The organism is Pseudomonas sp. SDO5591_S426, from assembly GCF_054070755.1.
In genome coordinates, this window is record NZ_JBSVXD010000034.1 from 1 (window position 1) to 42,346 (window position 42,346).

At 55.7% G+C, this 42,346-nt stretch carries 50 protein-coding genes and 4 tRNA genes; 2 read left to right on the forward strand and 52 right to left on the reverse strand.

Features of this window, described 5'->3' with window-relative positions; translation table 11 throughout:
- The first annotated feature begins 222 nt into the window (after positions 1–222).
- The gene (locus ACW9JC_RS09980) at positions 223–723 is read left to right on the forward strand and encodes a YkgB family protein (RefSeq protein ID WP_457454910.1); all 501 of its coding nucleotides are present in this window, start codon (positions 223–225) and stop codon (positions 721–723) included.
- A gap of 65 nt (positions 724–788) precedes the next feature.
- On the opposite strand, the gene ACW9JC_RS09985 is transcribed toward ACW9JC_RS09980, so the two are convergent.
- From ACW9JC_RS09985 to ACW9JC_RS09995, 3 genes are all read right to left on the reverse strand, one after another.
- On the reverse strand, positions 789–1,640 hold the full coding sequence (locus ACW9JC_RS09985) for an AraC family transcriptional regulator (protein WP_457454911.1): 852 nt from the start codon (positions 1,638–1,640) through the stop codon (positions 789–791).
- A gap of 147 nt (positions 1,641–1,787) precedes the next feature.
- A complete protein-coding gene (locus ACW9JC_RS09990) occupies positions 1,788–2,312 on the reverse strand; it encodes a single-stranded DNA-binding protein (protein WP_019693874.1) in 525 nt (174 codons plus the stop codon).
- A 9-nt stretch (positions 2,313–2,321) separates the two neighbouring features.
- On the reverse strand, positions 2,322–3,719 hold the full coding sequence (locus ACW9JC_RS09995; protein ID WP_448109513.1) for an MFS transporter: 1,398 nt from the start codon (positions 3,717–3,719) through the stop codon (positions 2,322–2,324).
- 191 nt (positions 3,720–3,910) lie between these two features.
- Here ACW9JC_RS09995 and uvrA point away from each other — a divergent pair, with 191 nt between their 5' ends.
- Positions 3,911–6,745: an excinuclease ABC subunit UvrA gene (uvrA, locus tag ACW9JC_RS10000; RefSeq protein ID WP_457454912.1), complete on the forward strand. Its 2,835-nt coding sequence runs from the start codon at positions 3,911–3,913 to the stop codon at positions 6,743–6,745.
- Between the two features lie 65 nt (positions 6,746–6,810).
- Here the strand turns inward: uvrA and bfr are convergent, their stop codons facing one another.
- From bfr to birA, 49 genes are all read right to left on the reverse strand, one after another.
- Positions 6,811–7,275, reverse strand: a complete 465-nt coding sequence (bfr, locus tag ACW9JC_RS10005; protein WP_007970123.1) for a bacterioferritin — start codon at positions 7,273–7,275, stop codon at positions 6,811–6,813.
- 149 nt (positions 7,276–7,424) lie between these two features.
- Positions 7,425–8,879, reverse strand: a complete 1,455-nt coding sequence (locus ACW9JC_RS10010) for a catalase (RefSeq protein WP_457454913.1) — start codon at positions 8,877–8,879, stop codon at positions 7,425–7,427.
- Between the two features lie 205 nt (positions 8,880–9,084).
- A complete protein-coding gene (gene rplQ, locus ACW9JC_RS10015) occupies positions 9,085–9,471 on the reverse strand; it encodes a 50S ribosomal protein L17 (RefSeq protein ID WP_007970429.1) in 387 nt (128 codons plus the stop codon).
- A gap of 42 nt (positions 9,472–9,513) precedes the next feature.
- Positions 9,514–10,515, reverse strand: coding sequence for a DNA-directed RNA polymerase subunit alpha (locus ACW9JC_RS10020; protein ID WP_007924176.1), 1,002 nt, complete (start codon positions 10,513–10,515; stop codon positions 9,514–9,516).
- A gap of 22 nt (positions 10,516–10,537) precedes the next feature.
- Positions 10,538–11,158, reverse strand: coding sequence for a 30S ribosomal protein S4 (rpsD, locus tag ACW9JC_RS10025; protein ID WP_003176404.1), 621 nt, complete (start codon positions 11,156–11,158; stop codon positions 10,538–10,540).
- A gap of 18 nt (positions 11,159–11,176) precedes the next feature.
- On the reverse strand, positions 11,177–11,566 hold the full coding sequence (rpsK, locus tag ACW9JC_RS10030; RefSeq protein WP_002555466.1) for a 30S ribosomal protein S11: 390 nt from the start codon (positions 11,564–11,566) through the stop codon (positions 11,177–11,179).
- A 30-nt stretch (positions 11,567–11,596) separates the two neighbouring features.
- On the reverse strand, positions 11,597–11,953 hold the full coding sequence (gene rpsM / locus ACW9JC_RS10035) for a 30S ribosomal protein S13 (RefSeq protein ID WP_009045849.1): 357 nt from the start codon (positions 11,951–11,953) through the stop codon (positions 11,597–11,599).
- Between the two features lie 130 nt (positions 11,954–12,083).
- Positions 12,084–12,200 carry a 50S ribosomal protein L36 gene (rpmJ, locus tag ACW9JC_RS10040; RefSeq protein WP_002555468.1) on the reverse strand — a complete coding sequence of 39 codons (117 nt, stop codon included), beginning with the start codon at positions 12,198–12,200 and terminating at the stop codon, positions 12,084–12,086.
- A gap of 24 nt (positions 12,201–12,224) precedes the next feature.
- Positions 12,225–13,553 (reverse strand): preprotein translocase subunit SecY, encoded by a 1,329-nt coding sequence (gene secY, locus ACW9JC_RS10045; protein ID WP_003228718.1) that lies wholly within the window; start codon positions 13,551–13,553, stop codon positions 12,225–12,227.
- Positions 13,554–13,991 (reverse strand): 50S ribosomal protein L15, encoded by a 438-nt coding sequence (gene rplO, locus ACW9JC_RS10050; protein WP_003228720.1) that lies wholly within the window; start codon positions 13,989–13,991, stop codon positions 13,554–13,556.
- A 3-nt stretch (positions 13,992–13,994) separates the two neighbouring features.
- Positions 13,995–14,171, reverse strand: a complete 177-nt coding sequence (gene rpmD / locus ACW9JC_RS10055; protein ID WP_003176408.1) for a 50S ribosomal protein L30 — start codon at positions 14,169–14,171, stop codon at positions 13,995–13,997.
- A gap of 2 nt (positions 14,172–14,173) precedes the next feature.
- On the reverse strand, positions 14,174–14,674 hold the full coding sequence (gene rpsE, locus ACW9JC_RS10060; protein WP_003186035.1) for a 30S ribosomal protein S5: 501 nt from the start codon (positions 14,672–14,674) through the stop codon (positions 14,174–14,176).
- Between the two features lie 3 nt (positions 14,675–14,677).
- The gene (gene rplR, locus ACW9JC_RS10065; protein WP_003186037.1) at positions 14,678–15,028 is read right to left on the reverse strand and encodes a 50S ribosomal protein L18; all 351 of its coding nucleotides are present in this window, start codon (positions 15,026–15,028) and stop codon (positions 14,678–14,680) included.
- A gap of 10 nt (positions 15,029–15,038) precedes the next feature.
- On the reverse strand, positions 15,039–15,572 hold the full coding sequence (gene rplF, locus ACW9JC_RS10070) for a 50S ribosomal protein L6 (protein ID WP_003176412.1): 534 nt from the start codon (positions 15,570–15,572) through the stop codon (positions 15,039–15,041).
- A 12-nt stretch (positions 15,573–15,584) separates the two neighbouring features.
- Entirely contained in the window at positions 15,585–15,977 is a 393-nt protein-coding gene (gene rpsH, locus ACW9JC_RS10075; RefSeq protein ID WP_017848802.1) for a 30S ribosomal protein S8, read from the reverse strand.
- 209 nt (positions 15,978–16,186) lie between these two features.
- A complete protein-coding gene (rpsN, locus tag ACW9JC_RS10080) occupies positions 16,187–16,492 on the reverse strand; it encodes a 30S ribosomal protein S14 (protein WP_003176414.1) in 306 nt (101 codons plus the stop codon).
- Positions 16,493–16,505: 13 nt separating this feature from the next.
- The gene (rplE, locus tag ACW9JC_RS10085; protein ID WP_003210069.1) at positions 16,506–17,045 is read right to left on the reverse strand and encodes a 50S ribosomal protein L5; all 540 of its coding nucleotides are present in this window, start codon (positions 17,043–17,045) and stop codon (positions 16,506–16,508) included.
- A 22-nt stretch (positions 17,046–17,067) separates the two neighbouring features.
- Positions 17,068–17,382, reverse strand: a complete 315-nt coding sequence (gene rplX / locus ACW9JC_RS10090; protein ID WP_003176416.1) for a 50S ribosomal protein L24 — start codon at positions 17,380–17,382, stop codon at positions 17,068–17,070.
- Positions 17,383–17,393: 11 nt separating this feature from the next.
- Entirely contained in the window at positions 17,394–17,762 is a 369-nt protein-coding gene (gene rplN, locus ACW9JC_RS10095) for a 50S ribosomal protein L14 (protein WP_002555479.1), read from the reverse strand.
- A 23-nt stretch (positions 17,763–17,785) separates the two neighbouring features.
- Positions 17,786–18,052 carry a 30S ribosomal protein S17 gene (gene rpsQ / locus ACW9JC_RS10100; RefSeq protein ID WP_003176419.1) on the reverse strand — a complete coding sequence of 89 codons (267 nt, stop codon included), beginning with the start codon at positions 18,050–18,052 and terminating at the stop codon, positions 17,786–17,788.
- Positions 18,053–18,054: 2 nt separating this feature from the next.
- A complete protein-coding gene (rpmC, locus tag ACW9JC_RS10105; RefSeq protein WP_002555481.1) occupies positions 18,055–18,246 on the reverse strand; it encodes a 50S ribosomal protein L29 in 192 nt (63 codons plus the stop codon).
- On the reverse strand, positions 18,246–18,659 hold the full coding sequence (gene rplP / locus ACW9JC_RS10110; RefSeq protein WP_003228729.1) for a 50S ribosomal protein L16: 414 nt from the start codon (positions 18,657–18,659) through the stop codon (positions 18,246–18,248). The genes rpmC and rplP overlap by 1 nt, the downstream gene beginning before the upstream one ends.
- Positions 18,660–18,671: 12 nt before the next feature.
- Positions 18,672–19,358 (reverse strand): 30S ribosomal protein S3, encoded by a 687-nt coding sequence (gene rpsC, locus ACW9JC_RS10115; RefSeq protein ID WP_003176422.1) that lies wholly within the window; start codon positions 19,356–19,358, stop codon positions 18,672–18,674.
- 13 nt (positions 19,359–19,371) lie between these two features.
- A complete protein-coding gene (gene rplV / locus ACW9JC_RS10120) occupies positions 19,372–19,704 on the reverse strand; it encodes a 50S ribosomal protein L22 (protein WP_003103908.1) in 333 nt (110 codons plus the stop codon).
- Positions 19,705–19,715: 11 nt separating this feature from the next.
- A complete protein-coding gene (rpsS, locus tag ACW9JC_RS10125; RefSeq protein WP_002555486.1) occupies positions 19,716–19,991 on the reverse strand; it encodes a 30S ribosomal protein S19 in 276 nt (91 codons plus the stop codon).
- Between the two features lie 16 nt (positions 19,992–20,007).
- Positions 20,008–20,832 carry a 50S ribosomal protein L2 gene (rplB, locus tag ACW9JC_RS10130; RefSeq protein ID WP_008018194.1) on the reverse strand — a complete coding sequence of 275 codons (825 nt, stop codon included), beginning with the start codon at positions 20,830–20,832 and terminating at the stop codon, positions 20,008–20,010.
- 14 nt (positions 20,833–20,846) lie between these two features.
- Positions 20,847–21,146: a 50S ribosomal protein L23 gene (gene rplW / locus ACW9JC_RS10135; RefSeq protein WP_002555488.1), complete on the reverse strand. Its 300-nt coding sequence runs from the start codon at positions 21,144–21,146 to the stop codon at positions 20,847–20,849.
- The gene (gene rplD / locus ACW9JC_RS10140) at positions 21,143–21,745 is read right to left on the reverse strand and encodes a 50S ribosomal protein L4 (protein ID WP_003228735.1); all 603 of its coding nucleotides are present in this window, start codon (positions 21,743–21,745) and stop codon (positions 21,143–21,145) included. The genes rplW and rplD overlap by 4 nt, the downstream gene beginning before the upstream one ends.
- 12 nt (positions 21,746–21,757) lie before the next feature.
- The gene (gene rplC, locus ACW9JC_RS10145; RefSeq protein ID WP_003186059.1) at positions 21,758–22,393 is read right to left on the reverse strand and encodes a 50S ribosomal protein L3; all 636 of its coding nucleotides are present in this window, start codon (positions 22,391–22,393) and stop codon (positions 21,758–21,760) included.
- Positions 22,394–22,473: 80 nt separating this feature from the next.
- Positions 22,474–22,785, reverse strand: a complete 312-nt coding sequence (gene rpsJ / locus ACW9JC_RS10150) for a 30S ribosomal protein S10 (RefSeq protein WP_003186070.1) — start codon at positions 22,783–22,785, stop codon at positions 22,474–22,476.
- Between the two features lie 157 nt (positions 22,786–22,942).
- Complete coding sequence (gene tuf / locus ACW9JC_RS10155; RefSeq protein ID WP_338583422.1) at positions 22,943–24,136, reverse strand: elongation factor Tu; 1,194 nt, start codon at positions 24,134–24,136, stop codon at positions 22,943–22,945.
- A 30-nt stretch (positions 24,137–24,166) separates the two neighbouring features.
- A complete protein-coding gene (fusA, locus tag ACW9JC_RS10160; RefSeq protein ID WP_338583424.1) occupies positions 24,167–26,272 on the reverse strand; it encodes an elongation factor G in 2,106 nt (701 codons plus the stop codon).
- 30 nt (positions 26,273–26,302) lie between these two features.
- Entirely contained in the window at positions 26,303–26,773 is a 471-nt protein-coding gene (rpsG, locus tag ACW9JC_RS10165) for a 30S ribosomal protein S7 (RefSeq protein ID WP_002555493.1), read from the reverse strand.
- Between the two features lie 120 nt (positions 26,774–26,893).
- Positions 26,894–27,265, reverse strand: a complete 372-nt coding sequence (rpsL, locus tag ACW9JC_RS10170; RefSeq protein WP_002555494.1) for a 30S ribosomal protein S12 — start codon at positions 27,263–27,265, stop codon at positions 26,894–26,896.
- 216 nt (positions 27,266–27,481) lie between these two features.
- Positions 27,482–31,681 carry a DNA-directed RNA polymerase subunit beta' gene (rpoC, locus tag ACW9JC_RS10175; protein WP_338583426.1) on the reverse strand — a complete coding sequence of 1,400 codons (4,200 nt, stop codon included), beginning with the start codon at positions 31,679–31,681 and terminating at the stop codon, positions 27,482–27,484.
- Positions 31,682–31,745: 64 nt separating this feature from the next.
- Positions 31,746–35,819 (reverse strand): DNA-directed RNA polymerase subunit beta, encoded by a 4,074-nt coding sequence (rpoB, locus tag ACW9JC_RS10180; protein WP_338583428.1) that lies wholly within the window; start codon positions 35,817–35,819, stop codon positions 31,746–31,748.
- A 219-nt stretch (positions 35,820–36,038) separates the two neighbouring features.
- Complete coding sequence (gene rplL, locus ACW9JC_RS10185) at positions 36,039–36,404, reverse strand: 50S ribosomal protein L7/L12 (protein WP_034148078.1); 366 nt, start codon at positions 36,402–36,404, stop codon at positions 36,039–36,041.
- A 75-nt stretch (positions 36,405–36,479) separates the two neighbouring features.
- Positions 36,480–36,980, reverse strand: a complete 501-nt coding sequence (rplJ, locus tag ACW9JC_RS10190) for a 50S ribosomal protein L10 (RefSeq protein WP_007970413.1) — start codon at positions 36,978–36,980, stop codon at positions 36,480–36,482.
- Positions 36,981–37,178: 198 nt separating this feature from the next.
- Complete coding sequence (gene rplA / locus ACW9JC_RS10195) at positions 37,179–37,874, reverse strand: 50S ribosomal protein L1 (protein ID WP_003186095.1); 696 nt, start codon at positions 37,872–37,874, stop codon at positions 37,179–37,181.
- Entirely contained in the window at positions 37,874–38,305 is a 432-nt protein-coding gene (rplK, locus tag ACW9JC_RS10200) for a 50S ribosomal protein L11 (RefSeq protein WP_007933726.1), read from the reverse strand. The genes rplA and rplK overlap by 1 nt, the downstream gene beginning before the upstream one ends.
- 117 nt (positions 38,306–38,422) lie before the next feature.
- Positions 38,423–38,956, reverse strand: a complete 534-nt coding sequence (gene nusG / locus ACW9JC_RS10205) for a transcription termination/antitermination protein NusG (protein ID WP_007933727.1) — start codon at positions 38,954–38,956, stop codon at positions 38,423–38,425.
- Positions 38,957–38,965: 9 nt separating this feature from the next.
- Positions 38,966–39,334, reverse strand: coding sequence for a preprotein translocase subunit SecE (gene secE, locus ACW9JC_RS10210; protein ID WP_338583431.1), 369 nt, complete (start codon positions 39,332–39,334; stop codon positions 38,966–38,968).
- A gap of 45 nt (positions 39,335–39,379) precedes the next feature.
- A tRNA-Trp gene (locus ACW9JC_RS10215) sits at positions 39,380–39,455 on the reverse strand.
- Positions 39,456–39,626: 171 nt separating this feature from the next.
- Positions 39,627–39,702 (reverse strand) — tRNA-Thr (locus ACW9JC_RS10220).
- Positions 39,703–39,728: 26 nt separating this feature from the next.
- Positions 39,729–39,802 (reverse strand) — tRNA-Gly (locus tag ACW9JC_RS10225).
- Between the two features lie 23 nt (positions 39,803–39,825).
- Positions 39,826–39,910: transfer RNA gene (locus ACW9JC_RS10230), tRNA-Tyr, on the reverse strand.
- 143 nt (positions 39,911–40,053) lie between these two features.
- The gene (locus tag ACW9JC_RS10235) at positions 40,054–40,494 is read right to left on the reverse strand and encodes a hypothetical protein (protein ID WP_457454914.1); all 441 of its coding nucleotides are present in this window, start codon (positions 40,492–40,494) and stop codon (positions 40,054–40,056) included.
- Positions 40,495–40,501: 7 nt separating this feature from the next.
- A complete protein-coding gene (locus tag ACW9JC_RS10240; RefSeq protein WP_457454915.1) occupies positions 40,502–41,251 on the reverse strand; it encodes a pantothenate kinase in 750 nt (249 codons plus the stop codon).
- Positions 41,241–42,200, reverse strand: coding sequence for a bifunctional biotin--[acetyl-CoA-carboxylase] ligase/biotin operon repressor BirA (gene birA / locus ACW9JC_RS10245; RefSeq protein WP_457454916.1), 960 nt, complete (start codon positions 42,198–42,200; stop codon positions 41,241–41,243). The genes ACW9JC_RS10240 and birA overlap by 11 nt, the downstream gene beginning before the upstream one ends.
- Positions 42,201–42,346: the final 146 nt, after the last annotated feature.

The following is a 42,346-nucleotide window of genomic DNA, read 5'->3' on the forward strand; positions in this document are numbered from 1 at the left end:
ACCCTGCGAAAGCGTAGCCCTCGCAGGGTGTGGGGGTGACCATCTCATTAGCCCAGCGCCTCTAAAGCCCTGGGCTTTTTTTGTTCGCACGTTTGGACGATCTGCACCGAACGCAATACCGCCAGCCCCCAAAAGAATCATGCCAGCGCCAACAATAGCGTCACTCCCAAGATGAACCGCGGGGGCTTAACTCTTTAGCCAAACTCACTGGAAGCCTGAACAATGAACACTTCGAATATCAGCACTGTCAGCGCGTCGAAAACCTCATCGCTCGGCGTTAAAACCACAGCGATTGGGACCTACGGCATTTACTTCGCCCTCGCCGTCATCTACTTCTGGTTCGGTGGAATGAAATTCACCCACTACGAAGCAGAAGGTCTGGTTCCACTGGTGAGCAACAGCCCATTGCTGGGCTGGGTGTATCAGATCTTCAGCGTCGATCTGTTTTCCAGCCTGCTGGGGGTGCTTGAAGTCTCGATTGGCGTGTTGATCGCCGGCCGCCTGCTGTCGCCGAAGCTTTCACTGATTGGAGGCGCTTTATCCGCCGGGTTGTTCGTCACGACATTGAGCTTCATGTTCTCGACGCCTGGCGTGTTCGAACCCGGCCTCGGCTTCCCGGCTATCTCGGTTGCACCGGGCCAGTTCCTCCTCAAGGACCTTGGATTGCTTGCCGCCTCCCTCTTCGTGGCGGGTCATTCCCTGACCAAGCTGGAAACGCCTTGAGCTGAAAACATCACAATGAAAAAAGGCCTGAAACAGTTCGATGTTTCAGGCCTTTTCATTTCTGCCTACAACGATTGACCGCGCTCCGCGCCCTCACCGTTCAGGGATTTCATCCAGTCTCGAGGGCTACAACCGGTCTTGCGCCGGAACGCCCGGGCAAGCGCCGAAGGACTTTCATAACCGACCTCGTCGGCGATCAGCGTAATCGGGCGCCCTTCACGCAAGCGCTTCTGCGCCAGGCTGATCCGCCAACTCAGCAGGTAGTCAGCAGGCGTCTGCCCTAGCACCGAGCGAAAATGCACCGCATACGCGGCGCGGGACATGTTCGACTCATTCGCCAGCTCCGCAACCGACCACGCCCGTTGTGGCGCCTCGTGCATCTGAATCAACGAACGGGACAGCCGCAAATCCGCCAACCCGGCCATCATTCCAGTGCTCAACTGATGGTGATCAAGCAGGTGCCGGAACAGCAGGATGATCAACAGCTCGAACAAACGATCAAGCACCGCCTCCCTGCCGCAATGCACATCCGCGGCCTCTCTGAACAGCCACGTCAGCGTATCGGCCAGCAGCGGCAGCTCATCCAGTGACAACACCAGAAGATCGGGGAGCGAAGCAGAAATGGGATTGCTGGCACCGCCGTCGAACGCCAGCGATGCACACAACAGCTGGGCGCCCTCGGGTTCACCACCGATCAATTGATGTCGACTGGGACGCGGCAGGAAAATCAGGCTGGGGCGGTCAATCAGCGTGTCGCTGCCACCAGGCACTTTCAGCGTAACGGTGCCCGCCTGCAACAGATGGATATGACCGCGCTGGTCAGCGCCATCATAAGCCGCCATTCCGCAGAGCTTGCCACTGTAGAACAGGCTCGCGCGAACGCCGAACTGGGACAGCAACGTAGACAGGCGATCCATGGGGCAACTCGGTGTCAGTTTTAGACGAATTGCATCATATCACTGAGAATTTCGGCCCTTATTGCATTGGCCTTGAGAACACGCAGGCAACAAAAAACCCGGCATCCTCTAGGGAGTGCCGGGCTTTGCTTGGCTCGAAGCTAATTCCTAGAACGGAATATCGTCATCAAAGCTGTCGAAGTCCGGAGCCGGCTGTGGTGCGGCCTGCTGTGGAGCCGGGGCCGAACGCTGTTGCGGTGCCGACTGCTGAGGACGAGGAGCCTGTTGGCGCGGAGCGGATTGCTGGTAGTTGTTACCACCACCGCCCTGGCCTTGCTGGTCGCCCTGTGGACGGCCGCCCAGCAATTGCATGGTGCCTTGCATGTCGACCACGATTTCGGTGGTGTAACGCTTGATGCCGTCTTTTTCCCACTCGCGGGTCTGCAGTTTGCCTTCGATGTAGACCTGCGAACCTTTACGCAGGTACTCGCCAGCGATTTCTGCAACTTTGCCGAACATCGACACACGGTGCCATTCAGTCTTTTCGACTTTCTGACCGGTTTGCTTGTCGGTCCACTGCTCGCTGGTCGCCAGACTCAGGTTGGTCACGGCGTTGCCGTTCGGCAGGTAGCGAACTTCAGGATCCTGGCCGCAAGTGCCGACCAATATGACTTTGTTAACCCCACGGGCCATTACGTTCTCCTAGGCTTCGCACGCTTTCGCGGCCGGGTTGTTCACCAAGCGCTCGAGAGTCGTGCGATCCAATAATTCTGTGTCCAATTTGATGTAAATGGCGGCTTCATCGGCAACGACAATTGCATCTGTTACCCCTACGACGGCCTTGAGGCGCTCGATCAGGCCAGCTTCACGAATCGCTTCGGGCGACAACGGCAAGCGCAGACTCGTTACATAGGGAGGTTCGCGCATGGTAACAGCAAAGACCAACCAAAGTGCAGCCAGCCCGGCACATCCCAGGAATACAACCGACAAACCGCCATGCTGGAACAGCCAGCCGCCGAGGATACCGCCCAACGCCGATCCGAGGAACTGACTGGTGGAATAAACCCCCATCGCCGTGCCTTTGCCGCCCGCCGGTGAAACCTTGCTGATCAGCGACGGCAGCGAAGCTTCCAGCAGATTGAACGCGGTGAAAAACACCACGGTCCCGATCACCAGAGCCCGCAAGCTATCGCCGAACTGCCAGAAGAATAGCTCAGTGAGCATCAGCGTCACGACGGCGCCGAGCAAAACTCGTTTCATTTTGCGTCGCTTCTCGCCATAGATAATGAACGGGATCATGGCGAAGAAAGAAATCAGCAGCGCGGTCAGGTAGACCCACCAGTGCTGCTCCTTGGGCAGCCCGGCTTTCTCGACCAGGGCCAGCGGCAAGGCAACGAAGCTCGACATCAGCATCGCGTGCAAGACAAAAATGCCCAGGTCCAAGCGCAGCAGGTCCGGATGCTTGAGCGTCGGGATCAACGCCTGCCGCGCGACGCCGGACTCACGGTGCTGCAACGGACCGGTGGAGCGCGGCACCATGAACATCACGATCACGATGCCGAACAGCGCCATGCCGCCAGTAGCGAGGAACAATCCGGACAGGCCGAAAGCGCGGGTCAGCAACGGCCCGACAACCATGGCGACGGCGAACGATAGCCCGATGGTCATGCCAATCATGGCCATGGCCTTGGTTCGGTGCTGCTCGCGGGTCAGGTCTGACAGCAAGGCCATGACCGCTGCGGAAATCGCCCCCGCACCCTGCAGGATGCGACCGGCGATCACGCCCCAGATCGAATCGGCGTTGGCCGCCAGTACGCTGCCGAGGGCGAAGACGATCAGCCCAAGATAAATCACCGGGCGGCGGCCGATGCGGTCGGAAATGAAACCGAAAGGAATCTGGAAAATCGCCTGGGTCAGGCCGTAAGCGCCAATGGCCAGCCCGATCAGGGCCGGGGTCGCTCCTGCCAGGTCCATGCCGTAGGTCGCCAGTACCGGCAACACCATGAACATGCCAAGCATACGGAAGGCGAACACCAGGGCCAGACCGCTCGCTGCGCGAGTCTCGCTGCCACTCATGCGTTCGCTGTGGGGATCGTGCATGGAAAAACCTCATGTGAACCGGCGGCGATTCTACCAGTCCCATCGATTGGCAGGGTATATCGCGACGCTTTGCCGCGTGTAGATGACAGACCTTTCATGTAAGGCTGCAAAGACATCATTCGATAGTGTGCATCCATCCAGTATTTGGCCGTATACTCCTACGTTTTCGACGCCCGCCAAGCGAGGCCACTTTGGACAAGATCCTGATTCGTGGGGCTCGAACCCACAACCTGAAGAACATCGACCTGACCCTGCCACGGGACAAGCTGATCGTCATCACCGGCCTGTCCGGCTCCGGCAAGTCGTCCCTGGCCTTTGACACGCTATACGCCGAAGGCCAGCGCCGCTACGTCGAATCGCTGTCGGCCTATGCCCGGCAGTTCCTGTCGATGATGGAAAAGCCTGACGTCGACACCATCGAAGGCCTCTCGCCGGCGATTTCCATCGAACAGAAATCGACCTCGCACAACCCGCGCTCGACGGTCGGCACCATTACCGAAATCTACGACTACCTGCGCTTGCTGTATGCACGCGTGGGTATTCCGCGCTGCCCGGATCACGATATTCCGCTGGAAGCGCAGACCGTCAGCCAGATGGTCGACCTGGTCCTCGCCCAACCGGAGGGCAGCAAACTGATGTTGCTGGCCCCGGTGATCCGCGAGCGCAAAGGCGAACACCTGTCGGTCTTCGAAGAACTTCGCGCCCAAGGCTTTGTGCGTGCCCGCATCAACGGCAAGCTCTATGAACTGGATGAAGCGCCCAAGCTCGACAAGCAGAAAAAACATACCATTGATGTGGTGGTCGACCGTTTCAAGGTCCGTGCGGACCTGCAACAGCGTCTGGCCGAGTCCTTCGAGACCGCGCTGAAGCTGGCGGACGGCATCGCCCTGGTCGCACCGATGGACGACGAGCCGGGCGAAGAAATGATCTTCTCCGCGCGTTTCGCCTGCCCGATTTGCGGCCACGCCATCAGCGAACTCGAACCGAAGCTGTTTTCCTTCAACAACCCGGCCGGCGCCTGCCCGACCTGCGATGGCCTGGGTGTTAAGCAATTCTTCGACATCAAGCGACTGGTCAATGGCGAGCTGACGCTTGCCGAAGGCGCGATCCGTGGCTGGGACCGGCGCAACGTCTATTACTTCCAGATGCTCGGTTCGCTGGCGTCCCACTTCAAATTCAGCCTGGAAGTGCCGTTCAACGAGCTGCCGGCCGATCAGCAGAAGCAGATCCTGCATGGCAGCGGTTCGCAGAACGTCGACTTCAAATACCTGAACGACCGTGGCGATATCGTCAAACGCTCGCACCCGTTCGAAGGCATCGTGCCGAACCTGGAACGCCGTTATCGCGAAACCGAGTCGGCCTCGGTTCGCGAAGAGTTGGCCAAGTTCCTCAGCACCCAGGCCTGCCCGGACTGTCGCGGCACCCGCCTGCGCCGTGAAGCGCGACATGTATGGGTTGGCGAGAAAACCTTGCCGGCGGTGACCAATCTGCCCATCGGCGATGCGTGCGACTACTTCGGCGGGCTGAAACTCACCGGCCGTCGTGGCGAAATTGCCGACAAGATCCTCAAGGAAATCCGCGAACGGCTGCAATTTCTGGTCAACGTCGGCCTCGACTATCTGTCGCTGGATCGCAGTGCAGACACGCTATCAGGTGGCGAAGCCCAGCGTATTCGTCTGGCGAGCCAGATTGGCGCCGGTCTGGTCGGCGTTCTCTACATCCTCGACGAACCGTCGATCGGACTGCACCAGCGCGATAACGACCGGTTGCTCGGCACCCTGAAACACCTGCGCGACATCGGCAACACCGTGATCGTGGTCGAGCACGACGAAGACGCAATCCGTTTAGCCGACTACGTGGTTGATATCGGCCCGGGCGCAGGCGTCCATGGCGGTCATATCGTCGCCCAGGGCACGCCGGCCGAGGTCATGGCTCATCCAGATTCGTTGACCGGCAAGTACCTGTCGGGCCGGGTCAAAATCGAAGTGCCGGCCAAGCGCACGCCGCGCAACAAGAAGCTGTCGCTGTCGCTCAAGGGCGCTCGCGGCAACAACTTGCGCAACGTCGATCTGGACATTCCAATCGGCCTGCTGACCTGCGTGACCGGCGTCTCCGGTTCGGGCAAGTCGACGCTGATCAACAATACGCTCTTCCCATTGAGCGCCACGGCGTTGAACGGCGCAACAACACTTGAGGCTGCCGCTCATGACAGCATCAAGGGTCTGGAGCATCTGGATAAGGTCGTAGATATCGACCAAAGCCCGATCGGCCGTACACCTCGCTCCAACCCGGCGACCTACACCGGTTTGTTCACACCGATTCGCGAGCTGTTCGCTGGCGTGCCCGAATCCCGCTCCCGCGGTTACGGGCCTGGACGCTTCTCCTTCAACGTGAAGGGCGGGCGCTGCGAAGCTTGCCAGGGTGATGGCCTGATCAAGGTGGAAATGCACTTCCTGCCGGACATCTACGTGCCCTGCGACGTGTGCAAGAGCAAGCGCTACAACCGCGAAACGCTGGAGATCAAGTACAAGGGCAAGAACATCCACGAAACGCTCGAGATGACTATCGAGGAGGCCCGTGAGTTCTTCGACGCGGTACCGGCCCTGGCGCGTAAGCTGCAGACGCTGATGGATGTCGGCCTGTCCTACATCAAGCTCGGGCAATCGGCGACCACCCTGTCCGGTGGTGAAGCGCAGCGGGTCAAGCTGTCCCGCGAGTTGTCCAAGCGCGATACCGGCAAAACCCTGTACATCCTCGACGAGCCGACTACCGGCCTGCACTTCGCGGATATTCAGCAGTTGCTCGACGTGCTGCATCGACTGCGCGACCACGGCAACACGGTGGTGGTAATCGAGCACAACCTGGACGTGATCAAGACCGCTGACTGGCTGGTGGATCTGGGGCCTGAGGGAGGCTCCAAGGGTGGGCAGATCATTGCCGTCGGTACACCGGAAGAAGTGGCCGAAATGAAGCAGTCGCACACTGGCTACTACCTGAAACCGCTGCTGGAGCGTGATCGGGCTTAACAAGGCTCCATGAAAAAGCCCCTGTCACTTCATCAGTGACAGGGGCTTTTTTGTATCAGTTGCAATCAGGCGTGGGATTGCAGGTAGTTCTCGAGACCGATCAGCTTGATCAGACCCAACTGCTTCTCGAGCCAGTAGGTGTGATCTTCTTCAGTGTCATGCAATTGTACCCGCAGCATTTCACGGCTGACATAGTCCTTGTGCTGCTCGCAGAGCTTGATGCCCTTGCACAGCGCAGCCCGCACCTTGTACTCCAGCCGCAAATCCGCTTCGAGCATCTCGGTGACCGTGGTGCCAACATCGAGATCGTCCGGACGCATGCGCGGCGTGCCTTCGAGCATCAGAATCCGGCGCATCAGGGCATCAGCGTGCCCTGCTTCTTCTTCCATCTCGTGGTTGATTCGTTCGTAGAGCTTGGTGAAACCCCAGTCCTCATACATCCGCGAATGGACGAAATATTGATCACGCGCGGCCAGTTCGCCGGTCAGCAACGTGTTGAGGTAATCGATAACGTCTGGGTGGCCTTGCATCGCCCTACATCTCCCTGCTTGAAAGTCTGTAGTTTGAACCAACACGGCCATAACGTCACTCGCAAGACGCAATAAAAGCGAAGATATTCTGAGAAAAGCAGCCGAAATAACGCAAAAACCGCCCAAATAAGGGCGGTTCTGCTTCTCATTTAGACTTCGTTAAGCTGTACGTTGAGCAGCTTTGCGATTGCTTCTCCATACGCCTGATCGGCCTTGAAAAAATGCTGCAACTGACGATCAACCACATCACTCGATACACCCGCCATTGCACCCGCGATGTTGCTGACCAGCAATGCTTTCTGCTCGTCGCTCATCAAACGGAACAACGCACCCGCGTGGCTGTAGTAGTCAGTATCCTCACGGTGATCGTAGCGATCAGCCGCACCACTTAAGGCGAGCGCTGGCTCGGCGAAGCGAGGTGCCTGCTTCGGCGAATCGACATAACTGTTCGGCTCGTAATTCGGCGCTGCGCCGCCATTGCTGCCAAACGCCATCGAACCATCACGCTGGTAGCTGTTGACCGGGCTACGCGGAGCGTTCACTGGCAGTTGCTGGTGATTGGTGCCTACACGATAGCGATGGGCATCAGCATAGGCAAACACACGCCCCTGCAGCATGCGATCCGGCGACAGACCAACACCCGGCACCATATTGCTTGGGCCAAACGCCGCTTGCTCGACTTCAGCAAAGTAGTTGAGCGGGTTGCGATTCAACTCCAGCTCGCCAACTTCGATCAACGGAAACTCTTTCTGCGACCAGGTTTTGGTGACGTCGAACGGGTTTTCATAATGCGTGGCGGCCTGAACCTCGGTCATGATCTGGATGCATACGCTCCATTTCGGGAAATCACCGCGTTCAATGGCTTCGAACAGGTCGCGCTGAGCGTAATCCGGATCAGTCCCGGCCAGACGCGCTGCCTCTGCCGGCGCCAGGTTCTTGATCCCCTGCTTGGTCTTGTAGTGCCACTTCACCCAATGACGCTCGCCATTGGCGCTGATCAGGCTATAGGTGTGGCTACCGAAGCCGTGCATGTGGCGGTAACCATCAGGGATGCCTCGGTCCGAAAACAGGATTGTGACCTGGTGCAGCGCCTCCGGAGAGTGCGACCAGAAGTCCCACATCGCCTGCGCACTTTTGAGGTTGCTTTGCGGCAGACGCTTTTGGGTGTGGATAAAGTCCGGGAATTTGAGCGGATCACGGATGAAGAACACCGGCGTGTTGTTGCCGACGATGTCCCAGTTGCCTTCTTCGGTGTAGAACTTCAACGCAAAACCACGTGGATCACGCTCGGTATCAGCCGAACCGCGCTCGCCACCGACCGTGGAGAACCGGAGAAATGTTGGTGTTTGCTTGCCGACGGCGTCGAACAACTTCGCGCTGGTGTATTGAGTGATATCACGAGTTACGGTGAACGTGCCGTAAGCACCCGAACCCTTGGCGTGCACACGACGCTCAGGGATGTTTTCACGGTTGAAGTGAGCAAGCTTCTCGATCAGGTGAAAGTCGTCGAGCAGCAGCGGGCCTCTCGGGCCTGCAGAACGGGAATTCTGGTTATCGGCGACAGGAGCGCCACTGGCGGTGGTAAGCGTTTTATTCTGGCTCATGCGATCTCTTCCTTTGTCAGTCTCAAACTGCCGGCTAATCGGCTGAAAGGAAGTATTGATGATCCAGATGACACCTTCTAATTCATTGACTGATGCCAATCGATAGAAAATATCTAATCGAATAGGAAGGCAATCAATCGCCGTCGCACTTTTCGAGCGCGCACAAAAAACCGGGCACTAGGCCCGGTTTTTTGTATTTGACGTCTTACTCGGCAGAAACAGCTTCGCCAGCAGTAGCACGATCAACCAACTCGACGTACGCCATTGGCGCGTTGTCGCCAGCGCGGAAACCGCACTTGAGGATGCGCAGGTAGCCACCCTCACGGGTAGCGTAGCGCTTGCCCAGGTCGTTGAAGAGCTTACCAACGATAGCTTTCGAACGAGTACGGTCGAAAGCCAGACGACGGTTAGCAACGCTATCTGTCTTGGCCAAAGTGATCAGCGGCTCAGCAACGCGGCGCAGTTCTTTAGCTTTTGGCAGAGTAGTTTTGATCAGCTCGTGCTCGAACAGCGACACCGCCATGTTTTGGAACATGGCCTTGCGGTGCGAGCTGGTGCGGCTGAGGTGACGACCACTTTTACGATGACGCATGGTTCATTCCTTACCAAACACTACGTTCGGTGATTACGACGATCAGGCAGTCGCCTTGTCGTCCTTCTTAAGACTTGCAGGCGGCCAGTTGTCGAGGCGCATGCCGAGGGACAGACCGCGGGAGGCCAGAACGTCCTTGATTTCGGTCAAGGATTTCTTGCCCAGGTTCGGAGTCTTCAACAGCTCTACTTCGGTACGCTGAATCAGGTCGCCGATGTAGTAGATGTTTTCCGCCTTAAGGCAGTTAGCCGAACGTACAGTCAGTTCCAGATCGTCAACCGGGCGAAGCAGGATCGGATCGATCTCGTCTTCCTGCTCGATTACCACAGGCTCGCTGTCACCTTTGAGGTCGACGAACGCAGCCAACTGCTGTTGCAGAATGGTTGCAGCGCGGCGGATAGCCTCTTCAGGATCCAGAGTACCGTTGGTTTCCAGATCAATAACCAGCTTGTCCAGGTTAGTACGCTGCTCAACACGGGCGTTTTCCACCACGTATGCGATACGGCGAACCGGGCTGAACGAAGAGTCAAGCTGCAAGCGACCGATGCTGCGGCTTTCGTCTTCATCGCTCTGACGCGAGTCGGCTGGTTCATAACCACGACCACGAGCTACTACGAGCTTCATGTTCAGGGCGCCGTTAGACGCCAGGTTAGCGATTACGTGATCGGGATTAACGATCTCGACATCATGATCCAGCTGAATATCGGCAGCGGTAACCACCCCCGAACCCTTCTTCGACAAGGTCAGCGTAACTTCGTCACGGCCGTGCAGCTTGATAGCCAGACCTTTAAGGTTCAACAGGATTTCAATTACGTCTTCCTGTACACCTTCGATGGCGCTGTACTCGTGGAGCACACCGTCAATCTCGGCCTCGACTACTGCACAGCCAGGCATTGAGGACAACAGGATGCGGCGCAGCGCGTTGCCCAGGGTGTGGCCAAAGCCACGCTCGAGAGGCTCGAGAGTGATCTTGGCGCGGGTTGGACTGACAACCTGCACATCAATGTGGCGGGGTGTCAGGAACTCATTTACCGAAATCTGCATGGATGCACCTATTTTCTAGCCCTTACTTGGAGTAGAGCTCGACAATCAGGCTTTCGTTGATGTCGGCGGACAGATCACTGCGAGCTGGAACGTTCTTGAAAACGCCCGACTTCTTCTCAGTGTCTACTTCTACCCATTCTACGCGGCCACGTTGGGCACACAGATCGAGAGCTTGGACAATGCGAAGTTGGTTTTTTGCTTTCTCGCGAACAGCAACCACGTCACCAGCACGAACCTGGTAGGACGGAACGTTAACGGTCTGACCGTTTACGCTGATCGACTTGTGCGATACCAGCTGACGGGATTCGGCACGAGTCGAACCAAAGCCCATACGGTATACAACGTTGTCCAGACGGCATTCGAGCAGTTGCAGCAGGTTTTCACCGGTTGCACCTTTCTTGCCAGCAGCTTCTTTGTAGTAGCCGCTGAATTGACGCTCGAGAACGCCGTAGATACGACGGACCTTCTGCTTTTCACGCAGTTGGGTGCCGTAGTCGGACTGGCGACCGCGGCGTTGGCCGTGGATACCAGGTGCTGCTTCAATGTTGCACTTCGATTCGATCGCGCGCACGCCGCTCTTCAGAAAGAGATCGGTGCCTTCGCGACGAGCGAGTTTGCATTTTGGACCAATGTAACGAGCCATTCTTTACAATCTCCTGGATTACACGCGGCGCTTCTTCGGCGGACGGCACCCGTTGTGCGGGATTGGCGTCACGTCGGTGATGCTGGCGATCTTGTAGCCACAGCCGTTCAAAGCGCGGACTGCGGATTCACGACCTGGACCTGGACCTTTGACGTTTACGTCGAGGTTTTTCAGGCCGTATTCCAGCGCAGCTTGACCAGCACGTTCAGCAGCTACTTGAGCAGCAAACGGGGTGGACTTGCGGGAACCGCGGAAACCCGAACCACCGGAGGTAGCCCAGGAAAGAGCGTTACCTTGACGGTCGGTGATGGTCACGATGGTGTTGTTAAAAGATGCATGGATGTGGGCGATGCCATCAACCACTGTCTTTTTAACTTTTTTACGAGGACGAGCAGCAGGTTTTGCCATGATTAAATTCCTGTCGATTCGCTGGGGCGATTACTTGCGGATCGGCTTACGCGGACCTTTACGGGTACGCGCGTTGGTCTTGGTACGCTGACCGCGCACTGGAAGACCGCGACGATGACGCAGACCGCGATAGCAACCGAGGTCCATCAAGCGCTTGATTTTCATGTTGATTTCGCGACGCAGGTCACCTTCAGTGGTGAACTTCGCCACTTCGCCACGCAGCTGTTCAATTTGCTCGTCGCTCAGATCTTTGATCTTTGCTGCTGGGTTTACCCCAGTCTCTGCACAAATTTTCTGTGCAGTAGTGCGACCAACACCATAGATGTAGGTCAGCGAGATAACAGTATGCTTGTTATCTGGAATGTTAACGCCTGCAATACGGGCCATTCAGTGGGACTCCAATTGACAGCTACCTACGCCCCGGAAGCCAAGAAATAGGGCGCGAGATAATATCGCTGTAATAACAAATAATCAACCCGGTAGCGCACTAGCTACCGGGCTTGAAGCACAATCACACTCAGCCTTGGCGCTGTTTGTGACGCGGTTCCGCGCTGCAAATTACTCGAACAACACCTTCGCGGCGAATAATCTTGCAGTTACGGCACAGCTTTTTCACCGATGCACGAACTTTCATCACCAACTCCTCGAACCTTATGGGTCAGCGCAGCATGCCGCTGCCGTAACCCTTCAGGTTGGCTTTCTTCATCAGGGATTCGTACTGGTGCGAAACGAGGTGCGATTGTACTTGGGACATGAAGTCCATCACAACCACGACGACGATCAGCAACGAGGTCCCGCCAAGGTAGAACGGAACGTTGGCTGCAACCACCAGGAACTGGGGCAACAGGCACACGGCCGTCATGTAAAGAGCACCGAACATGGTCAAGCGAGTCAGAACGCCATCAATGTAGCGCGCAGACTGCTCACCTGGACGGATGCCCGGAATAAAGGCACCGGACTTCTTCAGGTTTTCCGCTACGTCTTTCGGATTGAACATCAACGCCGTATAGAAGAAGCAGAAGAAAATAATCCCTGCACTAAACAGCAGAATATTCAACGGCTGACCAGGAGCGATCGACTGCGAGATGTCCTGCAACCAGCCCATACCTTCAGACTGACCGAACCAGGCACCCAACGAAGCCGGGAACAGCAAAATGCTGCTCGCGAAAATGGCCGGAATAACGCCGGCCATGTTCACCTTCAGCGGCAAGTGGCTAGTCTGCGCAGCAAAAACCTTGCGGCCTTGCTGACGCTTGGCGTAGTGAACAGCAATACGACGCTGACCACGCTCAATGAACACCACGAAACCGATAATCGCTACTGCCAGCAAACCGATGGCAACCAGGGCGAAGATGTTGATATCACCCTGCCGTGCAGACTCGAAAGACTGCCCGATCGCTCTCGGAAGACCGGCGACGATACCCGAAAAAATCAACATCGAGATACCGTTGCCAACACCACGCTCAGTAATCTGCTCACCCAGCCACATCATGAACATCGCACCAGCCACAAAAGTGGATACCGCGACGAAATGGAAGCCAAAGTCACCAGTGAACGCAACGCCCTGCCCCGCCAGACCAATGGACATGCCAATGGCTTGAACGAGAGCGAGGACGACAGTGCCGTAGCGGGTGTACTGGCTGATCTTGCGACGGCCAGCTTCACCTTCCTTCTTCAACTGCTCCAGCTGCGGGCTGACGGCTGTCATCAGTTGCATGATGATCGATGCCGAAATGTACGGCATGATCCCCAGTGCAAAGATGCTCATCCGCTCCAGCGCGCCGCCGGAAAACATGTTGAACAAGCTAAGAATGGTCCCCTCATTCTGTCGAAACAGGTCCGCGAGTCGGTCCGGGTTGATACCTGGAACCGGGATGTGTGCGCCTATTCGGTAGACGATAATCGCCAGGAACAGAAAACGCAGACGAGCCCAAAGTTCAGACATACCGCCTTTGCCGAGCGCAGAGAGAGCACCTTGCTTAGCCATTTATTCCTCGAACTTGCCGCCAGCTGCTTCGATAGCCGCACGCGCACCTTTGGTGGCGCCGATTCCCTTGCCGATAGTGACAGCGCGAGTCACTTCACCGGACAGCATGATTTTCACACGCTGTACGTTGACGTTGATCACGTTGGCATCTTTCAGGGACTGCACGGTGACGATGTCGCCTTCCACTTTAGCCAGCTCGGACAAACGCACTTCTGCGCGGTCCATGGCCTTCAGGGAAACGAAACCGAACTTCGGCAGGCGACGATGCAGCGGCTGTTGACCGCCTTCAAAGCCTGGAGCAATGGTGCCACCGGAGCGGGAGGTTTGACCTTTGTGACCACGGCCACCAGTCTTACCCAAACCACTACCGATACCACGGCCCGGACGATGCTTTTCGCGACGGGAACCCGGCGCTGGACTCAGATCATTGAGTTTCATCGATTAACCCTCGACACGCAGCATGTAGTAAGCCTTGTTGATCATCCCGCGATTCTCGGGAGTATCCTGGACTTCTACAGTGTGACCGATGCGACGCAGACCCAGACCCTTAACGCACAGTTTGTGGTTAGGGATGCGGCCGGTCATGCTTTTGATCAGCGTTACTTTAACGGTAGCCATGATCAGAAGATCTCCTTGACGCTTTTGCCACGCTTGGCGGCAATGGATTCAGGAGACTGCATTGCTTTCAAACCCTTGAAAGTGGCGTGAACCACGTTTACCGGGTTAGTCGAGCCGTAGCACTTGGCCAGAACGTTCTGAACGCCAGCAACTTCGAGAACGGCACGCATAGCGCCGCCAGCGATGATACCGGTACCTTCAGAAGCAGGCTGCATGTACACCTTCGAAGCGCCGTGAGCGGACTTCATTGCGTACTGCAGAGTGGTGCCGTTCAGATCAACCTGGATCATGTTGCGGCGAGCAGCTTCCATTGCCTTCTGGATCGCAGCAGGCACTTCACGCGACTTGCCACGGCCGAAGCCAACACGGCCTTTACCATCACCAACCACGGTCAACGCGGTGAAGGTGAAGATACGGCCGCCTTTAACGGTTTTGGCTACGCGGTTAACTTGAACCAGCTTCTCGATGTAGCCTTCGTCGCGCTTTTGGTCGTTATTTGACATAACTTAGAACTCCAGCCCAGCTTCACGAGCAGCATCAGCCAGCGCTTTAACGCGGCCGTGGTACTTGAAGCCAGAGCGGTCGAAAGCCACCTGCGAGACGCCAGCGGCCTTAGCACGCGTAGCGACCAGCTGGCCAACCTTAGTGGCCGCGTCGATGTTGCCAGTGGCGCCATCACGCAGTTCTTTATCCAAAGTCGAGGCAGATGCCAGGACTTTGTTGCCGTCGGCCGAAATGACCTGGGCGTAGATGTGCTGCGAAGAGCGGAACACGCAGAGACGCACGACTTCGAGTTCGTGCATTTTCAGGCGTGCTTTGCGAGCGCGACGCAGTCGAGTAACTTTTTTGTCGGTCATTTGCTATGCCCTACTTCTTCTTGGCTTCTTTACGACGGACGACTTCGTCCGCGTAGCGCACACCTTTGCCTTTGTACGGCTCTGGTGGACGGAAGTCGCGGATCTCGGCGGCCACTTGACCTACCAGCTGCTTGTCGATGCCCTTGATCAGGATATCGGTCTGGCTAGGAGTCTCAGCGGTGATGCCTTCCGGCAGTTCGTAATCCACTGGGTGCGAGAAGCCAAGAGCCAGGTTCAGCACTGTGCCTTTTGCTTGCGCTTTGTAACCAACACCGACCAGCTGGAGCTTGCGCTCGAAGCCTTGGCTTACGCCTTGGACCATGTTGTTTACCAACGCACGAGTGGTACCAGCCATTGCGCGAGTCTGTTGATCGCCATTGCGAGCAGCGAAACGCAGCTCACCAGCTTCTTCAACGATCTCAACGGACGAATGGATGTTCAGTTCGAGAGTGCCCTTGGCACCCTTCACCGAAAGCTGTTGGCCTGCGAATTTTACTTCGACACCGGCTGGCAGCTTAACGGGGTTCTTAGCGACGCGAGACATGCTTATCCCCCCTTAGAACACAGTGCAAAGAACTTCGCCGCCGACACCGGCAGCGCGCGCAGCACGATCAGTCATCACACCCTTGTTGGTGGAGACGATAGACACACCGAGACCGCCACGAACTTTCGGCAGATCTTCGACGGACTTGTACTGACGCAGGCCTGGACGGCTAACGCGCTTCACTTCTTCGATAACCGGACGGCCTTCGAAATATTTCAGCTCGATAGACAGCAGTGGTTTGATTTCGCTGCTGATCTGATAACCCGCAATGTAACCTTCGTCCTTCAGGACTTTGGCAACAGCTACCTTCAAAGTAGAAGATGGCATGCTTACGACGGACTTTTCAGCCATCTGGGCATTACGGATTCGAGTTAGCATGTCCGCTAACGGGTCCTGCATACTCATGGGCTAGACGCTCCTAATACAGAAAAATTAGCCTTGCGGCTACTACGTGTCGCCGAGAATCTCCGAGCGTAGAAAACACGGGCTCAGGCGAGCCGGGTATTCTAGACACACCCCAGAAATGAATCAAGCCCCAAAAGGGGCTTGATTCAGATTCAAGGCCACCGGCGGTCAGGATCTTGCGAACCTGAACACCGAGACTTTGACAGTACTTACCAGCTGGCTTTAACCAGACCTGGTACGTCACCACGCATTGCCGCTTCACGCAGTTTGTTACGGCCGAGGCCGAACTTGCGGTAAACGCCGTGTGGACGACCGGTCAGGCGGCAGCGGTTACGCATGCGCGAAGCGCTTGCGTCACGTGGCTGCTTCTGCAGGGCTACTGTAGCTTCCCAACGCGCTTCTGGACTTGCGTTCAGATCGACGATGATTGCTTTCAGTGCTGCACGCTTCTTGGCGTACTTGGCAACCGTGAGCTGACGCTTCAGCTCGCGGTTTTTCATGCTCATCTTGGCCATGGTCCTACTCCAATCAGTTGCGGAACGGGAATTTGAACGCACGCAGCAGAGCGCGGCCTTCATCATCGTTCTTGGCAGTGGTGGTCAGGGTAATGTCCAGACCGCGGAGAGCATCGATCTTGTCGTAGTCGATTTCCGGGAAGATGATCTGCTCTTTTACGCCCATGCTGTAGTTACCACGACCATCGAAGGACTTGGCATTCAGGCCGCGGAAGTCGCGAACCCGAGGCAGGGAGATCGACAGCAGACGATCCAGGAACTCGTACATACGCTCACGGCGCAGGGTCACTTTGACGCCGATCGGCCAACCTTCACGGACTTTAAAGCCAGCGATGGATTTGCGAGCGTAGGTCACAACGACTTTCTGGCCGGTGATCTTTTCCAGGTCCGCAACAGCGTGCTCGATGACTTTTTTGTCGCCGATCGCTTCGCCCAGACCCATGTTCAGGGTGATTTTGGTAACGCGCGGAACTTCCATCACGTTCGAAAGCTTAAGTTCTTCCTTAAGTTTCGGAGCAATTTCCTTCCGGTAAATCTCTTTTAGTCGTGCCATGGTCTCATCTACCTAGCAGTGTTCAAGCATCAACCGCTTTTTGGGTCGACTTGAAGACACGAATTTTCTTGCCGTCTTCTACTTTGAAACCAACGCGGTCAGCCTTGTTGGTTTCGCCGTTGAAAATGGCGACGTTAGAAGCATCCAGTGGAGCTTCTTTTTCGACGATACCGCCCTGCACGCCCGACATCGGGTTAGGCTTGGTATGACGCTTGACCAGGTTCAGACCACCAATAACCAGACGGTTGTTAGCGAGAACCTTAAGCACCTTACCGCGCTTACCTTTGTCTTTGCCGGCGATCACGATGATCTCGTCGTCACGACGAATCTTTTGCATGTCGGATCTCCTTACAGCACTTCTGGGGCGAGCGAGACGATCTTCATGAACTTCTCAGTACGAAGTTCACGGGTCACTGGCCCAAAGATACGGGTGCCGATCGGCTCTTGCTTGTTGTTCAGAAGAACAGCAGCGTTGCCATCAAAGCGGATAATGGAGCCATCAGCACGGCGTACGCCGTGACGAGTGCGGACTACAACAGCAGTCATCACTTGGCCTTTTTTCACTTTACCGCGAGGAATTGCTTCCTTGACGGTAACTTTGATGATGTCACCGATACCAGCGTAACGACGATGGGAGCCACCCAGCACCTTGATGCACATAACACGGCGAGCGCCGCTGTTATCGGCCACATCGAGCATGGATTGAGTCTGAATCATATAATTTCTCCGACCCCTAGTCCTTAGACTTCCACAGCGCGTTCGAGAACATCAACCAGCGCCCAAGACTTGGTCTTGGCCAAAGGACGAGTTTCACGAATAGTGACTTTGTCGCCGATGTGGCACTGATTGGTTTCGTCGTGCGCGTGCAGCTTAGTCGAACGCTTAACGTATTTACCGTAGATCGGGTGCTTAACGCGACGCTCGATCAGAACGGTGATGGTTTTGTCCATCTTGTCGCTGACAACACGGCCAGTCAGCGTACGGACAGTTTTTTCGGCTTCAGCCATGATTACTTACCTGCCTGCTGGTTGAGCACAGTCTTCACGCGAGCGATGTCACGCTTAACTTGCGAGAGCAGATGAGACTGCCCCAACTGGCCAGTTGCTTTCTGCATACGCAGATTGAACTGGTCGCGCAGCAGGCCGAGCAGTTGCTCGTTCAGCTGCTGTGCGGATTTTTCACGAAGTTCATTCGCTTTCATCACATCACCGTCCGTTTAACAAAGGAGGTGGCGAGCGGCAGCTTTGCAGCAGCCAGGGCGAAAGCCTCACGCGCCAGCTCTTCAGAAACACCCTCGATTTCATACAGGACTTTGCCTGGCTGAATCTGGGCAACCCAGTATTCCACGTTACCCTTACCTTTACCCATCCGCACTTCGAGAGGCTTCTTGGAGATCGGCTTGTCCGGGAATACACGGATCCAGATCTTGCCGCCACGTTTTACGTGACGGGTCAGAGCACGACGCGCTGACTCGATCTGACGAGCGGTGAGACGACCACGAGCAACAGACTTCAGCGCGAACTCGCCGAAGCTGACTTTGCTACCGCGCAATGCCAGGCCACGGTTGTGACCAGTCATTTGCTTGCGGAACTTCGTACGCTTTGGTTGCAACATTTGGCGTACCCCTTACTTAGCAGCTTTTTTACGAGGCGCTGGTGCTTGTGGTTTCAGTTCTTCTTGGCGACCACCAATTACTTCGCCTTTGAAGATCCAAACCTTTACACCGATCACACCGTAGGTGGTGTGAGCTTCGTAGTTGGCATAGTCGATGTCGGCACGCAGGGTGTGCAGTGGCACACGACCTTCGCGATACCATTCAGTACGTGCGATTTCAGCACCGCCGAGACGACCGCTCACTTGGATTTTGATGCCTTTGGCACCAATGCGCATTGCGTTCTGTACAGCGCGCTTCATAGCGCGACGGAACATAACGCGACGCTCCAGCTGCTGAGCTACGCTCTGCGCAACCAGCATACCGTCGAGTTCCGGCTTGCGGATCTCTTCGATATTGATGTGCACAGGCACACCCATTTGCTTGGTCAGGTCCTGACGCAGTTTCTCAACATCTTCACCTTTCTTCCCGATAACGATACCTGGACGAGCGGTGTGGATGGTGATACGTGCAGTTTGGGCCGGACGATGGATATCGATACGGCTTACGGACGCGCTTTTTAGTTTGTCTTGGAGATACTCACGCACCTTCAGATCAGCGAACAAGTAGTCCGCATAAGTCCGACCGTCTGCGTACCAGACGGAGGTGTGCTCCTTGACGATTCCCAGGCGAATGCCAATGGGATGTACTTTCTGACCCATCTCTTCGACTCCGTTACTTGTCAGCAACCTTGACAGTGATATGGCAAGACCGCTTGACGATGCGATCAGCACGGCCTTTGGCACGTGGCATGATGCGCTTCAGCGAACGCCCTTCGTTGACGAAAACGGTGCTGACCTTCAGGTCATCAACGTCTGCGCCTTCGTTATGCTCGGCGTTGGCTACGGCCGACTCCAGCACTTTCTTCATGATCTCGGCGGCTTTCTTACTGCTGAAAGCCAACAGGTTGAGCGCTTCGCCCACCTTCTTCCCGCGGATCTGGTCGGCGACCAAGCGGGCTTTCTGGGCGGAGATTCGAGCGCCCGACAACTTAGCGGCTACTTCCATTTCCTAACCCCTTAACGCTTGGCTTTCTTGTCTGCCACGTGCCCACGATAAGTGCGGGTACCGGCGAACTCGCCCAGTTTGTGGCCGACCATGTCTTCGTTAACGAGAACTGGGACGTGTTGACGACCGTTGTGTACTGCGATGGTCAGACCGACCATTTGTGGCAGGATCATCGAACGACGCGACCAGGTTTTAACTGGTTTGCGATCGTTCTTTTCCGCCGCCACTTCGATCTTCTTCAGTAGGTGAAGATCGATAAAAGGACCTTTTTTCAGAGAACGTGGCACTGTCGTATCCCTCTATTTACTTGCGACGACGGACGATCATTTTGTCGGTACGCTTATTACCACGAGTCTTCGCGCCCTTAGTCGGGAAGCCCCATGGCGATACCGGATGACGACCACCAGAGGTACGACCTTCACCACCACCATGTGGGTGGTCAACCGGGTTCATGGCAACACCACGAACGGTTGGGCGAACGCCACGCCAGCGTTTGGCACCAGCTTTACCCAGCGAACGCAGGCTGTGCTCGGAGTTCGAGACTTCGCCCAGGGTCGCACGGCATTCAGCCAGGACTTTACGCATTTCACCGGAACGCAGACGCAGGGTAACGTACACGCCTTCACGAGCGATCAGCTGAGCCGAAGCACCAGCGGAACGAGCGATCTGTGCGCCTTTACCTGGCTTCAGTTCGATGCCGTGTACGGTAGAACCGACTGGAATGTTGCGCAGTTGCAGAGCGTTGCCTGGCTTGATTGGAGCCAGGGCACCTGCGATCAGCGTGTCGCCAGCACTCACGCCTTTAGGGGCGATGATGTAGCGGCGCTCGCCGTCTGCGTAGCAGAGCAGTGCGATGTGAGCAGTACGGTTTGGATCGTATTCGATACGCTCGACAGTGGCGACGATGCCATCTTTGTCGTTGCGACGGAAATCGACCATACGGTAATGCTGCTTATGACCACCACCGATGTGACGAGTGGTAATACGGCCATTGTTGTTACGACCACCAGTCTTCGACTTCTTCTCGAGCAGCGGTGCGTGAGGAGCGCCTTTATGCAGCTCCTGGTTGACCACCTTGACCACAAAACGGCGGCCAGGGGAAGTCGGTTTGCATTTAACGATTGCCATGATGCACCCCTTCCTTACTCAGCACTGCTGCTGAAATCGAGATCTTGGCCTGGCTGAAGGGAGATAACTGCCTTCTTCCAGTCATTACGCTTGCCCAGACCGCGAGCAGTGCGCTTGCTCTTACCCAGAACATTCAGGGTAGTAACACGCTCTACTTTCACGCTGAACAGGCTTTCGACGGCCTTCTTGATTTCCAGCTTGGTTGCGTCAGTAGCAACCTTGAAAACGAACTGGCCTTTCTTGTCTGCCAGAACCGTAGCCTTCTCGGAAACGTGCGGGCCAAGCAGAACTTTAAATACGCGTTCCTGGTTCATCCCAGCAGCTCCTCGAATTTCTTCACGGCCGACACGGTGATCAACACCTTGTCGTATGCGATCAGACTAACTGGATCGGAACCTTGCACGTCACGTACATCTACGTGCGGCAGGTTACGAGCAGCCAGGTACAGGTTCTGATCAACAGCGTCCGACACGATCAGAACGTCGGTCAGGCTCATGTTGTTCAGTTTGCCCAGCAGGTCTTTGGTTTTCGGCGTCTCAACGGCGAAATCCTGAACCACGACCAGACGATCAGTACGCACCAGCTCAGCAAGGATGGAACGCATTGCTGCGCGGTACATCTTCTTGTTCAGCTTCTGGGAGTGATCCTGAGGACGAGCTGCGAAAGTGGTACCGCCGCCACGCCAGATTGGGCTACGGATAGTACCGGCACGAGCACGGCCAGTACCTTTCTGACGCCATGGGCGCTTACCGCCACCACGAACGTCGGAACGGGTCTTTTGCTGCTTGGAACCCTGACGACCGCCAGCCATGTAGGCCACGACTGCTTGGTGAACCAGCGTCTCGTTGAATTCGCCGCCAAATGTCAGTTCGGAAACTTCGATCGCTTGAGCGTCATTTACATTTAATTGCATGTCAGCTTCCCCTTAACCGCGAGCCTTGGCTGCTGGACGTACAACCAAGTTGCCGCCAGTAGCGCCAGGAACAGCGCCCTTGACCAACAACAGATTGCGTTCAGCGTCCACGCGCACTACTTCGAGGGACTGCACGGTCACGCGCTCAGCGCCCATATGACCGGACATTTTTTTGCCCTTGAATACACGACCAGGAGTCTGGCACTGGCCGATAGAGCCTGGAACGCGGTGGGATACGGAGTTACCGTGGGTGTTATCTTGCCCGCGGAAATTCCAACGCTTGATCGTACCCTGGAAGCCTTTACCTTTGGACTGACCGGTTACATCAACCAGTTGACCAGCGGCGAAGATTTCAGCGTTGATCAGATCGCCGGCCTGGTACTCGCCTTCTTCAAGGCGGAATTCCATTACGGTACGACCAGCGGCAACGTTCGCTTTAGCGAAGTGGCCAGCCTGAGCTGCTGTTACACGCGAAGCACGACGCTCGCCGACAGTGACTTGCACTGCACGATAGCCATCGGTCTCTTCAGTTTTGAACTGGGTGACGCGATTCGGCTCGATCTCAATGACCGTGACCGGAATGGAGACACCTTCTTCGGTGAAAATACGGGTCATACCGCATTTACGACCGACTACACCAATAGTCATGTTGTAAACCTCATGAGTGTACGGGGCTTTCACCCGCTATGGCCGCCCATTTCAGAGCGTTACACGACTAAGACCGAGTCTTAGCCGAGGCTGATCTGCACTTCCACACCGGCCGCAAGATCAAGCTTCATAAGAGCATCAACGGTTTTATCCGTTGGCTGGACGATGTCCAGAACGCGCTTATGAGTACGGATCTCATACTGGTCACGCGCGTCTTTGTTGACGTGCGGGGAGACCAGAACGGTGAACCGCTCTTTACGGGTAGGCAGTGGAATTGGACCACGCACTTGAGCACCAGTACGTTTCGCGGTTTCCACGATTTCCTGGGTTGATTGGTCGATCAGGCGATGGTCGAAAGCCTTCAACCTGATACGGATTTGCTGATTTTGCATTGGATTTCAGACTCCGGCTGCTATTCCCACCGGGCGCAATACGCCCGTTAAAAGGAGGCGCAATTCTATAGACGCCCCAGATAGGTGTCAACCCAATAAAAAAGCCCCCGCTGAGCGGGGGCTTTTTCAAAGCATCAAAGCCATCTCAAAAAAGAGATTACTCGATGATTTTGGCTACGACGCCAGCGCCGACGGTACGACCGCCTTCACGGATAGCGAAACGCAGACCATCTTCCATTGCGATGGTTTTGATCAGGGTAACAGTCATCTGAATGTTGTCACCTGGCATTACCATTTCAACGCCTTCTGGCAGCTCGCAGTTACCAGTCACGTCAGTAGTACGGAAGTAGAACTGTGGACGGTAGCCTTTGAAGAACGGAGTGTGACGACCGCCTTCTTCCTTGCTCAGAACGTAAACTTCTGCGGTGAACTTGGTGTGCGGCTTAACCGAACCCGGCTTAACCAGAACCTGACCACGCTCAACGTCGTCACGCTTGGTGCCACGCAGCAGAACGCCGCAGTTCTCGCCAGCACGACCTTCGTCGAGCAGCTTGCGGAACATTTCAACACCGGTGCAGGTGGTGACGGTAGTGTCACGCAGACCAACGATTTCCAGCGGATCTTGAACGCGAACGATACCGCGCTCGATACGACCGGTCACAACAGTACCACGACCCGAAATCGAGAATACGTCTTCGATTGGCATCAGGAATGGCTTGTCGATAGCGCGCTCTGGCTCTGGGATGTAGCTGTCCAGAGTTTCAACCAGTTTACGAACGGCAGTGGTGCCCATTTCGTTGTCGTCTTTGCCTTCCAGCGCCATACGAGCCGAACCGATGATGATTGGAGTGTCATCGCCCGGGAAGTCGTAGGTGGACAGCAGGTCGCGAACTTCCATCTCAACCAGTTCCAGCAGCTCAGCGTCGTCTACCAGGTCAGCCTTGTTCAGGAAAACCACGATGTACGGAACGCCTACCTGACGGGACAGCAGGATGTGCTCACGGGTTTGTGGCATCGGACCATCAGCGGCCGAGCAAACCAGGATCGCGCCGTCCATCTGGGCAGCACCAGTGATCATGTTCTTCACATAGTCAGCGTGACCTGGGCAGTCAACGTGAGCGTAGTGACGAATCTTCGAGTTGTACTCGACGTGCGCGGTGTTGATGGTGATACCACGAGCTTTTTCTTCTGGAGCGCTGTCGATTTTATCGAAATCAACGATTGCCGAACCGAAAACTTCGGAGCAAACGCGAGTCAGAGCTGCGGTCAGAGTGGTTTTACCGTGGTCAACGTGACCGATGGTGCCAACGTTGACGTGCGGTAGGGAACGATCAAATTTTTCTTTAGCCACGACAATTAACTCCTTGCCTAAAGGACTGAATCAGCCTTGTTTTTTGGTAACGGTTTCGACGATGTGCGACGGAGCCGTATTGTATTTTTTGAATTCCATAGAGTAGCTTGCGCGACCCTGGGACATCGAACGAACATCGGTCGCATAACCGAACATCTCGCCCAACGGAACTTCAGCACGGATAACCTTACCGGAAACCGTGTCTTCCATACCCAGAATCATGCCGCGACGACGATTAAGGTCGCCCATCACGTCACCCATATAGTCTTCAGGCGTAACAACCTCTACCGCCATGATCGGCTCGAGCAACTCACCACCGCCCTTCTGGGCCAGTTGCTTGGTCGCCATGGAAGCAGCCACCTTAAACGCCATCTCGTTCGAGTCGACGTCGTGGTAAGAACCATCAAACACGGTAGCCTTCAGGCCGATCAGCGGATAGCCGGCAACAACACCGTTCTTCATCTGCTCTTCGATACCCTTCTGGATAGCCGGGATGTATTCCTTAGGAACCACACCACCCACTACTTCGTTCAGGAATTGCAGACCTTCCTGACCTTCGTCAGCAGGTGCAAAGCGAATCCAGCAGTGACCGAACTGGCCACGACCGCCGGACTGACGAACGAACTTGCCTTCGATTTCGCAGCTCTTCGTGATGCGCTCACGATAGGAAACCTGAGGCTTACCGATGTTGGCTTCGACGTTGAACTCACGGCGCATCCGGTCAACCAGGATGTCCAGGTGCAGCTCGCCCATGCCAGAGATGATCGTTTGACCAGTCTCTTCATCAGTTTTGACGCGGAAAGACGGGTCTTCCTGAGCAAGTTTGCCCAGAGCGATACCCATTTTTTCCTGGTCATCCTTGGTCTTAGGCTCAACGGCAACCGAAATAACCGGCTCCGGGAAGTCCATGCGAACCAGGATGATTGGCTTGTCAGCGTTGCACAAAGTTTCACCAGTGGTGACGTCCTTCATGCCGATCAAGGCCGCGATGTCGCCAGCGCGTACTTCCTTGATTTCTTCACGGGCGTTTGCGTGCATTTGCACCATACGACCCACGCGCTCTTTCTTGCCTTTAACCGAGTTGATCACACCGTCGCCGGATGCCAACACGCCCGAGTAAACGCGGACGAAGGTCAAAGTACCCACGAATGGGTCGGTAGCGATCTTGAACGCCAGAGCCGAGAACGGCTCGTTGTCGTCTGCATGACGCTCCATTTCTTCTTCCTCGTTATCAGGGTTGGAACCCTTGATAGCAGGAATGTCGACAGGAGCAGGCAGGTAGTCGATAACGGCGTCGAGAACCAGGGGAACACCCTTGTTCTTGAAGGAAGAACCGCAAACAGCCAGAACGATCTCACCAGCGATAGTACGCTGACGCAGAGCACCCTTGATTTCCTCGATGGTGAGCTCTTCGCCCTCGAGGTACTTGTTCATCAGCTCTTCACTGGCTTCAGCCGCAGCCTCAACCATGTTGCTACGCCACTCTTCAGCCAGCTCCTGCAATTCAGCAGGGATAGCTTCGCGACGTGGAGTCATGCCTTTGTCAGCATCGTTCCAGTAAACCGCTTCCATGGACATCAGATCGATCTGACCCTGGAAGTTGTCTTCGGAACCGATAGCCAACTGGATAGGCACCGGAGTGTGACCCAGACGCTGCTTGATCTGAGCGATCACGCGCAGGAAGTTCGCGCCGGCACGGTCCATTTTGTTCACGTAAACAATACGTGGAACACCGTACTTGTTGGCTTGACGCCATACGGTTTCGGACTGAGGCTCAACGCCGGAAGTGCCGCAGAACACAACGACCGCGCCGTCGAGTACACGCAGGGAGCGTTCAACTTCAATGGTGAAGTCTACGTGACCCGGGGTGTCAATGACGTTGAAGCGGTATTGGTCTTTGTGCTGCTTCGCAGAACCCTGCCAGAAGGCGGTAATAGCAGCAGAAGTAATGGTAATACCACGCTCCTGCTCCTGAACCATCCAGTCTGTGGTCGCGGCGCCGTCATGCACCTCGCCCATCTTGTGACTTTTGCCAGTGTAAAAAAGGACGCGCTCGGTGGTGGTGGTTTTACCAGCATCCACGTGAGCAACGATACCAATGTTACGGTAGCGATTAATCGGTGTAGTACGAGCCATAAAGCCCTCGCAAAATTAGTGACGCTAAAATTAGAAGCGGTAGTGCGAGAAAGCCTTGTTGGCTTCAGCCATACGGTGCACGTCTTCACGCTTCTTAACTGCAGCACCTTTACCTTCGGCGGCGTCCAACAGTTCGCCAGCCAAACGCAGAGCCATAGACTTCTCGCCGCGCTTGCGGGCGAAGTCTACCAACCAGCGCATTGCCAGAGCGTTACGACGGGACGGACGAACTTCAACCGGAACCTGGTAAGTAGCACCGCCTACACGGCGCGACTTTACTTCGACCAGCGGAGCGATGGCGTCGAGAGCTTTCTCGAAGATTTCCAGGGGGTCGCTGTTCTTGCGTTCTTTAACCTTTTCCAGCGCGCCATAAACGATACGCTCGGCAACGGCTTTCTTGCCGCTTTCCATCACGTGGTTCATGAACTTGGCCAGGATTTGGCTTCCGTATTTTGGATCGTCAAGCACTTCGCGCTTGGCTGCTACGCGTCTTCTTGGCATGGATAAGCCCTCAAACGGTCTTCAGGTTCGCTCGGAATCGGTGCCCTGTACGGGACGCCTCCGACCTTACTCTTATCGACTCAGAAAAATAGATAATTCAGTTCTTACAAAAAGCCGCTACTACTTAGGCTTCTTGGTACCGTACTTCGAACGACCCTGGTTACGACCTTTAACGCCGGAAGTATCCAAAGAACCGCGAACGGTGTGGTAACGAACACCTGGCAAGTCTTTTACACGACCGCCGCGGATCAGTACCACGCTGTGCTCTTGCAGGTTGTGGCCTTCACCACCGATGTACGAGGAAACCTCGAAACCGTTGGTCAGACGCACACGGCATACTTTACGCAGTGCCGAGTTAGGTTTTTTCGGCGTAGTGGTATACACACGGGTGCACACGCCACGACGTTGCGGGCAGTTCTGCAGCGCAGGTACGTCGGATTTCTCGACGATACGCTTACGCGGCTGACGTACCAGCTGGTTGATAGTTGCCATCTACTAGCTCCACTGTTGTCTTGCGACGCTATTGTCTTGCAAGAAAAGCAAAATGGCAGGAACGAATCCCCGCCAAATTTAGGGGTACAAGAGTCTAAAGAGGATCTTGTCCCCAGTCAAGGCAAGGCCCCGACCTCTCCACCCATCGAACCTCGACAAATTGTCTCGATACGATGAACGGAGCTGCCAGGGCCTTACGCTCATTTATCGCAGAACTCAGTTACCGCTAGAGTTCAGCGCTTCGGTCAGTGCAGCTTCCACTTCACTGGCGCTTACGCGCAACGGCTTGTCGGCATCACGGCGACGCTTACGCTCGCTGTGGTACGCCAGACCGGTACCAGCCGGGATCAGACGACCCACGACCACGTTTTCTTTCAGGCCGCGCAGGTAATCGCGCTTGCCGGTTACCGCCGCTTCGGTCAGTACGCGAGTGGTTTCCTGGAAGGAAGCCGCCGAGATGAACGATTCGGTGGACAACGACGCCTTGGTGATACCCAGCAGAACGCGAGTGAACTTGGAGACAAACTTGTCTTCGCCGCTCAAACGCTCGTTCTCTACCAGAACGTGAGTCAATTCCATCTGGTCGCCCTTGATGAAACTGGAATCGCCGGATTCAGCGATTTCAACTTTACGCAGCATCTGACGCAGGATGGTCTCGATGTGCTTATCGTTGATCTTCACGCCTTGCAGACGGTAAACGTCCTGGATCTCGTTGACGATGTACTTGGCCAGCGCACTCACACCCAGCAGACGCAGGATGTCGTGTGGATCGCTTGGACCGTCGGAGATAACTTCGCCGCGGTTCACTTGTTCGCCTTCGAAGACGTTCAGGTGACGCCACTTCGGAATCAGCTCTTCATACGGATCGCTACCGTCGTTCGGGGTGATAACCAGACGGCGCTTTCCTTTGGTCTCTTTACCGAACGCGATGGTGCCGCTGACTTCAGCCAGAATCGACGCTTCTTTCGGACGACGTGCTTCGAACAAGTCGGCAACACGCGGCAGACCACCGGTGATGTCACGGGTCTTCGAAGTTTCTTGCGGGATACGAGCGATAACATCACCGATCGCAATCTTCGCACCGTCCGCTACACCGACGAGGGCGTTGGCTGGCAGGAAGTACTGAGCGATAACGTCAGTGCCTGGCAGCAACAGATCCTTGCCGTTGTCGTCGACCATCTTCACGGCAGGACGGATGTCTTTACCGGCAGCTGGACGATCCTTGGCGTCGAGTACTTCAATGTTGGTCATACCGGTCAATTCGTCAGTCTGACGCTTGATCGTGATGCCTTCTTCCATGCCCACGTAGGTCACGGTACCTTTCATTTCGGTAACGATCGGGTGAGTGTGCGGATCCCACTTGGCCACGATTGCGCCAGCGTCGACCTTGTCACCTTCTTTAACCGAAATCACGGCACCGTACGGCAGCTTGTAACGCTCACGCTCGCGACCGAAGTCATCAGCGATGGCCAGCTCACCGGAACGGGACACAGCAACCAGGTGACCATCCACGCGCTCTACGTGCTTCAGGTTATGCAGACGGACGGTACCGCCATTCTTCACCTGAACGCTGTCGGCTGCAGAGGTCCGGCTTGCCGCACCACCGATGTGGAACGTACGCATCGTCAGCTGGGTACCCGGCTCACCGATGGACTGGGCAGCGATAACGCCGACCGCTTCACCGATGTTCACCTGGTGACCACGAGCCAGATCGCGGCCGTAACACTTGGCGCAAATACCGAAGCGGGTTTCGCAGCTGATCGGCGAACGAACGATCACTTCGTCGATGCTGTTGAGTTCGATGAACTCGACCCACTTTTCGTCTACCAGGGTGCCGGCTGGAACGATAACGTCCTCGGTACCTGGCTTGAATACGTCCCGGGCGATAACTCGACCCAATACGCGCTCACCCAGCGGCTCTACAACGTCACCGCCTTCAATGTGCGGAGTCATCAGCAGACCGTGTTCGGTGCCGCAATCGATCTCGGTAACAACCAGATCTTGTGCAACGTCTACCAGACGACGAGTCAGGTAACCGGAGTTAGCCGTTTTCAACGCGGTATCCGCAAGACCCTTACGAGCACCGTGAGTTGAGATGAAGTACTGAAGTACGCTCAAACCTTCACGGAAGTTCGCGGTAATCGGCGTTTCAATGATGGAACCGTCCGGCTTGGCCATCAGGCCACGCATACCGGCCAGCTGACGAATCTGTGCTGCGGAACCCCGCGCACCCGAGTCAGCCATCATGTACATCGAGTTGAAGGATTCCTGGTCGACTTCGACACCATGACGGTCGATGACTTTCTCTTTCGAGAGGTTGGCCATCATCGCCTTGGAAACTTCGTCGTTCGCCTTGGACCAAAGGTCGATCACTTTGTTGTACTTCTCGCCCTGGGTTACCAGGCCGGAGGCGTACTGGCTTTCGATCTCTTTCACTTCATCAGTAGCAGCATTGATGATGCGGGCTTTTTCATCCGGGATAACGAAGTCGTTAACACCGATGGAAACGCCGGAAATGGTCGAATAAGCAAAACCGGTGTACATCAACTGGTCAGCGAAGATCACGGTCTCTTTCAAACCAACCACGCGGTAGCACTGGTTGATCAGCTTGGAGATCGCCTTTTTCTTCATCGGCAGGTTGACGACGTCGTACGACAGACCTTTTGGCACAACCTGGAACAACAGGGCACGGCCGACAGTAGTGTCGACGATACGGGTGTTGCTCACGCTGCCGCCATCACGGTCGTTGACGGTTTCGTTGATCCGCACCTTGACCTTGGCGTGCAGTGCGGCTTCGCCGGCACGGAACACACGGTCAACTTCCTGCAGATCCGCGAACACACGACCTTCGCCTTTGGCGTTGATCGCTTCACGAGTCATGTAGTACAGACCCAATACAACGTCCTGCGACGGAACGATGATTGGCTCACCGTTGGCTGGCGACAGAATGTTGTTGGTCGACATCATCAACGCACGCGCTTCGAGCTGGGCTTCCAGCGTCAGCGGTACGTGCACGGCCATTTGGTCGCCGTCGAAGTCGGCGTTGTACGCGGCGCACACCAGAGGGTGCAGCTGGATAGCCTTACCTTCGATCAGTACCGGTTCAAACGCCTGGATACCCAGACGGTGAAGGGTCGGTGCACGGTTGAGAAGAACCGGGTGTTCGCGAATCACTTCAGCGAGAACGTCCCAAACTTCCGGCAGCTCGCGCTCGACCATCTTCTTGGCAGCTTTGATGGTGGTAGCGAGACCACGCATTTCCAGCTTGCCGAAGATGAACGGCTTGAACAGCTCGAGAGCCATTTTCTTCGGCAGACCGCACTGGTGCAGACGCAGGGTCGGACCTACGGTAATTACCGAACGACCCGAGTAGTCAACACGCTTACCGAGCAAGTTCTGACGGAAACGACCCTGCTTACCCTTGATCATGTCAGCCAGGGATTTCAGAGGACGCTTGTTCGAACCGGTGATCGCACGGCCACGACGGCCGTTGTCGAGCAGTGCGTCGACAGCTTCCTGCAACATACGCTTTTCGTTGCGCACGATGATGTCCGGAGCGGACAGATCCAGCAGGCGCTTCAAACGGTTGTTACGGTTGATCACTCGACGATACAGATCGTTGAGGTCGGAAGTCGCGAAGCGACCGCCATCCAGCGGGACCAGTGGACGCAGATCTGGCGGCAGAACCGGCAGAACGGTCAGCACCATCCACTCTGGCAGGTTGCCGGAACCCTGGAAGGCTTCCATCAACTTCAGACGCTTGGACAGCTTCTTGATCTTGGTTTCGGAGTTGGTTTGCGGAATTTCTTCACGCAGACGGCCAATCTCGTGCTCCAGGTCGATAGCGTGCAGCAGTTCGCGGACAGCTTCGGCACCCATTCGGGCATCGAAATCGTCGCCGAATTCTTCCAGCGCTTCGAAGTACTGCTCGTCGTTCAGCAGCTGACCTTTTTCAAGGGTGGTCATGCCTGGATCGATAACGACGTAGCTCTCGAAGTAGAGAACGCGTTCGATATCACGCAGGGTCATGTCCATCAGCAAGCCGATACGGGACGGCAGCGATTTCAGGAACCAGATGTGGGCAACTGGCGAGGCCAGTTCGATGTGCGCCATGCGCTCACGACGAACTTTTGCCAGCGCGACTTCAACGCCGCACTTCTCGCAGATCACACCACGGTGCTTCAAGCGCTTGTACTTACCGCACAGGCACTCGTAATCCTTTACCGGGCCAAAGATCTTGGCGCAGAACAGGCCGTCACGCTCAGGTTTGAACGTACGGTAGTTGATGGTTTCCGGCTTTTTAACTTCACCGAACGACCACGAACGGATCATCTCAGGCGATGCCAATCCGATACGGATGGCGTCGAACTCTTCGACTTGACCCTGGTTTTTCAGCAAATTCAGTAGGTCTTTCAAGGCCTTTCCTCCTGGCGGAGCAGAGAGCGGGCAATCCTGCCCCGCTCTCGATTCGCGTCACGTGTTATTCGGTTTCCAGATCGATATCGATGCCGAGGGAACGAATTTCCTTGATCAACACGTTGAAGGACTCGGGCATGCCCGGCTCCATACGGTGATCGCCATCCACGATGTTTTTGTACATCTTGGTACGGCCGTTCACATCGTCCGACTTCACTGTGAGCATTTCTTGCAGAGTGTAAGCGGCACCGTATGCTTCCAGTGCCCAGACCTCCATCTCCCCGAAACGCTGACCACCGAACTGCGCCTTACCACCCAGCGGCTGCTGGGTAACCAGGCTGTACGAACCGGTAGAACGAGCGTGCATCTTGTCGTCTACCAAGTGGTTCAGCTTCAGCATGTACATGTAGCCAACGGTAACCGGGCGCTCGAACTTGTTGCCGGTACGGCCATCGGTCAGCTGCATCTGGCCGCTTTCTGGCAGGTCTGCCAGTTTCAGCATGGCCTTGATTTCGCTTTCCTTGGCGCCGTCGAACACTGGAGTGGCCATTGGAACGCCGCCACGCAGGTTTTGAGCCAGGTCCAGGATTTCCTGGTCCGAGAAGTCATCGAGGCTTTCCTGACGACCGCCGATCTCGTTGTAGATCTCGTGCAGGAATTTACGCAGCTCGGCAACTTTACGCTGCTCTTCAATCATGCGATTGATCTTCTCGCCCAGACCCTTGGCCGCGAGGCCCAGGTGGGTTTCGAGGATCTGACCAACGTTCATACGCGAAGGTACGCCCAACGGGTTGAGGACGACGTCGACCGGAGTGCCATTGGCATCGTGCGGCATGTCTTCAACCGGCATGATCACGGAGACCACACCCTTGTTACCGTGACGACCGGCCATCTTGTCGCCCGGCTGGATGCGACGACGGATTGCCAGGTAAACCTTGACGATTTTCAGCACGCCTGGAGCCAGGTCATCGCCCTGCTGCAGTTTGCGCTTCTTGTCTTCGAACTTGTCGTCCAGCAGACGGCGACGATCAACGATGTAAGCCTGAGCCTTCTCGAGCTGCTCGTTCAGAGCATCTTCAGCCATGCGCAGCTTGAACCACTGGCCGTGCTCAAGACCGTCGAGAACTTCGTCGGTGATGTCCTGGCCTTTCTTCAGACCGGCGCCGCCTTCGGCTTTGTGGCCGACCAGAGCGGAACGCAGACGTTCGAAAGTAGCGCCTTCAACGATGCGGAACTCTTCGTTCAGATCCTTGCGAATCTCGTCCAGCTGGGACTTCTCGATCGACAGTGCACGAGCATCACGCTCAACGCCGTCGCGGGTGAAGACCTGTACGTCGATGACAGTACCTTTGGTACCGGTAGGTACGCGCAGGGAAGTGTCTTTAACGTCGCTGGCTTTTTCACCGAAGATCGCACGCAGCAGTTTTTCTTCCGGAGTCAGCTGGGTCTCGCCTTTCGGAGTGACCTTACCGACCAGGATGTCGCCTGCGCCAACTTCAGCACCAACATAAACGATACCGGCTTCGTCCAGTTTGTTCAGTGCAGCCTCACCCACGTTCGGGATGTCCGCAGTGATTTCCTCTGGGCCAAGCTTGGTGTCACGGGCCACACAGGTCAGTTCCTGAATGTGGATCGTGGTGAAACGGTCTTCCTGAACAACTCGTTCCGACAAGCAGATGGAGTCTTCGAAGTTGTAACCGTTCCAGGCCATGAACGCGATGCGCATGTTCTGACCCAGCGCCAGTTCACCCATGTCGGTGGACGGACCGTCAGCCATGATGTCGCTGCGCTGAACCCGATCACCCTTCCGCACCAGCGGACGCTGGTTGATGCAGGTGTTCTGGTTGGAGCGGGTGTATTTGGTAAGGTTGTAGATGTCGACACCAGCTTCACCGGTTTCAACTTCGTCATCGGCAACACGAACCACGATACGGCTGGCATCAACGGAGTCGATCACGCCGCCACGACGAGCCACGACGCAAACGCCGGAGTCACGGGCTACGTTACGCTCCATGCCGGTACCTACCAGCGGCTTGTCAGCACGCAGGGTTGGTACAGCTTGACGTTGCATGTTCGAACCCATCAACGCACGGTTGGCGTCATCGTGCTCGAGGAACGGAATCAGCGACGCTGCAACCGAAACTACCTGCTTCGGCGATACGTCCATCAAGGTAACGTCTTCCGGCGCCTTGACGGTGAACTCGTTCAAGTGACGAACAGCTACCAGTTCGTCGATCAGCATCTTCTTGTCGTTCATCGTGGCCGAAGCCTGAGCGATCACGTGATCAGCTTCTTCGATGGCGGACAGGAACACGATCTCGTCGGTGACCAGTGCGTCTTTCACCACACGGTACGGGCTTTCCAGGAAGCCGTACTGGTTGGTGCGCGCATAGGCAGCCAGGGAGTTGATCAGACCGATGTTCGGACCTTCCGGCGTTTCGATCGGGCAAACACGACCGTAGTGCGTCGGGTGTACGTCACGAACTTCAAAGCCGGCACGCTCACGAGTCAAACCGCCAGGGCCGAGTGCAGAGACACGACGCTTGTGGGTGATCTCGGACAGCGGGTTGTTCTGGTCCATGAACTGGGACAGCTGGCTGGAACCGAAGAACTCTTTCACCGCCGCAGCCACTGGCTTGGCGTTGATCAGGTCTTGCGGCATCAGGCCTTCGCTTTCAGCCATCGACAGACGCTCTTTGACCGCACGCTCAACACGCACCAGGCCAACGCGGAACTGGTTCTCGGCCATTTCGCCTACGCAGCGAACACGACGGTTACCCAGGTGGTCGATGTCATCGACGATGCCTTTACCGTTACGGATGTCGACCAGGGTCTTCAGTACCGCGACGATGTCTTCCTTGCACAGCACGCCCGAACCTTCGATCTCGGTACGACCGATACGACGGTTGAACTTCATCCGGCCGACCGCAGACAGGTCATAGCGCTCAGGGCTGAAGAACAGGTTGTTGAACAGGGTTTCGGCAGCGTCTTTGGTTGGCGGCTCGCCAGGACGCATCATGCGATAGATCTCGACCAGCGCTTCCAGTTGGTTGCTGGTGGAGTCGATCTTCAGCGTGTCGGAGACGAACGGACCGCAGTCGATATCGTTGGTGTACAGAGTTTCGATGCGAACAACGCCGGCCTTGGCGATTTTCGCCAGGATCTCGGTGCTCAGCTCGGTGTTGCACTCTGCCAGGATTTCGCCGGTTGCCGGATGCACGATGACCTTGGCGGTAGTGCGACCCAGGACGTAGTCCAGAGGCACTTCCAGCTCTTTGATCCCGGCTTTTTCCAGCTGGTTGATGTGACGAGCAGTGATACGGCGACCTTGCTCGACAATAACCTTGCCTTTGTCGTCCAGGATATCCAGGACAGCGATTTCACCACGCAGGCGCTGAGGCACCAGTTCCAGGCTCAGGTTTTCGCCTTTCACGTGGAATACGTTGGTGGTGTAGAACGCGTCCAGCACTTCTTCAGTGGTATAGCCCAGCGCGCGCAGCAATACCGATGCAGGCAGCTTGCGACGACGGTCGATACGCACGAATACGCAGTCTTTCGGGTCGAACTCGAAGTCCAGCCACGAACCGCGGTAAGGAATGATGCGCGCGGAGTACAGCAGTTTACCGGAGCTGTGCGTCTTGCCACGGTCGTGGTCGAAGAACACGCCCGGGGAACGGTGCAGCTGAGAAACGATTACACGCTCGGTACCGTTGATTACGAAGGTACCGTTCTCAGTCATCAGGGGGATTTCACCCATGTAGACTTCTTGCTCTTTGATGTCCTTGATCGCTTTGTTCGACGACTCTTTGTCGAAAATGATCAGGCGCACTTTTACCCGCAAAGGTACGGCGTAAGTTACACCGCGCAATACGCATTCTTTGACATCAAATGCCGGTTCGCCCAGACGATATCCGACGTACTCCAGCGCAGCATTGCCGGAGTAGCTGATGATCGGGAAAACGGATTTGAAGGCCGCATGCAGGCCCACGTCGCGGAACTGATCTTTAGTCGCTCCCGCTTGCAAGAATTCACGATACGAATCCAGCTGGATGGCCAGGAGGTACGGCACATCCATGACGTCCGGCAACTTGCTAAAGTCCTTGCGGATACGTTTTTTCTCAGTATATGAGTAAGCCATCAGCGTTCCCCAGCTTGGTCACCTGCTTGTTTGGCCCCTCCCGACGGGAGCAGCCAGAAAATCGTGCAAACCCCATGGTTTGCGCCACCGCATCGGGTGGTACAGCACGTTATCAGCACCGACCCAGTCGGCTGCCAATAACGGAAAAAGGCCGGTGGCAAGTGCCACCAGCCATCAGCCTGTCGCTTAACGCTCGGGCTGGAGGAGCAAAGTCGATGCTTACTTCAGCTCGACTTTAGCGCCTGCTTCTTCCAGAGTTGCTTTGGCTTTGTCAGCTGCGTCTTTGGCAACAGCTTCCAGAACCATCGCAGGAGCGCCGTCAACTACAGCCTTGGCTTCTTTCAGGCCCAGACCGGTCAGTTCACGAACTGCCTTGATCACGTTAACTTTCTTCTCGCCAGCTTCGGTCAGCATGACGTTGAATTCAGTTTGCTCTTCAACAACGGCGGCAGCAGCAGCTGGACCAGCCGATGCAGCAGCAGCGGTAACGCCGAATTTTTCTTCGAAAGCTTTGATCAGCTCAACAACTTCCATTACGGACATGTTGCCAACTGCTTCAAGGATATCGTTCTGAGAGATAGACATGAATCTAATTCCTGATATTGGGGACGGCCTACGCGACCATCGAAAAAAACAAAAAACGCGAGAAGTTGACGAGCCTTAGGCTGCAGCAGCTTCTTTCTGGTCGCGAATTGCCGCCAGAGTACGAGCCAATTTGCTGGTTGCGCCTTGAATCACGCTCATCAGCTGAGAAATTGCTTCGTCACGGGTCGGCAGAGTTGCCAGTACGTCGATTTGGTTAGCTGCGAGGAACTTGCCCTCGAACGCAGCTGCCTTGATCTCGAACTTGTCCTGACCCTTTGCGAACTCTTTGAAGATCCGGGCAGCAGCGCCTGGATGTTCTTTGGAGAATGCAATCAGGGTAGGGCCTGTGAACACGTCGTTGAGGACACTGAATTCAGTGTCAGCAACAGCGCGCTTGAGCAGGGTGTTACGTACAACACGTACGTAAACGCCAGCTTCACGAGCCTCTTTACGGAGTCCGGTCATCGCGCCTACTGTTACGCCACGGGCATCAGCCACGACAGCGGACAGAGCGACTTTGGCAGCCTCGTTGACTTCAGCGACGATGGCCTTCTTGTCTTCGAGTTTAATTGCCACGGGTTTAACTCCTGCTTGTTACCGTTTCATCTGGTCGAAACCTGATGTCGTTTTGGTGTCTGATTCGGTAAGGAACCGGGAGCACCATCTGCGTAGGCTTGAGGTTTAAGACTTGCGTCGCCTACGGTCTTGGATAGCCCCCGCCAGGCAGGGACCCCAATTTTTCAATTGCCGCAATCGCTTGCGCCAATCTGTGTCTTACGCGTCGAGCGAGCTTTGGTCGATGACCAGACCTGGGCCCATAGTGGTGCTCAGGGTAACGCGCTTAACGTAGATACCTTTCGAGGAAGCTGGCTTGATACGCTTCAGATCAGCGATCAGGGCTTCAACGTTTTCCTTCAGCTTGACGGCATCGAAGCCGATCTTGCCAACGGAAGTGTGGATGATGCCGTTTTTGTCGGTGCGATAACGAACCTGACCAGCCTTGGCGTTTTTAACCGCGGTAGCTACGTCTGGAGTTACGGTGCCGACTTTAGGGTTAGGCATCAGACCACGTGGACCGAGGATCTGACCCAACTGACCCACAACGCGCATTGCATCAGGGGATGCGATCACTACGTCATAGTTCAGGTCGCCGCCTTTCATTTCGGCAGCCAGGTCGTCCATGCCTACACGGTCAGCGCCGGCAGCCAGAGCCGCCTCAGCAGCTGGACCCTGGGTGAACACAGCAACGCGAACGGTCTTGCCAGTGCCGTGTGGCAGCACAGTAGCGCTACGTACAACCTGGTCGGATTTACGCGGGTCTACGCCCAGGTTTACAGCAACGTCGAACGACTCGCTGAACTTGACAGTCGACAGCTCGGCCAGCAGGGCAGCAGCGTCTACAAAGTTGTAGGCCTTGCCTGCTTCGATTTTGCCGGCGATAGCCTTTTGACGCTTGGTCAGCTTAGCCATTACACACCCTCCACGTTAAGGCCCATGCTACGAGCAGAACCGGCGATAGTACGCACGGCTGCTTCCATATCAGCTGCAGTCAGATCCGCGTTTTTGGTTTTCGCGATTTCTTCCAGCTGAGCACGGGTCACGGTGCCAACCTTAACGGTGTTCGGACGAGCGGAACCGCTGGTCAGACCGGCCGCCTTCTTCAGCAGAACCGAAGCAGGGGTGGATTTGGTTTCGAAAGTGAAGCTACGGTCGCTGTAGACAGTGATGATCACTGGAGTCGGCAGACCTGGCTCAAGACCCTGAGTACGGGCGTTGAAAGCCTTGCAGAATTCCATGATGTTCACGCCGTGCTGACCCAGAGCAGGACCAACAGGTGGGCTTGGGTTAGCCTGAGCGGCCTTCACTTGCAGCTTGATGTAAGCGGTAATCTTCTTGGCCATGAGGCACTCCAATTACGGGTTCAAACGCCTCGAAAGGCTCCCCGGTTACTTGCGCGTTTATCCCAGTGACGACAAAACCCCACAGCCTAAGGCTGCGGGGTTGGGATGCTTGCTCAACTAGACCTTTTCGACCTGGCTGAACTCCAGCTCTACCGGAGTAGAGCGTCCGAAAATGAGCACCGCGACCTGGATCCGGCTCTTTTCGTAGTTAACTTCTTCGACCGTGCCAGTGAAATCGGCAAACGGACCATCGTTGACACGTACCGACTCGCCCGGCTCGAACAACGTCTTCGGCTTAGGCTTGTCACTACCATCAGCGACGCGACGCAGAATCGCTTCTGCTTCTTTATCAGTAATCGGCGCAGGCTTATCAGCAGTACCGCCGATAAAACCCATCACCCGAGGAGTATCCTTGACCAAGTGCCAAGTACCCTCGTTCATATCCATCTGGACCAGCACGTAGCCAGGAAAGAACTTGCGTTCGCTTTTGCGCTTCTGGCCGTTCCGCATCTCAACCACTTCTTCAGTGGGAACCAGAATCTCGCCGAAGCCATCTTCCATGCCAGCCAGCTTTACGCGCTCGATCAACGAACGCATGACATGCTTCTCGTAACCCGAGTAAGCATGCACAACATACCAACGCTTAGCCACGGGACACCCTTAGCCGACAATCAAGGAGACAAGCCAGCCGAGCAGGGAATCAAGACCCCACAACAGCAACGCCATAACCAGGACAACAGCCACAACGATCAACGTGGTCTGCGTGGTTTCTTGGCGAGTTGGCCATACGACTTTACGAATCTCGGTGCGCGCTTCCTTAGCCAGTACAAAGAAAGACTTGCCCTTAACTGTCTGCAGGCCTACAAATGCAGCTACAGCAGCAATGACAAGCAATGCCAGTACGCGGTACAGGATCGGCGAAGCAGAATAGTACTGATTGCCAACAACGCCAACAACCACCAAAGCGACTACTACTAGCCACTTGAGCAGATCGAAGCGAGAGCCTTGAGCTTCAGCTTTAGGAGTCATCTATGAAGATCCTGTGAAAAGAAAGCCAGACACACCGAGTGAATCTGGCAGGTCAGGAGGGAATCGAACCCCCAACCTACGGTTTTGGAGACCGTCGCTCTGCCAATTGAGCTACTGACCTAAAACAAAATCAGGCCGACCATTATGCCGGCCCGAAGAAGACTTTACAACATTTTACTCTGCGAGCCTGACCGCACTTTCGGCACCGACGATCTAATCGCCCTCACCGAACACGAAATGCAATCCAGACCCTTAAAACAAAGGCAGATATTTTCATATCTGCCTTGTTATATGGAGCTCTTGAGCGGATTTGAACCGCTGACCTCACCCTTACCAAGGGTGTGCTCTACCAACTGAGCTACAAGAGCGTATCACTGTGCAAAACCTGTAAACTTGGAGCGGGTAGCGGGAATCGAACCCGCATCATCAGCTTGGAAGGCTGAGGTTCTACCACTAAACTATACCCGCGAGGCTTACAGCTCTCGCTAAAATGGTGGAGGGGGAAGGATTCGAACCTTCGAAGTCGTAGACGTCAGATTTACAGTCTGATCCCTTTGGCCGCTCGGGAACCCCTCCTAAGCGAGCCGGCATTCTACATCATGCCAGCCTTCTGTCAAGCATTTTTCTCATTAAAAACCTGAGCTTAGCTGCGTTGACCTCGCCTCACACCGTTGACCGTTTCCGGTGTTCGCTGTGGAGCGGGCGCCATTCTATGCAAACTATTCGATGGGTGCAACCCCCTCGCAAGGCATTATTTTATGTTTTAACTCATTGAATTCTTTAGAAAGGTTTATCAGCTGAAGATCGTCCAGCCAACGCCGGCTTTCCGGGGCTACGCGCAGCCAATATCCGGCGGATTCGGTACTCCCCCTGGGCAACACCTGAAACTTGACATCCATGCCAGTCAATCTGCGCTCAAGCCCCTGGGCGACGTCCTGACGGGTAAAACCGCCCACAAAAAGACATCCAGACTCCGCCGGAGCCGCCTTGCCCTTATCCTTCGCCACGTCCGGAGCCTCGCTCAACAGGCGAATATCCTGCTGAGATCCCCGATACAAACTCAAGGGTGTTACGTCCTTTGCGCGCAGAGGAGCCTCTTGTTGATGCCAGATGTAATAAAACACATTGAGGACAAGCAGCAGCAAAAACAACCAACGCATAAATACCTCAGGACAAAGGGCAAGCCATCGCCAAGCCTACAAATACCAGATCCGGCACCACCCTGGCGTCAGGCACCACCCCGGAGACCAGCTCCGCATCCCCACCCGTAAGGAAAACCGAGAAACCCTCACCCCAGTAGCTACGCGCCAACTCCAACTGAGTCAGCACAAACCCCCGAAGCATCAACAAGCAACCGCGCTCGACAGCCTCAACCGTAGCGCGACCCGGAACGAGATCCTCCAAAGCACGCTCAGCGGCAAGATCACCGTAACGAATTTTGCGGGTATGAGTACGCAGCTGATTACGCATCAACGGCATCCCTGGGCAAATAAACCCACCGAGATGCTCGCCATCCGTGGCGACGAAGTCAGCGGTAACAGCCGTACCGAAATCAAGTACAAGGCACGCGCCACCCGCCAAATGGAACCCGCCGAGCAGGGCGAGCCAGCGATCAAGGCCTAGCTTCTCGAACTCCTCATAGCCGTTACGCACACCGGACATTTCACGTGCCGGAGCCGCACTTACCACCGACACATCGAAGGACGCCCTCAACAGGGAGATCAACGCATCGGTTTCTTCAGCAGTCCTTACACTGACCAGCCGACAAGACCTGAGAGCGAGCCCATTCAGCGCGCTCAAGCTTTCCAGCAATGCACGATCCGAATCGACAACCCCCTCGCCCACAACCAGTTGGGCGCCAGGCTCGATCACGCGCCACTTGATAAAGCTGTTTCCACAGTCGAGCTCAAGAATCATTGCGCAACCTCAGACTCAGCTCTCCGCCGCTGAAAACCTTTTCCACACCACCCACCTTCAAGCGCAAGGCGCCCTGACTATCAATACCCAGCACTTCACCGTCTATTTGGTTAATACCGGCGATTAACGATACCGCCCGCCCCTGCCACAAGTGATTTTGCTCCCACTCCGCATGAACCGCCGAGAACCCGCCGGATTGATGAAGCGCAAGGTACTTCTGCAACATCTCACCAAGGGCAGCCACCAGGTGGTTTCGATCAAACATCCTTCCCGACTCGAGCCGCATGGACGTCCACTGCTGGTCAACCTCGTCGGTCATCTGCATGTTTACATTAATACCTACACCCAACACCACGTGACATACGTCGGCAGGGTCACCAACCAACTCCAGCAAGATTCCGGCAATTTTTTTCTGACCGACCAGAACGTCATTGGGCCATTTCAAACCCACACCCGGAACACCGACCTCACGCAACGCCTGCATGACAGCGAGCCCGACAACAAGACTCAAGCCCTCCAGCTGACGCATTCCGCCGTCAATACGCAGCACCAGACTGTAATAGATGTTTTCCGCGAACGGACTCACCCATTTTCGCCCGCGCCGCCCGCGACCAGCAGTCTGCCGCTCAGAAAGCACCAGAAAAGGCGCCGCCTGGAGCCGCTCAATGGCGCGGAGCGCTTCAGCATTCGTGGAATCGATTGAATCGAATACCAGGACAGGCCAGTCACAGACAGGCGCCAAACGCCTGATCTCCAGAGGATCGAGCAGCGTCAGCGGCGCAGCCAATTGATAACCGCGCCCCCTGACCTTATGAATGGACAATCCCAGCTCAGCCTCCAGATGCTGAAGCTGCTTCCAGACCGCACTGCGACTTATTCCCAAGGCAGCGCCTAAGGCTTGACCCGAATGGAATCGGCCATCTTTAAGAAGCTTTAACAACGTCAGCATGCAAGTCTCGCCTCACAATGAGGCCCGCATGATAGCCACGCTCCGGGCAAATGCATAGAAAGAGGGCGTGACAGATTTTCCTGCGGACAAAACAAAACCCCAACTGCTTTCGCAATTGGGGTTTCGGAATTTAATCTTGACGATGA

What these genes read in the sequence shown, in the direction of transcription:
- ACW9JC_RS09980 (WP_457454910.1), top strand. Translation starts at nt 223, where the DNA reads ATGAACACTTCGAATATCAGCACTGTCAGCGCGTCGAAAACCTCATCG.
- rpsQ (WP_003176419.1), bottom strand. Translation starts at nt 18,052, where the DNA reads ATGGCTGAAGCCGAAAAAACTGTCCGTACGCTGACTGGCCGTGTTGTC.
- secY (WP_003228718.1), bottom strand. Translation starts at nt 13,553, where the DNA reads ATGGCTAAGCAAGGTGCTCTCTCTGCGCTCGGCAAAGGCGGTATGTCT.
- fusA (WP_338583424.1), bottom strand. Translation starts at nt 26,272, where the DNA reads ATGGCTCGTACTACACCGATTAATCGCTACCGTAACATTGGTATCGTT.
- rplA (WP_003186095.1), bottom strand. Translation starts at nt 37,874, where the DNA reads ATGGCTAAGCTGACCAAGCGTCAAAAGGCTATCGCCGGCAAAATCGAA.
- rplF (WP_003176412.1), bottom strand. Translation starts at nt 15,572, where the DNA reads ATGTCTCGCGTCGCTAAGAACCCCGTTAAGCTGCCAGCCGGTGTCGAA.
- rplW (WP_002555488.1), bottom strand. Translation starts at nt 21,146, where the DNA reads ATGAACCAGGAACGCGTATTTAAAGTTCTGCTTGGCCCGCACGTTTCC.
- ACW9JC_RS10235 (WP_457454914.1), bottom strand. Translation starts at nt 40,494, where the DNA reads ATGCGTTGGTTGTTTTTGCTGCTGCTTGTCCTCAATGTGTTTTATTAC.
- rpsN (WP_003176414.1), bottom strand. Translation starts at nt 16,492, where the DNA reads ATGGCCAAGATGAGCATGAAAAACCGCGAGCTGAAGCGTCAGCTCACG.
- rplB (WP_008018194.1), bottom strand. Translation starts at nt 20,832, where the DNA reads ATGGCAATCGTTAAATGCAAACCGACTTCCCCTGGCCGCCGTTTTGTG.
- ACW9JC_RS09995 (WP_448109513.1), bottom strand. Translation starts at nt 3,719, where the DNA reads ATGCACGATCCCCACAGCGAACGCATGAGTGGCAGCGAGACTCGCGCA.
- rplE (WP_003210069.1), bottom strand. Translation starts at nt 17,045, where the DNA reads ATGGCACGACTAAAAGAGATTTACCGGAAGGAAATTGCTCCGAAACTT.
- rplN (WP_002555479.1), bottom strand. Translation starts at nt 17,762, where the DNA reads ATGATTCAGACTCAATCCATGCTCGATGTGGCCGATAACAGCGGCGCT.
- rpsE (WP_003186035.1), bottom strand. Translation starts at nt 14,674, where the DNA reads ATGTCAAATAACGACCAAAAGCGCGACGAAGGCTACATCGAGAAGCTG.
- rpsG (WP_002555493.1), bottom strand. Translation starts at nt 26,773, where the DNA reads ATGCCAAGAAGACGCGTAGCAGCCAAGCGCGAAGTGCTTGACGATCCA.
- rplC (WP_003186059.1), bottom strand. Translation starts at nt 22,393, where the DNA reads ATGACTATTGGTGTAGTCGGTCGTAAATGCGGTATGACCCGTATTTTC.
- rplL (WP_034148078.1), bottom strand. Translation starts at nt 36,404, where the DNA reads ATGTCTATCTCTCAGAACGATATCCTTGAAGCAGTTGGCAACATGTCC.
- rplP (WP_003228729.1), bottom strand. Translation starts at nt 18,659, where the DNA reads ATGTTGCAACCAAAGCGTACGAAGTTCCGCAAGCAAATGACTGGTCAC.
- rpsL (WP_002555494.1), bottom strand. Translation starts at nt 27,265, where the DNA reads ATGGCAACTATCAACCAGCTGGTACGTCAGCCGCGTAAGCGTATCGTC.
- rplR (WP_003186037.1), bottom strand. Translation starts at nt 15,028, where the DNA reads ATGACCGACAAAAAAGTTACTCGACTGCGTCGCGCTCGCAAAGCACGC.
- ACW9JC_RS09985 (WP_457454911.1), bottom strand. Translation starts at nt 1,640, where the DNA reads ATGGATCGCCTGTCTACGTTGCTGTCCCAGTTCGGCGTTCGCGCGAGC.
- rpmC (WP_002555481.1), bottom strand. Translation starts at nt 18,246, where the DNA reads ATGAAAGCGAATGAACTTCGTGAAAAATCCGCACAGCAGCTGAACGAG.
- rplO (WP_003228720.1), bottom strand. Translation starts at nt 13,991, where the DNA reads ATGAAACTCAATGATCTGAGTCCAGCGCCGGGTTCCCGTCGCGAAAAG.
- rplQ (WP_007970429.1), bottom strand. Translation starts at nt 9,471, where the DNA reads ATGCGTCATCGTAAAAGTGGTCGTCACCTCAGCCGCACCAGCTCGCAC.
- rplD (WP_003228735.1), bottom strand. Translation starts at nt 21,745, where the DNA reads ATGCAATTAAATGTAAATGACGCTCAAGCGATCGAAGTTTCCGAACTG.
- rpsJ (WP_003186070.1), bottom strand. Translation starts at nt 22,785, where the DNA reads ATGCAAAATCAGCAAATCCGTATCAGGTTGAAGGCTTTCGACCATCGC.
- bfr (WP_007970123.1), bottom strand. Translation starts at nt 7,275, where the DNA reads ATGCAAGGCCACCCAGACGTTATCGATTACCTCAACACGTTGCTGACC.
- ACW9JC_RS10240 (WP_457454915.1), bottom strand. Translation starts at nt 41,251, where the DNA reads ATGATTCTTGAGCTCGACTGTGGAAACAGCTTTATCAAGTGGCGCGTG.
- rplK (WP_007933726.1), bottom strand. Translation starts at nt 38,305, where the DNA reads ATGGCCAAGAAGATTACCGCTTACATCAAGCTGCAAGTGAAGGCCGCT.
- rpmJ (WP_002555468.1), bottom strand. Translation starts at nt 12,200, where the DNA reads ATGAAAGTTCGTGCATCGGTGAAAAAGCTGTGCCGTAACTGCAAGATT.
- ACW9JC_RS10020 (WP_007924176.1), bottom strand. Translation starts at nt 10,515, where the DNA reads ATGCAGATTTCGGTAAATGAGTTCCTGACACCCCGCCACATTGATGTG.
- birA (WP_457454916.1), bottom strand. Translation starts at nt 42,200, where the DNA reads ATGCTGACGTTGTTAAAGCTTCTTAAAGATGGCCGATTCCATTCGGGT.
- secE (WP_338583431.1), bottom strand. Translation starts at nt 39,334, where the DNA reads ATGACTCCTAAAGCTGAAGCTCAAGGCTCTCGCTTCGATCTGCTCAAG.
- rpsM (WP_009045849.1), bottom strand. Translation starts at nt 11,953, where the DNA reads ATGGCCCGTATTGCAGGCGTTAACATTCCAGATAACAAGCATACTGTT.
- ACW9JC_RS09990 (WP_019693874.1), bottom strand. Translation starts at nt 2,312, where the DNA reads ATGGCCCGTGGGGTTAACAAAGTCATATTGGTCGGCACTTGCGGCCAG.
- rpsK (WP_002555466.1), bottom strand. Translation starts at nt 11,566, where the DNA reads ATGGCAAAACCTGCTGCTCGTCCTCGTAAAAAAGTTAAAAAGACAGTG.
- ACW9JC_RS10010 (WP_457454913.1), bottom strand. Translation starts at nt 8,879, where the DNA reads ATGAGCCAGAATAAAACGCTTACCACCGCCAGTGGCGCTCCTGTCGCC.
- rplV (WP_003103908.1), bottom strand. Translation starts at nt 19,704, where the DNA reads ATGGAAGTAGCCGCTAAGTTGTCGGGCGCTCGAATCTCCGCCCAGAAA.
- rpmD (WP_003176408.1), bottom strand. Translation starts at nt 14,171, where the DNA reads ATGGCTACCGTTAAAGTAACGCTGATCAAAAGCATGACCGGCCGCATC.
- rpsD (WP_003176404.1), bottom strand. Translation starts at nt 11,158, where the DNA reads ATGGCTCGTTACATTGGTCCAAAATGCAAACTCGCTCGTCGCGAAGGC.
- rpoB (WP_338583428.1), bottom strand. Translation starts at nt 35,819, where the DNA reads ATGGCTTACTCATATACTGAGAAAAAACGTATCCGCAAGGACTTTAGC.
- rplX (WP_003176416.1), bottom strand. Translation starts at nt 17,382, where the DNA reads ATGCAAAAGATTCGTCGTGACGACGAGATCATCGTGATCGCCGGCAAA.
- rpsH (WP_017848802.1), bottom strand. Translation starts at nt 15,977, where the DNA reads ATGAGTATGCAGGACCCGTTAGCGGACATGCTAACTCGAATCCGTAAT.
- rpsC (WP_003176422.1), bottom strand. Translation starts at nt 19,358, where the DNA reads ATGGGTCAGAAAGTACATCCCATTGGCATTCGCCTGGGAATCGTCAAG.